Source organism: Sulfurimonas sp. (genome assembly GCF_018698455.1).
Classification (GTDB): Bacteria; Campylobacterota; Campylobacteria; order Campylobacterales; family Sulfurimonadaceae; genus Sulfurimonas.
Genome location: NZ_JABIOQ010000057.1, coordinates 1 through 45,560, shown reverse-complemented (window position 1 = coordinate 45,560; position 45,560 = coordinate 1). Strand labels below are relative to the sequence as shown.

The window sequence follows — 45,560 nt, the reverse complement described above, 5'->3', positions numbered from 1 at the left end:
TGACAATACTTTACTTGTTCAAGGTACTTATGACAACTCTGGTGGAAATACATTAGAAGTAACAATTGCCGGTAAAACATATTTTCCAACTGTAAATGGTACAACATGGGAAGTTACTCTTGATCCACTTACTGATGGAGATAATACACTAAGTGTAGTGCTGAGTGATACTGCCGGAAATACAGAGACTATTACAAAAAATATAACAATTGATACAAAAGCAGATACGGATGATGGTACAGGCTCTGGAAGTACCGTAGATGCAACAATTACTTTAAATAACATCAGTGACGACAACTACTTAAATGCAAATGAAGCAGGAAATATCTTAACTCTTAATGGTACATCAAATGTAATTGGAGCAGAAGTTCTCATAACACTTAATGACAACTCCTTTACAACTGCAACAGTTGCTGCAAATGGTACATATAATGTAAATGTCAGTACAACTCAAATTGCAGCATTTCCTGATGGAGAATATACCGTTACAGCTACTATTGTTACAGATACATCAGGTAACAGTGTTTCAGATACAAAAGTAGTGACACTAGATACTACACTTGATAGTGGTAGTGACTATACGGGTGCAAATATTACAATAGATGCTATTAGTGAGGATACAGGTAGTGATGACTTCATTACAGCAGATAGTACTCTTATAATCACAGGAACATTTAATTCAGAAGATGAAAATAGTCTTACTCTAAAACTAGATAGTACTGTTTATAATATAAGTTCAACGGAGCTTACTACTAGTGGAAATACTTGGAGTTTAAACCTTGAAAACATAACTCTTGAACAAGGTCAATACACAGTCACAGCAAGCATAAAAGATACTGCAGGAAACTATGAAGTAGCTACTCAAAATATTCAGATAGTAGATAGCACTGACTTAGGGGTAATTAACCTTAATGAGATTAGTGATAACTTCATTAACTTTGAAGAAGCAACAAGTAATCTCGAGATTACAGGAGTAAGTACAGAAATTGGAGAGATAGTAAGCTTCAAACTTAATGACTCACCTCTTGCAATAAACGGGACCCCTGTAACAGCAGTTGTTACCGCTAATGGAACATTTAGTATTAGCATTCCTGCAGATACTTTCGTCTCTTATACGGATGGTGTTTATAATCTCAAAGCAACAGTTACAGCAACCAATGGAACAATTTACTCTGATACTGAAAATGTAACCCTAGATAGATCAAATAGTAATGTAATAGATGAAGGAACGGGAACAGGAGACAATGGACATGATGCGACTATCACACTAAGTACAGTTGGCGATGGTTTTATAAATAGCGATGAAGCTACATCTGGACTTAGAGTAAGTGGAACAACAACTGCAGTTGAAGGAACGGTGATAAGCTTTGTTACATCTACTGGAGAAGTTATTACACAAAACTCTAATGGCAATGCCATTGTTGCAAAAGCAGATGGTACATATGATACATATATTATTATAAATACTCTTACGGATAACTCTTCACTTTCTATCACTGCTCAAGTTGTAGCGGACAAAGCTGGAAACCTTACAGACTCAAATACACAAACGACTACAGTCGATTTAAGTGTAGGAACACTTAACACTGATACACCAGCATCTCCCGTTCATGAGTCAGGTCTCTCAACTGGTACGGCTACATCATCATCAAGTGTAACAACTTCTGGTAATATTCTTACAAATGATTCAGATATAGGAAACTCTACTATAAGTTCATTTAGTGCTAATGGGCAAGAGGCGACAGTATTGAGTGAAAATAGTAATATATTAACACTTACTACTAGTAGTGGTACTCTTTTTATTGCAACAGCAGATACTGTTCATGACGGAGTAAATTATACAGCTGGAGATTATACTTATGTTCTCCAAAATGCATCAGATGCTTTATCTGATGATTTTGAATATACTCTTGAAGATACAGCAGGAAACAGCAATAGCTCTACTCTTAGTATTTCAATTACTGATGATGTAGTTATGGAAAATGGTGTTGTAGATAAATACCTCTCGTCTGACACATCTAACTATAGCACTAACCTCATCTTAACTCTTGATGTTTCAGGAAGTATGAACTGGGATGCAGAAGGTGATGCACCGGGAGATGGGCACTACAGTGGTTATTTCTGGAACAGGGAATGGATTAATGATTATGATCCTAGTACAAACCGTCTCGCTCTTGCAAAAGAAGCTCTCCAAAATCTTATTGACAAATATGCAGAAATTGGAGATGTAAATATTCAAGTTATTACTTTTTCAGGTACATCAACTGCATCAAATATGCTTAATGCTGCTGATGCAAAAGCATATATTCATTCTCTTACTGCAGATGGTGGGACTATGTATGACACAGCCATTGCCAAAGCAGAACAAAATCCACTCAATGCTTATCCTGATGCAAATACTACTCAGTACTACTTTATATCTGATGGTGTACCAAATAGTGGCGGAGGATTAACTTCAACAGAACAAATTGCTTGGAACAATTATGTCACAAACTCTCCGATAGATAAAACATATGCTATTGGTGTTGGGAATGATGTAAACCTAGGAGAACTTGAAAAGATCGGTAATGATAACGGCGAAACACTTATTATTAATTCTATTACAGATCTCAATAGTACTCTTATTAGCACAGTTAATACTACAATTATTACAGGGGAATTAACAAGTTTTGACCCAGATGGTGTAGCTATTAACTTAGGTGCAGACGGGGGACAGATTACTCAACTATCTCTTTATGATCAAGCAGGAAATATTACACAAATTGTTAACTATGATGTTAACAATCCATCACAATCAATTACAACTTCATTAGGTGGTACTCTCAAAGTAAACTTTGATGATGGCTCATACACTTATACTATAGACTACAAAGATAATGTTGCTGGTCTAGAAGAGCGAATAGATGTAAGTGCTACAGATGACGATGGGGTGAGTCAAACGAATTCCATCTATATTCACCTTCAAACTACCCAAGATGAAAATCTTGCTTATGATGCGAATGGTGTAGATGGAGGGGATGGTTTTGATACTCTTATCCTTAGTGGCTCACAGACCCTAGACTTTGATAGTATTTCAAATATTGGGAATATAGGGGCTATTGATATGGGTACGGGAGATAACACTATTAAAAACTTAGATGTCAATGATATTATTGGTATGACAGATACAGATAATGAACTCTTTATATATGGAGAGGCTCAAGACAACATAACACTAGATGCTGCCCTCTCGAAAGATAATACAACTATAATCGATGCGGATGGAAAAACTTTTGATGTTTATAGTGATGTAAACAACACTGTTACACTCAACATAGAACAAGAAATAGTAGTTTCATAACTACTATTTCTTATGCTCTTAAAAATATAGCTAAACTCAATCTGTCATGCACTTCAAGTTTCTCAAATATATGAGAAAGATGTGCCTTAACAGTCCTTTGTGTAATTCCTAAAGAAATTGCTATCTCTTTATTCGTTTTACCCTCTTGTATTTCTAATGCAACTTCTTTTTCTCTCATACTAAGACACTCTATACATTCAGGTTCTTTATTTTTACTTACTTGTGAACCGTGTACTATGAGAGAGCTCATTATTGTAGGCTGAAGCCATATTACATCATTTTTTATCGTCGAGATTGCTTGCGTTAAATGGACTAAAGACATATAAGTATTTCCATAACCTCTTGAACCTTGGTTTAATAAATTCATAGCCTCATGAAACTCAGGAAGTTCGCTTAAAACAAGTGTTTTGTATTTAGTAAATATTTTCTCTAAAGCGATGTTTTTGTCTTCAACAATAAGTACTTCATATTCCTCTATAAGTTCTGCTTCATCACAAAAAACAGTATATTCTTCTTCTAAGGGTTTAATATGTTCTAAAAAAGATTCATTATTGCTTATAATTGCTATCATCGTTCTCTCAATGCAGCTTGTTGAACTTTAAGTATTGGTTTAAGTAAAAAGTCTAAAACACTTTTTTTACCAGTAATAATATCTACACTTGCTATCATCCCAATGAGTAAATCATATTTTTCTCCACCAAATTCAAGATAACTTTTGTTAGTTTTAATCCTTACAAGGTAAAAGCTATTTCCATCATCATCCGTTATAGTGTCTGCACTAATATGAGTAACCTTCCCTTTTAATGCCCCATATATAGAAAAATCATAAGCAGTAAATTTTACCATCGCATTTTGCCCAGCAAATAGATATGCGATATCTGAGGGTTTGATTTTTGTTTCAACCAAAAGATTGTCATCAAGTGGAATAATTTCTACAATATCTTTACCTGGTTGAACAACCCCATTTACAGTATTTACAAGTAAACGCTGAACTATTCCTTTAACAGGAGAACGAACTGCTGTACGATCGACTCTATCTTCAAGTGCTTCAGAAGATTCCACAATACGACTCATTTCAGACTTTACATCATTTAACTCTTTTTTTGCATCACGAATATACTCTGTTTTTGCCTCTGCTATTTCCCTCTTTGCTTCTAAAATTTTAGAACTCAACTTGGTAAAAGTAAGCTCCACTGCATTTACTTTTCCCTTAAGACTTGAAGCCTGACGAGATAGTTGTAAAAATTCCACTTGAGACACTATCCCCTTTTTCACAAGAGGTCGAGTAATATTCACCTCTTGATTTATAAGGGTATACTCACTTTTTAGCTGTTCATACTCTAGTTTTGCTTCTTCTAGCTCTAGTTTTCGTTGGTTAACATGTTCTTGTAAAATACCTATTTTCTGTTCTAACTGCTTTTTATTTAATTCACAAAGCACTTCTTCTTGTTCTAAAAAAGGCATAAGTTCTTTATTTTTTATACCCTCTATGTTACATACTCCATCTTGAGATTCAACATCAAGACGCATATTTTTTGCTTGCAATTCAAGAAAACGTAAGTGTGTCTCTTCATATGAAGAAGAAAAAGATGTATCGTTTATTTTTAAGAGTATCTGATTCTTTTGGACTACCTCACCCTCTTCTACTAAAATCTCTGAGACGATACCACCTTCTAAATTTTGAATAAGCTGTACATGCTTAGATGGTATAACCTTTCCCTCTCCACGTGCCAATTCATCAACTTCAGCAAAGTATGCCCATAATATCAACCAAAAGATAGAAATAAATACTGCCCAAATTATCATCTTTGAAACAAAGGGAGTTTTTTGTAGAACAGCTTGAGAGAGTGAAGACATATACTCTAGATCTTCTTTTATATGTTGAGGACTATGCATTATTACCCCCTTGTAGTTTCTTTAAAATATCTTCTTTTTTTCCATCTAAAACTATACGGCCTTCATCCATAACAATTACTCTATCCACCAAAGATAACATTGATTGTTTATGAGTCATTAAGATAGTTGTTTTCCCCTCACTCGCTACTTTGAGTCTTTGTAGAAGAAGTACTTCAGATGAGTTATCCATAGAACTACTTGGCTCATCAAGGAGGATAATTGGAGCTTCACCAATAAATGCGCGTGCAATACTTACAGATTGTCTCTGCCCACCAGAGAGCCCACGACCTTGCTCTCCTATAGACATATCAAATCCCTTAGGGTGTTTGTTTATAAACTCACTCACTAAACCTATATGAGCTGCATTTACAAGTGCCTCGTTATCAGAATTTGCTTTTTTATATAAAATATTTGCTCTAAGTGTATCATTAAAGAGTACAGATTCTTGTGCTACATAGTTTATCTCTTTTCTTAATTTAGATGGATCTATTTGAGCAAGGTCTATATTATCAAATAAAACAGCCCCAGAAGTTGGCTCATAAAGTTTTAAAAGTATTTTTGCAAGTGTTGATTTTCCTGAACCTATTTTACCAATTATTGCTACTTTCTCACCCTCTTTTATAGAAAGGTTTATACCTTTTAATGCATTGTTTTCACCTTCTCCATAAGAGAAACAGACATCTTTAAATTCAATATTTCCACCTAATGTCTCACTATGAATAAATTCTTGAGATTCGGGTCTTTCTTCTTCTAGTTTCATAATCTCATCAAGTGCGATATATGCTGTTTTTGTATGTTCATAATTTGAGAGTAATGATGCAATCTGTCCCATTGGTTGAATAATACGAGAACTTAGAATCACGGATGCGATAAGCCCACCCATAGTCAGATTCATCTGCTCTATCATGTAAACACCAACTATAAGAATAACAACTGTATTTAGTTGCACCATAAATGCAGTGACACTTCCTATGGATGCAGAAAGGATTTTAGATGCAAAACCTTTTTGTGCTATGTCAGCATTTGATTCTTCCCACTTCCACTGGGCATGTCCACTAGCTCCTAAAACCTTTATAGTTTCTAAGTTAATAAGAGATTCAATTAAAACACCACTCTTATATGCACTTGCTTCATAAGTTGCTTCTATACTACGCTTTAAAGGTTTCTTGACAATCCATGAATAAAGAAGAATCAGGACTAAAACACTTAAGGGGACAAATACTAATGTTCCACCAATAGAGTATGTAACTGCAATAAAAAGAATCACAAAAGGAAGGTCAATAATAGATGCAAGAGTAGCGGATGTTAAAAAGTTACGAATTGTCTCAAATTCTTTGAGATTGTTTGCAAAGGATCCAACTGATTTTGGAGTTTGAATAAGTTTAAGATTCATAACCTTCTCAAATAAAAGAGAGGAGATAATAATATCACTCTTTTTTCCAGCCAGTTCTAAAAGTTGAGTACGTAAAAGTTTCAAGATAAGGTCTAAAATATATACAACTAAAATACCAATAGCTAAAACCCACATTGTCTCAATAGCAGAATTGGGAACAACTCTATCATAGACATTCATAGTAAAGAGTGGTGCAGCTAAAACAAAAAGGTTAATAATAAAAGATGCAATAATCACATCTCTATAGATTTTCTTAGATATTTTCAGCGAATCAAAAAACCAATGCTTTTTAGCGGTATTAACTCTCTTTCTTTGCTTCTGTTCAAACTTATGTAATTTTTTAATATAGTAACAAAAACCTATATATTCTTTTTTTAGCACCTCTAATGAGACAAGAATATCACCTTCATCCAGTTCATCTAAGATAATTTTTGCTTCGCCCTTTTCGTAATCAATCGCCTCTAAAACACAAGCACCTCTATTTTTTAGAACTAGAATAACTGGAAGAACTAGCTCACTTATGTCATCTAACTCTCTTTGTACTAACTTAGCACTAAATCCGGCTCGACTAGCTGCTCTAGTAAAAAGAGACTTAGATGTTTTTGCATCAAATAAAGAAGGAGAGCTTTCTCCCTCTTTAAGTGGAAGTCCTGCTATAAGTGTCGCAACACTTGTGGGACGATTTTCCAATTTACTAAGAAGAACAAGACACTCCAGCAATGGATCATTTTTTTTATTCTTTTTCATTTAGCTTATAGAGATCTTTTTTTACGAGTTTCATTTCTATACGTCTATTTTTAGCACGACCTGCTTGTGTCTTGTTTGATGCGATTGGCTTAAGTTCACCATCTCCAATTGCAACTATAAGTTCAAGTTTAACACCTTCTTGTATTAGCACTTGTTTTGCAGCATTAGCTCTTTTTTCAGAGAGTACTTGATTATAGGCATTACTTCCTTTACTATCAGTATGTCCTGAAATTTCTACGATATAGTCACCATCTTTTTTAATATCTTCAGCAATTTGATGAAGATAAGCGACACCTTCTTTTGAGAGTTCGTTTGAACGAAATTTAAAGGTTAATGAGTTCATAATAACAGGTTTAGAATCCTCTTTCATATATTCCACAACTTCCTCGACTGCTATTGTATCTGATGATACAGCAACAACTATCTCTTCAATCTCAGGGATAACTTGCTCAATCTTTAAAGGTTTAGGATTGCCCCTACAAACTTTAGATAGTTCTATGCTATTTTCATCTGCACCATATACATCTAAAACATTAGACTCAGAGAGAGTTATACTAAGATCTTTTGGAGTCTCTATATCTATGTGTTTAGATATATCAGTTTTGAGCGAAAATGTTAAAAGTCCCATAGCCTCTAAAACACGATAATGAGCAAATAAAACATCACTTTGTGCATTTGCCAGTTGTGTTTTTGCCTCATTATGCTCTAGTTCTCCATTTAGTAAATCTATAATACTTCTTCGGCCTAACTGATACTCCTCCGTGTAAGAATTAAGAGTCATCTTTGTATACTTAACATGTAAGCGGATACAACGAATCTGTCTATAAGTAATCTCTTTAGCATACCATGCTAGTTTCAATTTTTCTCTTACCGCACGTTGCTGTTCATTCAAAGATTCTTTCTGTACTGTAATGTACTCTAAATTTTGAAGTCTCGCTAACTCATCATTTCCACCTCGGTAGAGATTGTAAGAAATTTTTACAAGTCCCCGAGCACCGGTATTTGTCCCTTTATATCCTTGAACATTATTAGCCATATCAGCAGAAAGTTCTAAGTCAACAGTTGGATAAAAATTACTTTTATCTTTTGCTAAACGTGACTCTTGTACATTAATGTTTGAGCGCTCTAGTAATAGTGTAGGATTATACTTTTGTGCTAAACGCCATAACTCTTCATATGTACTTCCAGGAAGGGCCGGTGATTCAGGTGTTTCTAAAGAAGATGCCGTATATATTTTCCCATACACTCGCTCAAAGTTAATAATAGAGTCTTGATAATTATTTAACTGAGAGATATAGTTTGAATTTGATAGAGCTAATCGTCCTTCAGCTTGTTCAACATCACTTCTTAAACCACTACCAGCTTCTGTTCTTTCACGGATAATGGTGTAAATACGCTCATGTGCTTTAACATTTTCTTCGGCCAGGTCAAGTATAGATTTTTGTCGAAGCACTTCTATATAAACTTCACTCGATTTTAGGGCTAATGTATTAGCACTTTGAAGTACTTGGTATCTTGACGAAGTAATACGAGACTTTTTTTCTTTAATATCTTCATCAGTTGCAAAACCTTCAAATAGATTTTCTGTTGCCACGATACCAGCTGTCGTACGGACTAGGTTAGTGGCATCTTCGTTTAGTCCTCCACTATTTCCACTATAATCACGTTTATTATGTTCAAGGCCTATGTCAGCATTAAAATCTACATTAGGTTTCCATCCAGATTTTGCTTTATCAAGATCATAGTTAATAGCACGATAGTTACTAATCTCTTTTTGCATATTTGGATTTTTATCCAGAGTAACTTGAACCATTTCTTTCATACTTAATGCTATTAGAGAGAGAGGTAAGAAGAAAAGTATTCCTAGTTTATTCATTACTAATATTCCTTTATATTTTTCAATAATAAATTCTATTATCATTCACTTAAGTTGTATATGTATTGTACCATATATTATTAGTTTTTATTTAACTGCATAACCCTAATAAATCCATACCGAATTAGACAACAAGCTAAATTGCTCTGTAATTAGGCACTTTAAACGAAGAAGAGATACCTAAATTGTTTCACCCATTTAGTGCAACTTCTTCTATTACCACGGATGAATTATGTCACAAACAATCTTAAAATTTCAAATTGAGACAACTACTGAAAAACTAACACCAAGAACAAGTGTAGCAATATTTGGCGAATACCTAAAAGGTATGAACTTTGAAACACTTTGTAATAAAAACTTACCAATTTCAAACTAATCACCCATTCCGTACTACCAATCTTTATTGCAATTCTTTTTATATAACCTTCCTTTAGAAGTTCTTTCAAAAAATGCTTTATTATTACATTTTGGATATTTTTTATTACTTTTCCTATCTTTTATTCTCTTAATCCACTAAATCTTTTTAGTAAATATTCAAGTTCTACTCTTTTTTCAGCTTTTGCATCAACTTTATCTTCTAAAAAATCTACTACTTGTTTTTGTAATTTTAGTTTTTCAAGTTTATTTATATTAGTTATCCCGCCAGGATTTAATACATTAACTTCTAATATTTTATCGCCTATCATATCCAGACCGACAAAATATAAACCACTAGATACAAGTTTAGTACCTATTTTTTTACATACTTTCTTTTGACTTTCTATCATTATATATTTATGTACTGTTCCACCAGCTTGTATATTAGCTCGTATCTCTCCATCAGCAGGTTTACGGTTATATGCTCCAATGAATTTACCATTTAACATCAATACTCTAACATCACCGTTTTCTACTCCCTCAATATATTCTTGAAGAATTACATAATTATCCCCAGTTCATCAATATAAAAATCAAGTAAAGAATTGATATTCGAGCGGGCATTTTTTTCTAGAACTATAACTCCACGACCACCAGAACCATCCAATGGTTTAAGTATCATCTTGTCTTGTTCTGATTCTTCAATTGTTTTATTAACTGACCTTACGGACTTTTTGAAAAAAGAGAAAAATATAGTAAAACAAATAATGAGAAAACAAACAGACTACATAGAGCTTTATACGGATTATTTGATTAGTGGAAATGGTTATGCGACAGCGACTGGATTATCATCAATGCTAGATGGTGAAGTGAGTCATGATCAAATAACTCGTTTCTTGTCTAAAAATGAATTTAACTCTAAAGACCTATGGGCTCAAGTTAAAAGGACTGTACGAGAAGTAGAAAAAGATGATGCATGTTTGATTTTCGATGATACAGTTCAAGAGAAAAAATGGACGGATGAGAGTGATATTATGTGTTGGCACTTTGATCATACTGTTGGTAAATCTGTAAGAGGTATCAATATGTTGAATGCTTTATATTATAGTGGTGAAGCATCAATACCAGTAGCATTTGAGATAGTAGAAAAATCCATACAGTTTAGTGATATCAAAACACGACAAGTAAAAAGAAAATCCGATATCGCAAAAAATGAGTTGATGAGAGATATGATACAAACATCTATCAATAATCAACTAAAATTCAAATATATTCTCATGGATACATGGTTTGGAGCTAAAGAAAATTTTGAATTTATTACCAAGAAAAATAAAGAGTTTATAGCAGCTTTAAAAAGCAATCGACTATTCGCAACAAGTTTAGAGAATAAGCATGCAGGGAAATTCGTCAGAGTAGATGAACTAGAATTATCAGACGGGGTGCCCCTTGAGGGTATAAAGAGTCTATACGAGGCAATTTAAAGGGATATGACAAAGAAATTGTTATTGTCCGCCGAGTCTTTACAAACAAAGACGGCACCCCAAGAGTATTTCCTCGCTATTGCTCACGGCAAGTATAGGCATCTTGAATTTGGTATCTAGTGACATTAAACTTGATGGAAATGAAATTTCAACAATCTATGAAAAACGATGGAAAGTTGAAGAGTATCATAAGTCGCTCAAACATAATGTTGATTTGGCGAAGTCACCAACAAAGACAGTTAGAACACAGAGCAATCATATCTTTTTATCTGTTTTAGCATTTTTCAAACTCGAATGTTTGAAAATAAAAAACAAAATGAATCACTTTGCTCTCCGGGCTAAACTATTAGTTAAGGCTAATCAAATCGCTTATTTAGAATTACAGAAGCATAAGGTTTGTTGAAGGTGTGTAAGGTCAGTTATTATTTATAATAATATTTAAATAGAATTATACTATATTTTATTATGAATTAAGTTATATATTTAGAATACTATTCATTATGTGAAGTTATGCTATAATTTTCAATGGCAAAAAGAATATCAGAAAAATTAGAAAATATGAAAAAGGAGCTTTATTTAGAAGCTTCGGCTGAGTTGTTTGAAGAAGTTGGATATGAAAATACGACTGTATCGGACATAGCAGAATCATTGGATATTTCAGTGGGAACTTTTTATAAAACCTTTGAAACAAAAGCAAATTTATATTCTGAACATGTTTTACATCAATTGAGAAGTTTTGTTGAAAGACTAGAAGAGAGTTCAACCGATGACTCAATGTCGAACCTTAAGCTTTTTTTACATAATACTTACGAACCTTTCATCAAGAATAAAAATGGTGAGGAAGTTAATATTTCGCGAGAAAATGACCCGTTCTTTTTTCATAACCTTAATACAAACGATTCTCAGCCGCTGGATGGACTTTATAAGTATCTTGAGAAACAATTCAAAGAGATTATTAAAGATGATACTTTAGATTACTACCATATAGCTGTGTTGTTTAAGAAATTAGCAGATGCTTATACTGAGAGCTATATGATAAAAAAGTTTGATACAACTAATGCTATAGATGATACTGTAAGCCTTTTCTTTAATGGAATTACTAAGAGTTGATTTATAAAAGATTATGAAAATAAACCTAATGCAAATACTTCAATTGTATTATAGACTTTCTCAATATAGGAAAAAGGCAGTAAAATGGATTATCAATCAATATTAAATGAAATTATACAAGAAGTCACTCCATTTTTAAAAGATGGGAAAGTAGCAGACTATATACCAGCATTAGAAAATGTAGATCCTGAGCAATTTGCTATGAGCATTACAATGTTTGATGGAACTCAGTTTACTGTAGGACAAGCCGATACTTTATTCTCCATTCAGAGTATTTCAAAAGTTTTTACATTTACATTGGCACTGAAATTTTACCGTAGTAATTTGTATAAACGTATTGGGCATGAGCCATCAGGAAATCCTTTTAACTCTCTTGTCCAACTTGAGTATGAACATGGAAAGCCAAGGAACCCCTTTATTAATGCAGGTGCGATTAATGTTACTGATGCTCTTATTAATTATTATGGAGGTAGTGATATTGCTTACAAAGAAGTTTTAAATTTTATTCGTTCAATATCTAATAATGATTTAATTACTTGCAATGAAGTAGTCGCTACTTCAGAAATGGAGCATGGGTATAGAAATATGGCATTAGCAAACTTAATGAAAAGTTTTAATAATCTTGATAATGAAGTTAGTGATGTGGTTCAAATGTATTTTAAACATTGTTCTGTTGAAATGAGCACCAATATGCTCTCTCGTGCTATGCTCTATTTGGCAAATCATGGAACCGATCCTATTACTGACAAAATATATATTAGAGAATCTCAAGCTAAACGTATAAACGCGGTAATGTTAACATGTGGTCATTATGATGCTTCCGGTGATTTTGCTTATCATGTAGGTTTACCTGGAAAAAGTGGTGTTGGAGGTGGCATAGTAGCCGTTGTTCCGAAGTTGATGGGTATATCTGTCTGGGCTCCTGGTTTAAATGCCAATGGTAATTCATTAGTAGGAACCATGGCTCTTAAATTATTTACAAGTAAAACAGGACTGTCAATTTTTTGATTTTTCCATTATAGATGGGCTATATTTCATTGACAAAATTCTAAATATAAAAAGAACTCCAATAACACCAAGAAGTGATACTATCTTTTGAATATCAAATTTGTCGTTTACAATAAGCATAATGTCACGAATAAAAAAAACTATAGTGGAATCTATCATAAATCGTAATTTAATACGATTTTCATCACTAAATAAAAAACCTATGAGCATTCGTATCAATTCAAGGATAATAATAAATTCAAGCAAAACAACTGCAAGTTTAGAAAAACTATTAATAGCACTAAAATCTTTGACTAACAAGAGAAGGAACAGTGCAATAAAAAACTTAATATACACCGGTGATTTTTCTACTTTTTAGCCGTCGTATCTGATTTTGGAGTAACATTTTTTTCTATGTAATCCATAATTTTCCCGGCTATGTCTAGCTTTGTTGATTTTTCAATACCCTCTAAACCAGGGGATGAATTTACTTCCATAACAAGCGGTCCACGAGCGGACTCAATCATATCAACGCCACAAACTCCAAGGCCCATAGCTTTAGCGGCTGCAAGTGCCGTTGATTTCTCTTTACGAGTTAGTTTATGAGCCGTAGCACTTCCACCTTGATGAAGGTTTGATCTAAAATCACCTTCGGCACCTTGGTGTTTCATAGCACCTACAACTTCTCCACCGACGATTAATGCTCTAATATCAGCACCACCCGTTTCTTTAATAAACTCTTGCACGAGTAAGCTTACATCCATTCCATAAAATGCATCAAGAACCGACTTTGCCGCTTTTTCAGTATCTACCAAAACAACGCCTACTCCTTGAGTTCCTTCCAATATTTTCAAGATCAATGGTGTTCCACCACTCAAAGTGTCTTACCATCGCCGTACCGTAAAAAGTTCGGCTAGCGCCAATTCTAGGAATAATTGCATCCGGAACAGGTAACTGTTCCCCTAAATAGTTAATATGAAGTTCACCTTTCATTATTTCTATAGAACATTTTAAGTAATCAATTACTCTAACTTCCCAACCTTTAGCTACAGCCGCTTCGACTAATCTTTTTGTTGAATACAACTCTTTATTTCTTGGTAATATATATACGTTCATCCATTCTCCTTTTTTGTTATTTGCTAAATACTCTTGGGACACATCTACTAAAAACTTACCACTTAAAAAGTGTCTTCCTATTAGCATAGGATATTTCATATCTGCCCTATTTGTTAAAGATACAACAGTTTCATATCTTTTTCCAAAAAACTCTACACTCACTTTTATGGATGGCCTTTCTTGAAGTTCACCGTTTGAGCTTCTAACCTTTTTAACTTTGTACAAAGGCATACTTATTCTTTTGCCATGATAAGATGGATGAACTTCATCTAATAAGTGAAAGTGAACAAAACCATGCTTATCTATCTCTATATTATCGCAATGCAGAGCATTTGAATCCGCTCCAGTATCTACTTTTGCATCTATATCAAATAGCTCTAAGTCGAGAATAGATATAGTTTCTTTTTTCCCGATGATTTTTAGTGGAAAAATATTATTTATGAAATTAAGTTGTCCACTCGATAAAATCCATCCAATAATCTTTATGGATACTACAGCACTAAAGATAAGAGTTGATAGAGTTAAAAAGAAAGAGATTATAGGAATTTGGATAGTTTTATGCTTTTGACTTTTACATCAATTTAAGCAATTTTTGAGCCTAAATCTCGTCGGATTTATCTAGATTCCGACTGACTCCTAGATATAATTAAGCCTAATTAAATATTAGACAAGTACAATCAAAGGATGAAAGAAAAACTTAAACACTATGCAAAAGAGATTTCTTTGTTTATTCTTGTAATAACTATATTTGCAAATGTAATTAGTATTTATAAAAGTCAAAACTTAAATAATGATGTTCTCTCCTTGCAGATTATAAAACCTGTAAACAAACCTATATTAGTTCATGTCTGGGCTGTATGGTGTCCTATATGTAAAGCTGAGGCAGATAATATTCAAAGAGTATCTGAGTATTATGCAGTTATAACTATCGCTGTTAACTCAGGGGATGATACATCTATTGAAAAATATATGAAAGAAAATAATTTAGATTTTAAATTTATAAATGATATAAATGGAAAACTTGCACAAGAATTAAATGTTAATGCCTATCCTAGTACATTTATATACGACAAAGATAGAAATTTGGTTTTTAGTGAGGTTGGTTATACCAGTAGTATTGGATTGTTCTTACGAATGATTTGGAGTAGTTTCTAGAAATATAATATAAATATGAGAGAGAAAATACTCTCTCTCATAAAGAAGAAAAGTCTTAGTCTGTAATTTTTACAGCATAAGCCTTGTCTGAAAGTGGAACCCACGGACGTTTAATATGTTGTGGACGACGTAGTTTATCACTAGAGTTAAGAGGACGAGTTAATATATCTCTCCAACCTTGATAAATTTTAAAGTTATTTTCGTAGTTAACATAAATGTCACCAATTTTATCACCAGCTTCAGCAGCTGATAAAATAACTTTCTGGTGCCAACAATGCATACCAGAAATAGGATCAGGATGAGCTGCAGCAACAGCATTTTGCCACGAACCACTTAGTCCATCCCACCAAATATTACCAGAGTCTCTATTGTAGTCAGCAAATCTTTCAGTATGGAAAGGTTTAATACCCTCTACATACGTAAGTTTACCTTCTTTTCCATCCATCTGTAATTCAGCAGTTGGAACACCAAAGCTGTTAATACCACTAGTACCATTATAATTTTCAATCTTAATCTGTCCACCCTCTTTTCCTGCATTTTCAGGAGAGTGAGCCATAAATTTAGGATCATTCATATTTCTAGTAACAGGTTGAGAATCAATTTTTCCATCAGTAACACCATTAGGAATTGAAACTGAGTTTACAAGTTTCCAACGTCCACCGTGGTGAGAACAAGCAAGAGTTCCTGGAAGAACACCCTCAGTTGGAACAGCCATAGCTACGAAGTAACCAGAATCTAAACCTGTAATACTATCTGTAATATTTACACGAATTGCATCACCGCGCTTAAAGCCTTGCTTCTTAGCATCTGGAGTTGAAATCCAAATTGGATCGTGATTTTGTGAAATCTCCATAAGATGCTTAGAATTTGCAGAACGAGTATGAATATTGTATGGTAAACGAAAAACTGTATTAAGAGCATACGAGTTCTCTTCTTCCATATACATATGATTTACATGAGATACAATTTCTTTCATCTCTTTTTTCTCTTTATCATTTCTTGGATAGAAAGGGATAGAGTATTCTGGCCACTTCCAGTCGTCAGCTAACCAATCACAGAAGAAGTCGAGCTTTTTATCTAATGTCGCAAAACCTTCCATTTTAACACCATCGATTTCAATACCGATAGACTTTTCTTTCCCGTGGCTTTTAGCAGTCATTACACCAGTACGCTTGTCTGTATGAACATGTTTTTTATCATATTTATGACCATGAGAAATATAATTCTTTCCATCATCTTTGATTTCACGTTCTTGTGGAGAATAAATTTTATTCTCTTCTAACCATGCCCCGTGATCTCTCATATATTCATACACAGGATACTCTGCATCTTTATATCTATCATCCGTTGTAGCAAGTTCTTTAAGATTTGGTAAGTTGTCACCAAATGCAGCATCATACCACTCAGAAATAGTAACTGGTACACCAGGATTCTTTTTAGATTCCCACATAGACTTAATAGTTTTAGTTTTAGCAGCATCAAGGAATATTTCACCCTTAGGGTCAATATAGTTAACACACATGTCAAACCAGAACTCATTCTCTTCCCAAACTTCACCAAGACCAGCTTTAATGTGAGCTTCAAGTGTAGCACGGTTAGGGTTTTTAGGTTTCCATCCAGATTTTTCTAAAGCAACACGCATAACAGGTTGACGAAAAGATGTCCAACGTGCTGGCATTGTAGCTTCAGAATGCTGATCATGTCTTTCACCAGCTAAACCAACAGGAAGAACATAATCAACATACCAGTTAGTCTCACTCCATGTAGGAGAAAGATTAAATGTAAGTTCCATCTTAGATTCATCTTTAATCGTATCTATCCATCTGAAACCATCAGGATTAATCCAAACTGGGTTGTACATACGTGGAATCCAAACTGAAAGTTTTTTAGGCACATTAAGACCTTTTTTATTCCACTTACCTTGCCACTCTTCATCAGCTAAAAGGTGAGGAAGTAAGTATGACATTTCATATGTAGATAGAGGCCATTCTGGTGGCCATGAAAGTTCATTATATACGTCAATCTTAGGAACATCAGCTCCACGCTTACCTTGACCTACAGTTGAACTACCACCTTTACCAGCAACAGAAATAACATGCCAGTGGTGGAAGAATGTTCCACCTTCTGGTCCGATTGCACCACGCATACCTAATGCTAGAAAACCAGTACGACCACTAGTCCAGCCACCAAGATTACCGGCAGCAGAAGCACGCCAGAAGTATGATGAAATAGAAGTGTCAGCCCAAATGAACATGTCATAAAGCTCTTCTATTTTGTATGCTGGAACATGTGTTTCTTTAACAGCATATTCAAGTGTATATGGAGCATATAACTCTTTAAGCATAGCCATAAAATCTTCAAATGTATTGTTCTCTGGAACTTTAGAGATATAACCTTTTTCTACCATAAACTTAAGGTAGTCAGTGTTATCCATCATTACTTCCCAGTTGAACCACTTTTTAACAAAAGTTTTATTCACTTTATCTTCATTTAGCATACGCTGAACTAGATAAAGGTATAAAGTAGGTTCTGTACCTGGCCAACAAGCAATCCATAAGTCCGCCATACCAGCAGAGTTTGACATACGAGGATCCATAACTACTAGTTTAGCACCTTTAGCTCTTGCGTCAGCGATATGTCCCGCAGCTTGCTGGAAGTAGTGACCAGCATCAGCAGCATGAGAGGAGTTAAGAAAGATTAACTTCGCATTTGCCCAATCCGGTGAACTTCTATCATCATTTGCCCACTGAATAGTCGGAGTACGACCACCAGATGAACAGATATTTGTATGAGAGTTAAAACAATCTTGACCGATTGTTTGCCATACTTTACCTGTAAAACCATTCTCATTTGGGCGACCAACATGGAACATGCAAGACTTTTTAGATAACTCATCATCGCCTTTAATAGCATCATGCATTTTGTTACCAATAGTAGTCATTGCTTCGTCCCAAGTAGTACGAATCCACTTACCTTCACCACGAGCAGAACCCGGAGCACGTTTAAGTGGAAATGCTATACGATCTGGATCGTACATTTGACTTTGAGTAGCATAACCTTTTGCACAGTTTCTACCACGAGAACCTGCATGAAGTGGGTTACCCATGTACTTTTTAACTGTGAAAGTTTTCTTGTCAATCCAAGCTGTTAGACCACAAGACGCTTCACAGTTAGAACATGCTGTAGGAACGATAGTATAATCGTTAACTTCAATTCCATCAGGGTTAGATTCACTTCTAACACCTTTACGCTCAAGACCACCACGTTTCCAGTCGTTTCCATCTAATTCTTTAAAATCAGCCCATTCTTCCATTGGAGGATAAAATGATAATGAATCTGGAGTATCAGTAAACTTACTCTCCTCAATAGATTCAGCCATAGCATCAGCAGTAAATACGCCTTTTGCAATTGCAGCACCAGCAACACTAAATGCGGCACCTTTTAAAAATGTTCTTCTACTTTGTAAATACATTTATAGTTTCTCCCTAACTCATTGGTAATAATTGTGGAATGATTAGCCAAACGTGCTTTACGATTGCTAAACCAACTAGAGCTAAAATTGCTGCTAGTTTTAAAATTGACTCAGATTTGCTTGAACGACTTAATAGAATAAGAAGCATAGGTAAAATATATGTCATCCATTGTCCTAACCAGAACATAACAGTATATGGTCCATCACCTTTGATGTATTCCATTACGGCGGCAACTTCTTCTGCTTTCATTGGACCAAAGACATACTCTGACATATAAATAATGAATGCCATTAAAGCACTTAGTCCTAAAACAACACCTAGTGATTTTTTAGCTTCATAAGAAAGCTTATTTCCACCAAGTAATATCATAGTAGCTGAACCAGATAGTGTCGCTGCTAAAATCATTTGTGCTGACTCTGTTGGCATTTGCCATAGTTCACGTGCGGTACACTGAGCCATAAGAGCTGCAGTATAAAGAGTAACTGGAATAGCTAAGATAGCCGTCCATAAAAGAACTTTATCATATGTTTCATCATTCTTCTTCCAAGCTAGAAACACTAAAAGTGTTAAAAGACCTAAGAAAGCTGATGCCATAAAAGAACCAACTGTAATAGCTGATGTCCAATGCGGGTGAAAGAAAATATGCCACATTCTAAATGGTTGGTGCAAGTCCGCTAATGTAAACAATAAGAAAATATTGATAAATACAAATGCAGTAATAGCAATTGGTAATCTTAAATTACTTACTGAATTGGGATGTGTTCTCTGAAGCATGAAAAGCATAAAAATTACACCTGTACCAATACTTTTTGCCCACATATTAACTGTAACTAACCAAGGCCAAACGATACCTGGAATTGCTACATCTAAAGTTACTACAGCGTTTGTAGCTGCTAAAATCTCATGTGCTGCCATTAGTGGTGCCCTCCTACAGGAAGTGTCGTGATTTTACCAAATAGTGAATCACCATCAACTCTATGTGAAGCTAGAGGATTAAGACTAACATTTCCACCACCTACATAATAGTGATGAGGGTTAGTTCCCTTCTCTGGTTTACGAACTTGTACATTAGATTGATTAGACTGAATATACTTAGATATATTTGATTTTGCATCATCTAAGTCACCAAAAATATTTGCTTCAACTGGACATGCAACAACACAAGCTGGCATCATTGAAGATGCGATACGGTGTGCACAGTATGTACATTTATCAGCAGTTTGTGTTTGAGGATCTATATAAATAGCTCCATAAGGACAAGCCATAACACAACCAGCACAACCAATACAACGTTCTTTATCAATATTTACAATACCGTTATCAAGATAATGTAATGCAGATACTGGACAAATTCTCTCACAAGGAGCATTCTCGCAGTGATTACATCTTAGAGGTGTAAATGTTCTTTTAGTTTCTGGAAATGTACCAACATCCACATATTTAACACGGAGTCTCCATGTACTCAATGGAACTTCATTCTCCACTTTACATGCGATCTCACAACCTTTACAACCCATACATAGGTGTAAATCAACTAGGAAACCTAATTGCATATATTCTCCTTTTTGCCTTTTAAGGCTTTTTTATAAGATTCATTACTTTAACTAATTAATATCAAAAAGCACCTATATATTAAATGTAAGGCTTTTATACTATTACAATACTAGCTAAGTATTCTTAAATACATTATAAAAATCTTCTTTATTTATGGTTAATTATATATCACTGTGTAGTTTTAGAAAAGAGGACGTAAGAGTTATTTTAATCTAACTCTTACGGATTGTTCATGGGCTGTTAGACCCTCTGAATTTGCTATAAGTGCACACTCTTCACCAATCTCGTTAATTGCTTGTGAACTAAACGAAATTATAGAAGTTTTTTTCATAAAATTCTCAACTCCAAGTGGAGAATAAAATTTTGCTGTTCCACCTGTAGGCAGTGTATGGTTTGGTCCAGCAACATAATCACCTATTGCTTCTGGAGTGTTGTGCCCTAAAAAGATTGCACCAGCATGTTTAATAAAAGGTAGTAATTCAAAAGGTGACAAAGTAGCTACTTCTAGGTGTTCAGGAGCGATATCATTCATTAATTTTATCGCCTCTTCCATATCTTGTGTGACAATAATTGCACCGCGTTCTTCAATAGACTTTCTCGCTATCTCTTGACGAGGAAGTTTTACTAACCAATTTTCAAGTTCAATTTTAACAGCATCTGCTAATTTTTGAGAAGGAGTAATTAAAATCGAACTTGCCATTTCATCATGCTCTGCCTGAGATAATAAATCTATTGCTAAATGATTTGCATTTGCACTATCATCAGCTAAAATTCCTATCTCACTAGGGCCTGCTATCATATCAATATTTACATCACCAAAAACCATTTTTTTCGCTGTTGCAACAAAAATATTACCAGGTCCAGTGATTACATCAACCTTAGGAATAGTCTCTGTACCATATGCCATAGCGGCAATTGCACTCGCTCCACCTACTTTATAAACTTGATCAACACCACATAAATGACAAGCGGCGAGGAGAAGTTCATTTGGTTCATTATCTGGAGTTGGTGTACATATAACAATCTCTTGGACACCTGCAACTTGGGCAGGAATAACATTCATCAAAAGTGAAGATGGGTATGCTGCTTTTCCACCTGGGATATAGAGCCCTGCACTATCAACAGCTGTCACTTTTTGACCTAGAATAGTTCCGTTATCTTCTGTATCAAACCATGATTTTGGCTTTTGCTTTTCATGATATTTTTTAATTCTATCGTATGCTAGGTGTAGTGCAGACTTTAGTTTATCATCTATATTATTATATGCATGCTCCATTGACTCTGTAGATATTTTTAAATCTTCATCAGAAGTTGGTGTCCAGTTATCAAACTTTGCTATATGAGATTTTAAAGCACTGTTTTTATCTATTCTTATTTCATTAATCATGCCACCGACGATAGCACTAACATTTGCAATATCCATCGTTCCTCGACCTAATAATTCTTCAAAGTTTTCATTAAATTTTATATCTTTTGCATTTATAAACATCATTTTGTATTTACTCTCTTTTTTATTTTATCAAACTCTATTTTAACGATACCTAGTCCTTTTAAAAACATTGTTTTGTCAATAGCACCCATTAATGGTCTATACATTGCTTTTCCATCAGGCTTCAAAAACCATATCGCTGGTGTTCCTGGACTCCACAACTCTTTTGGTATAAAATCATTCTCATCACTATATGCGACAACAGAAATGAAATCTTTATTAAGTGACTCTATGACTACATTATCAGAAAATGTTGTTTTCTCCAAAATAACACAGTATTTACAAGTATGTCGAGAGGATACAAACATTATTGCTTTATTCTCTGCTTTTGCCTTTATGATTGCTGAGTCAAAGTCTTTTTCCCAGTTTATTGATCTATTGTCAACTTTTGGCACTTGATAAGACATAGTCTTAGTAGTAGATATAGGTCTTTCATTTATACTTTGTTGATTGATTTGATTTACATTTTTTTCTTTATTATTATTAGATATGCTTTCCAGTTGCTTTTTAATTTCATCTATTTCTAAAGTTACTTTTGCATTATACTTTTTATCTTTCTCTTCCTTTGAAATCATATCTTCAATATTATTTTTAATTTCCTGTTCGTTTATATTAAAACTCGCAATCATTTTACATCTAATTTGTCCATTATTCTCAAAAGTGTAAGTTTGTTTTTTATTTTCTAGTTTCAAAACACCCGTAGATAATGTTCTGACTATCTTTTTTGTTTTTTCATCAACTACTCCGTTACTGTCACTACTCGATAGTTTAAAGTCACTCATAACAAATGTACCTGCTTCTTCCATAGCTTCTTGCTTACAATACGATAATGCTTTTTTACATGCCTCAGGTACTGAATTCCCTATATATTCTCCAGTTGTAGTATATATTTTAGAGAATAAAGATGAAGAGAATAGCAAGATCAGCAATATAAAAATTTTAAACATATTTTTTCACCTTTTTTAATATTTCTTTTGAACACTCTTGTGCTGTTTTATGGGTCACATCCACAACAATATCAGCTAGTTTCTTATACTCAGGAAGTCTTTCATTGTAAAGCTTTTCTGCCATCTTCAAGTCAGCTAATAGTGGGCGTTTTTTCAGTTTTTTCTTCGCATTTGGATGTTCTTTTATACGTTTTATAATCTCTTTAAATGAGGAGTCAAGCAATACTACAGTACCTATCTTATTAATATTTTTCTGTTTATAGAATCCCCCACCAGTTGAAATCAATGTATTATCTACACTTTTTTCCAGCCAATGTGCAACATTCTTTTCTAAGTCTCTAAAATATGCTTCACCAATCTCATCAAAAATATTTTTTATTTTTTTATTTTCCATACTCTCAATCAAATCATCAGTATCAATAGCGATATAGCTAGAGTTTTTTACTACTTCTCTGGCTACACTTCCTTTACCAACACCCATAAAACCGATTAATACAATATTTGACATAAAATTATTTTACCTTAATACACGAATATAAAAATTATTATGACATTATATAGAAAAATAATAATTTTCAATTGAAGTACCATTAATTCAACCAAAATTTAACAACAAAGGGTATAATATCTTCTTTTAAAACAGACTATATAAATAGGTTAATAATGAAAAACAAAAAATTTATAACTTTCGGCTTTATTTCAATGGGGTTATCAATCAGTCTTCTTCTGAACTCAAGCCTTTTTGCACAAGCTACACAAGAGAACAATGAAACTTCAAGACTTCAATCTCTAGCAAAGTTTACAAAAGTAATCAGTATCGTAGAAAAATACAATGTTGATGATGTAAATATTGAAGAACTTATGGATAAAGCCCTTGATGGGATGATGAAAAATCTTGATGCACATTCTAACTACCTAACACAAAAAGACTATAAACGCCTCAAGGTACAAACTGCTGGTGAATTTGGTGGTCTAGGTATCACAGTAGGCATGAAAAATGGGGCGCTCACAGTCATCGCTCCAATTGATGGAACTCCTGCTGATAAAGCTGGTCTAAAGTCTGGAGATATTATCCTCAAAATAAATGAAATGTCAACCATTGGAATGACTATCGATGAAGCTGTTTCACTTATGAGAGGTAAAGTTGGTGCACCCATTAATGTAACAATTGTCAGAAAAGGTGAACTCAAACCTATTCTTGTCCATATAATTCGAGGTATTATCACAATAGAGTCTGTTCATTCAAGAACCATTTCTGATGATACTCTATATATTAGAGTGGCAAGTTTTGATCAGAAAGTCGCTACTGATGTAAAAAAAGAATTCCAAAAGAAGAAAAAGAGTACTAAGGGAATTATTTTAGATTTAAGAAATAATCCAGGTGGACTACTAGATCAAGCTGTTGCACTAGTTGACCTCTTTGTTAGCAGTGGAGATATAGTTTCTCAAAAAGGGCGTAATGCAAGTGATGACAAGGTCTACTCTGCTGGCTACACTAGTACAATGACTGATATCCCGCTAGTTGTATTAATTAATGGAGGAAGTGCTAGTGCTTCTGAAATTGTAAGTGGTGCACTTCAAGATCAAAAACGTGCTATTTTGGTCGGAGAAAATACTTTTGGGAAGGGAAGTGTACAAGTAGTACTTCCCATAACAGATGATGAAGCAATAAAACTTACAATAGCAAGATACTACCTTCCAAGTGGCCGAACTATCCAAGCTGTAGGAGTTAAACCTGATATTAAAGTGGCACCAGGAGAGGTCAAGACACTGAAAAATGAATTTGCCATAAAAGAAGCTGATCTAAAAAAACACCTTACTCAAGAGTTAGAAAAAGTTGATGGTAAAAAACAAAAGACAAAAGAAGATAAAGACACAAATAAAGATATAATTACACTAGAAATGTTGAACAAAGATATTCAACTAAAATCTGCTGTCGATATACTCAAAGCATTAATCATAACACAAGGAAAATAGGAAGCATGGAAAAAAGAGAATTACTTTATGAAGGAAAAGCAAAAAGACTTTTTCTCACAGATGATGAAAATCTTGTAATTTCAGAATTTAAAGATGATCTGACTGCATTTAATGGTGAAAAGAAATCAAGTGAAGCTGGGAAAGGTGCACTTAATAATAAAATTTCTACAGAACTTTTTAAACTTTTAGAAGCAAATGGCATCCAGACTCACTTTGTTGAAATGATTGATGACAACCATATGCTTCATACTAAAGTTGACGTTATTCTTATAGAAGTCATTGTTCGAAACATTGCAACTGGTTCTCTTTCACGTAACCTTGGTATAGAAGATGGAAAAGTTCTTCCTTTTACTCTTGTTGAATTTGATTATAAAGATGATGACTTAGGTGATCCAAAACTTAATGACCAACATGCACTTATACTAGGGCTAGTTGAGCATCAAGATGAACTTGATAAACTTCGTCGTATGGCTCGTCAAGTAAATGATATTCTAAAGCCATACTTTGCAGATAAAGGCCTTAACCTTGTGGACTTTAAACTCGAGTTTGGTAAAGATATAAATGGAAATATTATTTTAATAGATGAGATTTCACCTGACAACTGTCGCTTTTGGGACATTGAGTCTGGAGAAAAAATGGATAAAGATAGATTTAGACAGGGTCTTGGTGGATTAACAGTAGCTTACGAGCAAGTATTAAATAGAATATTAGGAAAATAAAAATGACAACAGCAATAGTAAATATATCTCTCAAAGCAGGTGTTTTAGACTCTCAAGGTAAAGCAGTGCATCATGCACTAGACTCTCTTCACTTTAAAGGTGTAGAAGATGTTCGTGTTGGAAAACAAATAATTTTAAAACTAGCAACTGATGACAAAACTACAGCTATGGCTGAAGTAGAAAAAATGTGTGAAGAAATTCTAGCGAACACTGTAATTGAAGACTACAAGATAGAGCTAATCTAATGAAAGTAACAATACTTCAATTTCCTGGTACAAACTGTGAATATGACACAGAGCATGCCTTTAAAGAATTAGGGGCAGATACTCAAATAGTTTGGCATAAGGCAGAAACTCTTCCAAGTGATACAGACTTACTTGTTGTTGCTGGAGGGTTCTCCTATGGAGACTATCTAAGAAGTGGGGCAATTGCTCGATTTAGTCCTGTTATGAAAGCAGTAACCGAGTATGCAAATGCTGGTGGAAAAGTTCTTGGTATCTGTAATGGTTTTCAAGTTCTTACAGAAGCAGGTCTTCTTCCAGGTGCTCTTAAACGCAACGATGGATTACATTTTATATCTAAGCATCACTCTTTAAAAGTAGAAAACAATGATAATATTTTTCTCAAAAAATTAAATAATGGGGATGTAGTAAATATTCCTATTGCCCACCATGATGGAAACTATTTTATTGATTCTGATGGTCTTAAAGAGCTTCATGATAATAATCAAGTTTTACTCACTTACTCTGATGAAAAAGGTAATATTCAAAACCCTAATGGAAGTGTTGATTCTATTGCTGGCATTTGTAATAAAGAAAAAAATGTTTTTGGGCTTATGCCACATCCTGAACGTGCGATGGAACTTATACTTGGCTCAGATCATGGGATAAAAATGCTTGAAGGCTTTTTAGAATCGTGCTAAAACTTCTTTTACTCACTTTTTTATTCTTCTCATCACTCTATGCAAATAAAGTTGTCTATCTTAGTTATGATGAAGTACCAAAAAGAGTAGTAAAAGGAGAAATTTTTCCAATCACTCTAAAATATCTTTCCACTGTAAAATCATATCAAGACATACTCTATACTTTCTCAAATCACGATGGTCTTGAGATATTAACACCAAGACCAGAGCATACACAAAGAGGAAAATATTTCTACGATACCTTTTATCTTTTAAGTACAAAAAACAAGGCCAAACTTCCTGATGTAAAAGCTATTTTAATCGCTTCACAGGAGTATCCTGCGACTAAAATTTATGGTGAAAATATCAATATCATAACACTCAATCCACAAGAAAACTTCTCTAACTTAATTGCAAATAGTTTTGAGATTATTGATTATAAGACAATAAGCTTTGACAACAAGAGCAATATAATAGTCTTTGTTGCCTCTGCCATAAACTGTGATATAAAAGAGATAAAGTTTAAGAATATATCTAGACAGGGTATTGAATCAATTATTGAATCTTATACAGAGTCAAGAGTAACTTACTTCCTAGTTATTGATAAAAAAATTAATAACTTTTCATTTTCTTACTTTAATCTCTTAAAAAATAATTTCTCCCTTGTTAGTATCCCAATAATAGTTGAAGATGACAGCGTAGCAACACAAAGTGATTTAAAACCGAGAGATCAATCTCATGAAAGAATTAAAATATGGATAGCTATAACAGTTACCGGTGTACTAACTATACTTATTTTACTAAGAAAGAAATACATCTATCTAGTTTTTATAATGATTCCCCTTGTGTATATACTTTTATTATTACTGCCGGAAAAGAAGATAGTTATCAAAGCCGGCACAAATATATACTTACTTCCAGTCAACAATAGCACTATTTTTGAGACAACAAGACATAAAAGAACCCTTTTAAAAGAAGGAAGCATAGATAAGTATGTAAAAGTAAAACTAAAAAATGAGAAAATAGGGTGGGTCAGAAATGAAGATATTATCACATATTAGCTGGTTCTTATCAACAACTATAATGTTCACAGCCATTGCATTATCAATACTATTATTTCCTTTTTTACCGCGTCCTTACCCTAGGAAGATTTCGACCTGGTTTATTAGACTCACAACTTTTTTCTCAACAGAGATAATTGGTCAAGAAGACCCAGAAGCTCAAATGTTTCTAATAAACCATCAAAGTGACCTTGATATTGGTGTTTTAGAAACAAGTACAAAAAAAGATTTAGCTTGGGTCGCAAAAAAAGCTTTATTCGATGTTCCTTTCTTGGGTCTAGCAATGAGTCTACCTGAAGATATAGAAATAGAACGAGAGAGTAAAACATCACTGATCAAACTCCTTCGTGCGACTAAAGATAGAATTGAGAAAAAACGAACTATTGCAATGTTTCCAGAAGGAACTCGCTCCAAGAATGGGAGGATGTTACATTTTAAATCAGGTGCTAAATTTGTTGCAGATAAGTATATCTTGAAAGTACAGCCTATCGTGCTAATTGATACACTTAGCTGTTATGATATTAAAAAGTTTTTATATGTACCAAAAACTATAAAGGTTATCTATATGGATTCTTTCATTGCAGATAAAAGTGATCCGGAATGGCTTAATAAGTTAAAAGATAAAATGCAAAAGGTATACGATGATGAGTTGGCAAACGATTTTAGCTATAGGTAGCGGTGGCTTTATTGGAGCAGTTTTAAGAGTATATATTAATGGATTAATTTCTCATCGTGTTTCACACATCTTGCCATTTGGTACCCTGGGAGTAAACCTAATTGGTAGTTTTATAATGGGAACTTTAATAGCATATTTTATGCATACAACAATTTTTTCAGTATATATGAAGTCATTTTTAACAACAGGATTACTAGGGGCACTTACAACGTACTCTACCTTTGCTATTGAGAGTTTTTTATTACTTCATGGTGGTAGTATTTTCTTAGCACTTGCTAACATATCACTCAATGCCTTTGGCAGTATTTTTATGGCAGGAAGTGGCTATTATCTTCTAAATACTTTTATTAAACATTAATTATCTCATCACAACACCACTCTGCCAAATCTATATCATGTGTAATTAAAAGCATCGCCATTGAATCTAAATTCTTTAGAAGCATTTTCATAACTTCTAATTGTGTTACATTATCAAGTGCTGATGTTGGTTCATCTAGGAGCAGAAGATCTGGTTTCATTAAAATAGCTCTTAGTATAGAAGCACGTTGGAGTTCTCCTCCTGATAATTCATGTGGAAGTTTTTCTAAAAGCTTACTATCTAAATTTATTACTTTGAGATAGTTTTGAATATCTTCAAGTGATGCTACATCTTTTATTTGATTCAAAAGTGAATAGCTTGGGTGAAAAGAGCTATATGGATCTTGAAAAACTTCAGAGATTCTACAAGTTTTTATTTCGCCACTTAGTGGCTTTAATTCTCCCAAAATCAAATCAAAAAGTGTACTTTTTCCAGCACCACTCTCCCCAACTATCCCTTTAATCTCACCTTTTTTTAAAGTGATTGAAAAATCCTTAAAGAGTAGTCTCTCTTTGGTGTATCCAAATGAAAGGTTTTTAACTTCTAAAAGGTTCTCCAATATTTATGCCTTTAAAGAGAGATATACTTTCGCTAATTCTTTATAAAGATTGTCAGGTTTAATATTACTATCATCTTCCCAGACTCTTTTCATAACAACATTATCTTCTTCGCCATTCCAAATTTTTATGTATGTACCATCTTTATATCCATGGTCTTGACGGAACTGGTTAAGTACATTTTTCCCAATATATAATTTATAAAGAGTATCTAAATTAAGTCCGCTCATGATCACTAAGTTAAAGAAATCTGCAATAAGTATTTCTAAATTTAGCTCTCCATCATTAATACTCAAGCGTATTATATTTTCAACTTGTTCTATTACATCTTCTTGTTTAGCAAAATTCTCTTTATTCGTATCTATAGCATCAAAGTTAAGATATTGTGCAATACTAATTCCCAAGTCTTCAACACCACCTCTTAAGTTTTTTGAATACTCTTCTATAGCCAAACTCATGATGAAATGCCAAACATCTACAACTTCTATCTGATGGTTATCCCAATCTGGTTCTTTATCTAGGCTCTTCCAATGCTTCCAAGAAAAACTATCAACCATTTCAGCACATTCCATATAAATGCAGCGTCTCCAATTTATAGTTTTTCCATTTTTAGTTATTCCATCTGTCCATTTATAACCATTAGTTGCTTCATTAAGTTGATTTTGTAATTGTAGCATTAGTAAAATTTTGTCCATATTCTCGCCTTTTATAATTCTATTTATAAAAATATATTTTGTTTATTTTATCTAATATGGTAATATTTCATACTTAAAAAGAGAGAGATATATGAAAAGACTTAATTGTAGAAAGTGTGAACACTATTATGTAACATGGGAGAAGACTAAACCTCATGGATGTAAAGCCTATGGGTTTAAATCATCCCAGATTCCATCTATGGTGGTATTTCAAAGTAGTGGAGTTGAATGCTCCATGTATGAGCAAAAGGCTAATCTCAAATAATTAACACTATAGATACTCTTCTAAATCAACAGCACTTTTTATCTCACGTTTACTAAGCATCATCTTTGCTGTATCATCTTCATTTAAAACTGTAAACATCTGATTTACACTTCTTATACCATAGTAGCTTTTCATAAAATCTAATAAGATTTCAAAATTATCACTATATACACTACTATTTTTATACTCTTTATACTCTTCCCAACTAATACCCATTAGTACTCCTTCTACTTTTAAGAGCATCCTCTAGTCTCTCTAATATTTCTGACATTTTAGCTGAAGATACAGCAAAATTCAAGCGCATAAAGCCACTTCCTTCTCGTGAAAAGCTCAAACCTGCATTCAGTCCTAGTCTTGCCTCTTCCACAAAAAAACGACGTAATTCCTTGTCACTAATCATCATTCCTCGACAGTTTAGCCATGCTAAATATGTCCCTTCAATGGGAGTTAATTCTATATATTCAGAGTATTTTTTACATAATAACCTAAGATCTGTATAGTTCTTATAAAGATGTACTTTTAGTTCTTTTATCCACTCTTTTCCGTTAGTATATGCACTCTCAAATGCGACATGAGATAAAACACTTCCCTCGGCGAAATGTATTCTGTCATATATAACCTGAAATCTTTCTCTTAACTCTTTATTTGGAATTGCGATTGTACTTATAGCAAATCCAGCCATGTTAAATGTTTTACCAACTCCAATAGCAGTCATAGTAATATTTCTAGCATCTTCGGATAAAGACGCAAATGGAATATGTTTATGTCCTTTATAGATTAAGTCACAATGAACTTCATCACTAAATACAACAATATTATTTTCTAAACATACTTTTAAAATCTCTTTAAGTTCTTCTCTTCTCCAAACGCGACCAACAGGGTTATGTGGGGAACATAGTAATAATAGCTTTGTCTCTTCATCTATTTGAGACTTCAATCCCTCTATATCAAAAGTGTACATACCATTTTTATCTACTTTCAATGGATTTTTTACTAGTCTTCTTTCAAGTCTTAACACACTCTTGAAAAAAGGAGGATAAACAGGAGTCTGTACTATTACACCCTCGCCTTTTTTGGTAAAAGCTTCAATAGCTGCAGACATAGACGCAACTACAGAATGAGAGTAAAATATGTCTTCTATTTCGAATAGCACACCATGCTCTTTCTTCATCCACTTAATTTGAGCTTTAATTGCAGATTTAGGAACTTCTTCATACCCGATTATAGGATGTTTAAGTCTATTTGATACTGCATTTAAAACAAATTCTGGTGTATCAATGTCCATATCTGCAACCCATACAGGTTCTACATCATCCGTTCCAAAGAGCTCTTTTCTTAAAGTATATTTCTCTGCATTTGTATCTTTTCTGCAACTACCGTGAGAGAAATCGTAACTTACTTTTTTTTCCAAACACTCAACTCCGATATAGTATGCTGATATTTTCTAGCTGTCTCTTTTATAACAAAATCTACATCTTCTTTATGCATAAGTGCAAACTTATCGCCCAATATGTTTTGTAAACTTTCTATTGTTCTCACATCTTTCCCATTTGTATCAGTAAATCCACCCAACCAAAATTCTTTTTTTGTAGAGCTTTCTTGCCATGTGTAAGGAGATGTAATGACTAAAATACCATCTGTATTTAAACGTTCATCTATTGTATCTAGGAATAATCTTGGATCATATAGTCTGTCTATTAAATTTGTTGCCATCACTAAATCATAACCTGTAAACTCTTGATTTAAGTTACATGCATCACCTTGCCAAAAGGAAACCTTCTCTGCAAGTATTTCATAACCTAGTTCATCTATGCTTACTTTTTTGCTAGTTACTAACTCACCCTCTTCTTTACTACTAAACGCAACATATCCATCTGACTTTAACTTTGCTCCAACTTGTACAAAACGTACAGAGAAATCTATACCCTCAACTTTATCAAATTCTCGAGCGAGTTCATAACTCGCTCGTCCTGTTGCACAACCTAAATCAAGAGCCTTGCCTTTATTTATCGCATATTTTGAAGATATTTTTGCTGTTTCTATTGAAAAATTTTCTACTCCAAAATGTGTATTCCCATATTGGAATTCACAATATTGTGAAACTAACTCATCACTTTCATAAATATCTGCCATTTCTTTATCCTTTTTATCTGTTATTACATATCTAAAACCTGCATTTTGAAAGAAGTGCTTTCTAAATGCGTAACGAGAATTTTTCGCTATCAAGTTACCACTACTTGCCCATGAAGAGCCAAGAACAAGTGCATGTTTATTATCAAAAGTTGGTACAGAGAAATCATCGTAAGCCTCATGCACTTCAAAACCTTTAAAACTAAAAATAGCTGTTCTACTCCATTGCCAAACATTTCCTACAACATCATAAATACCATTAAAACTAAATTTATTTACAGGTACTGAACTAGCATAATGAGCAAAGTCAACATTGGCATTTTCACTTTGAAACTCGGGGACATCTTTAAGTAAAGCATACTCATAGATAGCTCGATACTCACTTTCACTTGGAAGCTGGTAGGTAATTCCTTCTTTATCTGACTTGTAACGACAGAATGCCTCTGCTTCAAGAGCATTAACATCTACTGGCCAGTCATAAGGCATCTCTATTTCAGAGTTAAGTGTTCTATAACTATATACCCCATCTTTTAGTATCCAAAAATGAGGGTATTTTGCTTTTGTCTTTTCTAAAAACTCTAAGCCCTCTTCATCCCAGTACTCAAGATTGCTGTACCCACCATCATTAACAAATTTTAAAAATTCTCCATTACTAACTAAGTATTTTGATGCAGAAAAGGTGGGTAGACATTCTTCATAACTGCCATATTCATTATCCCAAGAGTACAAATTATGAGAATCATCTACTCCCAGTTGTATGTCAGAAGCCGCTATCTCAATCATAGAATTCTTTGGAGCCTTTCCACTTTCTTGATTAATTTGAAATTTTTCTGTTTCTTTTACTAATTCTAAAGGCATCTGTCTATGAAGCACTAAAGATGTCTCTATATGGATTCTTTCATGCTCTATACCCATAAGTACTATCCACATTGGAGAATCTTTTTGTATTGGAAGAGTTAAGGGAAGTTCAAATATAAGTTTACTCACTAATTCTTTTACTGATTGTCTATATTTTCTAAGCTCATCTAATTCAGGCCATTTATCTCTTACATGACCCATATTATCCCATGACATTTCATCAACACCTACAGCAAAAAGTGATTCAAAGTCAGGGTTGATTCTTTGAGTGATTATCTTCATATACATTAATTTATTTATAAAAAAAGTTGCAGTATGTCCAAAATAAAAAATCATTGGATGGCGTGTCAACTCAGACTTTTGATAAAAAACTTCATCATCTTTAAGTACCTCAAACACACTCTCAAAAAGAGAAAATGTAGAATCGAAATACTCTTTTATCTCATGGCGTTTACTCTCTACGCTTTCACCATTCAGTGTCACACTATACAAACTTTGTTTACTCAAGAAAATGACCTTTTATTTTTGTTATAATTATTATATGAAAATTAATCAAATAAGCATATTAAAGCAATTTACAAATATCACATACTCCTTTACATCTAAGAATGATGGGAATCTAGCATTCCATGTAAACGATGACATCGACTTAGTCAATAAAAATCATCAAGACTTAGCCAAAAAATTAAATTACGACAAAAATAAACTTGTACATATGAAACAGGTTCATTCAAATAAAATTCAAATCCTTACAGAACAAGATAATTACTTAAGCCCTCCAACTTGTGATGCACTTATAACAAATAAAATACATACTCCACTAATGGTGATGGTTGCAGATTGTGCTCCCATCTTATTTTATGATGATATAAAAAAGGTTATTGCAGTTGCACATGCAGGAAGATCTGGGGTATTTCAAAATATAGTGCAAACTACACTTTCCTCATTTATCAATGATTTTAATTCTTCCATAGATAATATTTATGTCGCTATTGGAGCGAATATTCATTCCTGTTGTTATGAAGTAGGCAGCGAAATATATGATGAGGCAATGTTACTTGGGCTAGGGTATGCTCTGCAGCCAAGAGACAATAAATATCTCTTAAATATCAATGCAATTTTAAAGAAACAACTTTTACTTGCTGGCATAGATGAAAAAAATATTGAAGAATCTAACGAGTGTACATTATGCAAGAAAGATAAATATTTTTCTTATCGACATAAAAAGGACAATGGCAGGTTTGCAGGGGTAATCTATCTAAATAATTAATGAATTAAATTTGATAATAGTATACTTCAAATGCCTTATCTAAATCTGAAAGTTTAATATTAAAGACTTCACGAATTTGAGACTGAGTATCACTCCAAAATGCCGTTAGAACAACACTTGCACCGGGTTCTTCATAAGGAGTAAAAAGTTCGCCTTCTAAAGATTCTATAACATCTAATACTATTATGTCGTCAGGACTACGAGACAGTTTATAGCCACCATTGGCACCACGTACACTTGTCACAAATCCAGACTTCCTAAGTGTAGCTAAAATCTGTTCTAAATATCCATGTGAAATTTGAGTGAGTGCGGATATTTCTCGTATCTGCATCAATTCATTATTTGTAGAATGCTCCAGAACATGCATTGCAGCAATAGCATATGTACCCTTTGTAGAGATACCTACCATTTATACTATGTATTTCATATATAGATAATATATTTCACAGCCAACACAGTACGATATTGTTACTTCCATAATAATACAGGCCAGTAATATAGCACTGAATATATATAACAACATATCTAAGCCTAGTATACTTGAGATAGAAATTATTACAAGAAAGAGAAATCCGAACAATGCTGCGAGTCTTTTAGCTCCAGAATCAACTAAATGCTCTTGTATATGCAAAATATTTTTTGTTTGAGTAGACAACATAATAAGTAAACTATATTTTTGTCCAATGAAGAGTCTCACCATAAAGTCAATAATTAAAAAGTATATGATAATATCGTACATTCTAAAAAGATACACTGTGAAAATCAATCCAAAATAAAATGAACTAATTCTAGTTATATTTCCATCTATGCTTATAAATGAAACGGGACAAGATCTATTTCTCATTAGATAACCTCTTATTATATTTGTGTAATAATATTAGATATTAAAAACAAAGTCAAGTAAACTTAGTTGTTTACTATGGTATTAAATAATTTTTTTGGCTAACTGTTCTGGTAAAAGGCCTAAAGACTCTTCTACAAGCTTAGTGTTTCCATGTGTAATAAATGCATCCTCATACTCAAAACTTGTTACCTTAACATTTAAAATACTATTCTTAGCTAGAAATTCTAATATTGCTGATCCTACACCACCCATTTTTGCACTATCAGAAAAAATATACCACTTCTTATGTTTTATTGCCATATTTAAGAGCATTTCTTCATGTAGAGGTTTAACAAAACGTAAGTCTAATATACTGACTTGTTTATCAATAAACTTAGAAGTTTCATAAGCACGACCGACACCATTCCCATAACCTATGAAAAGTATCTCTGAGTTATTCGAGAGAAGGAGTTGAGACTTTCCTAATTCAAATGTTCTAGATTCAGCTAAATCTGTTGGGATAAATGCACCTCTTGGATATCGTAGAGAGCAGGGGTGATTATACTCACTTGCAAATGCCATCGCTTGGTGAAAACTTTTCTCATCACGAGGTGCGAGAAGTGTCATGTTTGGTATTGCTCGTAAAAATGATATATCAAATGCACCTTGATGAGTTTCTCCATCTTCACCTACAATTCCAGCACGATCAAGTGCGAATACAACTGGTAAATCCATCAAACAAGTATCGTGTATTACTTGGTCAAATCCACGTTGTAAAAATGTAGAATAAATAGTACAAAAAGGCTTAAATCCTTCCTTTGCTAATGCGGACATTGATGTTACTGCATGTTGCTCAGCAATAGCTACATCCCAAAATCTAGTCGGATATTTTTCTAAAAGCTCAGCCAAGCCTGTTCCACCTGGCATAGCTGCAGTTGCTCCAACAATTTTATCATTTTTTGCAGCTAGGTCAAGTAAGATCTCTGTATATATTTGTGTTGCACTCTTGGCTCCACTCTTCTTAGACGAGTCTCCACTATCTAAATCAAAAGGACCTACACCATGCCACTTCTCTTCTTGTCCTTCAGCAATGTTGTAGCCCTTACCCTTAAGAGTTTGGGCATGAATAATAACAGGTTTTTTCATACTTCTTGCAGTATGCATAATATCAATCAGCTGACTAAGGTTATGCCCATCCACTGGACCGATATAATTTATTCCCATTTCTTCAAACATAAGTCCTGGAGTAATCAGCTTTAAAGATTCTTCCATTCTTTTAGCTATATAGTGTGCCCCTTCGCCAAAGTTATCCACAAAACTTTCTGTCGTTCTCTTAAAGGATTGGTAAAATGGGGAAGCCATTGCTGAACTCAATATACGGCTCAAAGCTCCTATGGGTTTAGCTATACTCATCTCATTATCATTAAGAATAATTATCATAGGATATTTTCTATCGCCGAGTTCATTTAGTGCCTCATAAACCATACCTGCAGTCATTGAACCATCTCCTATCATAACAACAGGGATACGCTCTTTCTCTTCACCTTTAAGGGCTATTGCTTTCGCAGCTCCTACACCCAATGATATAGAAGTAGAACTATGTCCCGCAACAAAATAATCATCATTACTCTCACTAGGTTTTGTATAACCGCACAAACCATTAAATTGGCGAAGAGTATCGAATTCCTTCCAGCGACCAGTTACTAGCTTGTGAGCATATGACTGGTGTGAAACATCAAATATAAATGGGTCTTTTTTAGAGTCAAAAACTTTATGCATTGCAACAATAAGTTCTGTTGCTCCTAATGTTGAACTAAGGTGTCCACCATTTTTACTAACAACTCTTAGTATCTCTTCTCTTATATCTGCACATACTATTTCTAGTTCTTTTATTGATTTATCTTTAATTTTCATATTTATTTACTCGCTTAATGCAGCTTTTTTCACTCTCTCAAATCTTTTAGATATCTGTGCATCTATATTTCCAGCATCGCTCATTACAATTACTCCACCTTCACTTACTGCACTATCAGATATTATATTTACATGCTCTAGTTTACCTATGTGTTCTGAAATTGTTCCATGGTTATTTGGATTAACTTTTATTGTAATATTAGATGCAGATTGAAGTTCTTTAATAAGTGTATTGGACAATTTTTTTGCAACCTCATTCGAGTTCTCAGAAAGTTCAACTTGAATCACTTCGGCTGAAATATCTAATGCTGCCGAAATTAACTCTGTCTTTATTCCCTCTAAAGCATTTTCAAATTCACTCGCATTTTCTTCTAACTTTCTTACTGATGAAGAGAACAGAGCAAGGGATTTACTTAATAAATCATCACCATCTTTAAGTGCCTTTGCTATACCCGCTTCAATACCCTCGGCAAATGCAAGCTCTTTCGCACTTTGTACTTCTGTCTTGTATTCTTCTTCTTTACTCTCAAGCTTCATTTGCAGTTTAATGAAATTAGATGACATTTCATCAGTTTTTTGCATAAGAGACTCTATTAGAGAGTCTTTGGAACTTATACTTAATGCACTAGAATCAACATCACAAGGCCTTGCTTTTGAATGATTTTCTTCAGTGGAAATCTTTTCTGGAGAAGATTCTTTAGTACTAATATTTCCCTTAGAATCTATAACTTTAAAGTTATATTTATCTATACGATGTTTTTCTCTATTGGTTCCAGATATTATTGATGCCATTACTCAATCATCTCATCAGTTGAACCCATCTGAATTGTACCAGACTCAGCAAGACCATTAACCACTTCAACAATTTTTCTTTGTGCAACTTCAACATCTTTCATTTTAACAGCCCCGAGGAATTGCATCTCTTCTTCAAAGGCAGCGCGAGCTCTCTCACTCATAGCTGAGAAGAATTTTTCTTTTAATTCCTCAGGAGAGGATTTAAGCGCTAGCATTAGATCATTTTTATCAAGAACTTTTAGTGTCTCAATAATTGCATTCTTATCAAGTGAAACAATATCTTCAAAAGTAAACATCATTTCTTTAATAAGACTTGCGAGATCTTCATCCACTTGTTCAATATTAGCTAAAGTTGCTTTAGAACTTTTTGCACCAAGTCTGTTAAATACATCAGCAACTGCACGAGGTCCACCAACTTCAACCTTGTATGTTGCTAAAGACTCGAGTTTAGATTCTAAAACTGCAGAAACTCTTTTAATCACAGATGGAGATATATCTCCTAGTCTTGCCATTCTCATTGCTACTTCGCTTCTTATGTCATCCGGGAAGTATTGAAGTGTTTCAGCAGCTTCTGTTGCATCCATATGGGCTAGTATAAGTGCAATAGTTTGGGGATGCTCATTTATAATAAAATCCGAAAGCTGCTGCGGTTTAATTTTAGATAGATATGCAAAATTTTGAGTTGTTTCCATATTTTTCGATAATTTATCAAGAATAAGTTTGGCTTCATCTGTACCAAGAGTCCTATACAGAAGCTCTCTTGCATATTCCAGACCACCAGAACTCATATACTTACCAGACTGAAATATTGCATGAAATTCTTCTAAAATTGCTACGACTGTCTCTCTATCGACAGTCTTATTAGTTGCTATAAATTTTGAAACTTCCGTTATTGACTCAATATTCATAGCTGAAAATATACTTGCAGTAAGGTCATCCCCTAGCTGTAACAGAAGTATAGCTATCTTTTCTCCCATTTCCATGTCATTTAGTGTTGATTGCTGTGCTGAACTTAATTCTGACATATTTTACCTTTTTTCCGCTCTAGCCATATTACTTCCTTCTTCTTCTTCTTCTAGAAGAGCTTCAAAAAGTGATGCAATTGCATCTGGACTATCTTCAACCAAATTTTTTACTTTTTCTAAAGTTATTTCATATGTCATTTCATCCTCATCTAAACCACTTCCTACACCAAGCTGATCTTCTACTTTCTTGCGCATCATTTGTGCTTTTTCAACAAGGTCTTCATCTTCATCATCTTCAATATTTAATAATGGAGTACTAATATCTTCATCTTCCTTAGATATTTCAAGCATTCTAGCTGCAAATGGAGAAATAACCTTTTTATAAAGGATTAATAGTAATAGTGAAACTGCTAAATACTTAAACAATCCGGAAAAAGGAGCAAGATATATTTGCGATATATTTACAATTCTACTAACACCATCAACTGTAACTTCATTTCTTGTTCTATCAAACTGTAAATTTTTAACACTTATTTCATCCCCTCTATCATCATTAATTCCAATAGAGCGACTTACAAGTGATACAAGTGCCTCAAGGTCACTATCACTAAGTGCTATATACTCTATCTCTTTAGTTACTGTTCCACTAGCATCTAATTTCACCTTATATTTTCCATCAACCACAACAGCTGCAGTAATTCTTTTGACTCGAGCGAACTGACTCTTTGTTGTACTTACTGTTTTACCTACTTCATAGTTTGTTGTTCCACTATTTTTTTGGTAAGTTTCTTTTGTTTGCTTACTTTTTAGTCCTTGTACTGGGCCTATGTTACTAACTGTTCCAGGAACACCACCAATTTGTTCAGGAGAACCACCGTCGCGTTTCTCCTCACTAACCTGCTCGCTTCTCACAACATTTTCAGGATCAAAAGTCTCTGATGTAGAGTTCATAATAGAAAAATCAAATTCAATTGTCACTTGAGCAACAACCTTATCTTTACCACCAACAAAGGGAGCGATAACACTCATTATCTTTCTTTGTTTCTTTTTTTCTTCTTTAACTTTAAACTTTTGTTGAACAACAGAAAGGTCTCCCATTTGTGACATTTCATCTTCATCGCCAAGAGTCTCTCCATCACTACTTATAAGCATAACATTGGATGAAGAAAGTTTTGGAACAGCAGCTGCAACTAAATTTTTTATTCCTCTAATCTGTTTAGAGTTTAAATTTCTACCTTCTATCATTTCAACCATTACAGAAGCTGTTGGAGCAACCTGCTTCGAAACAAACAAAGTATCTTTAGGAAGTGCTAGACTTACTGTTGCACTCTCTATAGGAGAGAGTGCATTAATTGTACGTGATAGCTCACCTTCTAAAGCACGTAAGTGTTTTATTTTCTGATCAAAACTCGTAGCACCAAACTCTTGTTTATCAAAAAGCTCAAATCCTACCCCATTCTCTTTTGGAATTCCAAGAGAGGCTATGTTTATTCTCTGTTTATAGACAACATTCTTCGGTACTCTTATAATATTATTAGCACCAATTTTATAGGGAACTGCATCCTTTTCGAGTTGTGCAACTACTTTTGCTGCATCAGATGAACTTAATTCATCAAAAAGTATTTCATAATTTTCTTTTTTATTTTGACTTGAAGTAAATACAACCAAAAATATCAAAAATGAGACAATACCAAAAATAGCCCCAGTAATAATAATCTTCTGTTGTTTTGTTAATTTTACATATAAAACAACAAGTTGTGAAAAAAGTGCTTTAAAATCCATTAATCTCTCATTTTAAAATTTATAATAATTCTGATGTTAGTTCAAAGAAGCGACTATTTTGTTCCGGAGTTCCAACTGTTACACGTATCGCGTTCATTCCATATCCACTTAAATCACGTATAATCATTCCACGTTTAAGTAAGTGATTTGCTAAATTTGTAGAGTTCTGTGTCTCATTTAAACATAATGTAACAAAGTTTGTATAACTCTCTATTATATCTATTTTTTTCTTTTTTGCATACTCTTCATAGCGTTTCATCTCATCAAAATTCAAAGAGATACAATTGTTTACAAATTCCTCATCTTCTAGTGCAATAGATGCCGCTTCAAGCGAGAGTGTCGTAATGTTAAAAGGTGGTCTTAGTTTATAAAGTTCTTTAATTATTTTAGAGTCTGCAATTCCATATCCAACTCTCATACCACCAAGTCCATAAGCCTTAGAAAATGTCCCTAAATAAATCACGTTATCATACTTTTTGATAAGTTCTTTTGGAGTAACACTTTTAGCTTTGTTCTTATAGATAGTATATTCCATATATGCACCATCAATAACTACTAAAGTATCTTTATTAATCTTTTGAATGAATGCCATCATTTCGTCTCTATCTATAGCATCGCCAGTTGGATTATTAGGAGTACATAAAAAGATAATATCTGGTTTTTCTGTTTTATAGAGCTCGTAAAATTCATTTAAATCATGTTTTTGCGAAGTTGTACGAATCACTACTGCCCCTATGTGTTTTGCATAAATTTCATACATGGCAAAAGTAACACTGTTCATAAGTATTTTTGAGTTTGCATTTGCTTTTGCATGCATTATAAATTCAATTACCTGATCACTACCACTTCCAATGATTATATTATTCTCCTCCACTTCAAAACGTGACTGTAATCCATTCTTTAGTTTTGTCATACTATCATCAGGGTAAAGTGCCATATTAGCGACTATTTTACTTACTGACTTTATCACTTTAGGAGAACATCCATAAGGGTTTTCGTTACTTGCTAGTTTTATTATATCTTTAGGATCAATCCCAAATTCTCTAACAACAAGTTCAATGGGCTTTCCAGCCTCATATGTTTTTATACTTTCTAATTTTTTATTAAATTTCATTGTTTCAGTCCTCGCCTTTTACATAACTACCAAGCCATCTGCATTTATCCATTATCTGAGTCCTCACCTTTTACATAACTACCAAGCCATGTAACTTCATTTGTGTGTGTTTTTAAAACTTTTTGAATTCTTGGCTCATCAATATGACCATAAAAATCTATATAGAACCAGTAACCAAATCCACCCTTGTCTTTTGATGGGCGAGATTCAATTTTGGATAAATTAATATTTTGTGTATCAAAGTCTTGTAGAAAATGCACAAGAGAACCAGCTTCTACTGCATCTTTCAACCTGACAAGTATCGATGTTTTATCTTCGCCACTTATAGCATTTTTAAAGTCACTTAGAATAATAAAACGAGTAGCACTTCCATGCTCGTCTTCGATGTTTTCAAACATAGTGGGCACACCATAAAGCTTGGCTGCTATATGAGAACATATTGCAGCTGCACTCTCATCTGCTTCGGCTAAGATTGCTGCTTTTGCAGTTGACTCTACTGGTATCTGCTCTATATTTACAAAACCATGCTCATTTAAAAACTCTCGACACTGACCAAAGCCTTTATCTTTAGAATATATTTTTGTTATATCCTCAAGTTTCCTTGCCTTTGTTGCAAATGACATGTGAATTGGCATATAAAGTTCTGCCACTATTTTTACAGAACTTTTAGAAAGTAAGTCTAGTGTCTCTCCAACGATTCCATCTCTTGAATTTTCAATAGGAACAACTCCAAACTTTGCACGAGAAGCTTCAAGTGTTTTAAATACAGAATGAATAGACCCAAGTGAAAAGTAGTCACTCATTGCACCAAAACGACTTTCAGCAGCTTGGTGTGTAAAGCTTCCTTCAGGGCCTAAGTAGGCTATACGTTCAGGAAGTTCAAGATTACGAGAAACGGCAAAAACCTCTAAAAAGATAGCTTCTATTGCACTTGCATTTAAAAGGCCTTGCTTTTCTTCACTTAACTTCGTAAGTCTTTCAACTATTGCTTTTTCACGCTCAGGTCTATAAATAGCACCACCTGTATCTTTTTTTATCTCACCAACTCTTTGGACAATATTCATACGCTTATTTAAAAGAGCTAACATCTCGCTATCAATACTATCTATCGCATCTCTACAATCTTCTAAAGTCTTCCAGTCATTACTACTTTTCATATCTTCTCCAATACTTCTTGCATATCTTGATATACAAAATCTGGTTTTAATCTCTCATCTAACAATGGGACTATTTCTTCTTTGGTTCTATACTTTCCACTTGTAACAAAAATAGTTTTCATTCCAAGCTCTTTTGCACCACCTAAATCACCTTTCACATCATCACTTATCATCACTATATCTTCATAAGAGGCATTTGAATCTTGTTTTTGTAACTTACTCAATGCTTCTTTATAAAATGCAACACTCGGTTTTCCTATAACACTATAAGGACTACTAGTTGAGAATTCAAGCATTTTTAAAATTGCCCCAACTCCAGGATAGCGTTTTGAGTTTTTTGCATATATGGAAGTCTCATGCATTCCTACTAATGAAGCACCATCTAGCAAAAAGTCGATCATTTGTGCATATTCATCAGCACAAAAATCCTCTTTTATTGCCACTAAAACTGTTTGGGGTTTTTCATAATTAAGTGTGTAACCCATAGACTTAAGAGTTTCCAAAAAAGCAGCTGCACCATAGGCTGCTACTGATTCTTGAGAAACTCTTAACTGGAGTAACATAAGTGGATCAAGATACTTTTCATAAGAAAAGTTAAGTCCTACAGAATTCAAATAAGTATGAAAATCTTTAGAAGATTGTTTTGTATTATTCGTGATAATCATATAAGGAATATTTTCTTTATTCAATTTTTCTATAAATGCTATACTTCCCTGAATAGGGAATTTATCTTCATCACTTATTAAGGTACCTTGAACATCTATAAAGTACAAATTAATCCTTTAAGAACTCTTGCTCTAACGCGATTAAGTCTTCAAAAGTTTCGCGTTTACGGATAAGTCGATCTTGGCCATTTTCTAAAGCCACTTCAGCACTTCTTCCACGGCTATTATAGTTACTTCCCATTCCAAATCCATATGCACCAGCACTATGTACAATTACTAAATCATTATGAGCTAATTCCGGTAAAGGATAGTCTTTTGCAAAAAAATCTCCACTTTCACACACTGGACCAACTATATCTACTGGACGTTCTTGAGATGTTGATTCTGAAATAGCTTCTATCTTATGGTAAGCATTATAAAGAGATGGACGAAGTAAGTCATTCATAGCACCATCAACAACTACAAACTTTTTAGCTCCATTTTGCTTCTCATAGAGTACTTTACTAACAAAGTAACCAGCGTTAGCAGTTAAAAAACGCCCCGGTTCACAAAGAATTGTTAGATCAAGTGCAGTTAATGTGCCTAAGATTGCTTGTGCATAGTCATAAGGCTTAATCGTAGTTTCATTATCATATTTGACTCCTATTCCTCCACCAATATCAAAGAATTTTAGCTCTATCTTTATATTTTGCAGTGAGCGAACTAAGTCAGCAACAATCTCTGCTGATTCACGGATTGGTCCCAGTTCTGTGAGTTGTGATCCAATGTGAAAGTGAATTCCTACCGGATCTAAAAATTCAGAATTATTTGCCATGATATACATACGTTTTGCTGTATTTAAATCTACGCCAAATTTATTATCATGAAGTCCAGTTGAAATGTATGGATGTGTCTTAGGGTCTATATTAGGATTTACACGTATGCTTATACGAGATTTTATTTTTAACTCTTTAGCTATCATTTCAACACGGCCAAGTTCAGCTTCACTCTCAACATTGATGTATAAAATGTCTTTTTCTATCGCTTCTCGAATCTCTTCATCGCGCTTACCAACACCTGAAAAAAGAATTTTGTACGCTGGTATTCCTGCAAGAAAAGCACGTCTAACTTCGCCAATAGACACACAGTCTGCACCACTTCCCATCCGAGCAAAGTGTTTTACAACACTTAGGTTAGAATTTGCTTTTACTGCATATGCAACAATAGACTTTCTCCCTTTAAATGCAGACTTAAGTTCTTCATACTGTGTTGTCATATAGTCAAAGTTATACACATAAAGTGGTGTTTGATATTTTTCTGTAAGTTTTTTAAAATCAATCATAAAGTTTCCGCACTCTTTTTTAAGTGATTTTACCTAAAGTGTGCTTATAAGGGAGTTAAGTAGCTACTCGGTATTTTCGCCACTGTCGAAAGGCTATAAGAAAGAGGATAAATACAGGGGCTATAACACCTATTTCACTCGGAATTGTCTTTGTATTTGTAAGTTCTATAAGCACAAAAAGTAGTCCCCATATAAGTAGTGTAGCTAAAATTGCTCCAAAACTAAAAAGAGATACATTTAAAAAACGGGCACTAATTGGAACAAAAAAGAAGATTATAACAATCAGGCAGGGCACAAAAAATGGATAGACAAAAATCTTATATAATGCCCCTTTTATACTACTAGTATTCATATTTTGTTCATTTAAAAGTATAATTGCATCTATTGCATTTTTGATCGTAAAGTTTACTTTCCCCTCGTACACTTGATCTAAAACCTTAGGTCTAAAACCTTTGAGAATCTTCAAATCCTCATCTTTTGTAACTTCAATTCCTAGAGATGTAAAACTCATATCATCTGGTTTTTTTATAATATCTGCATTTTTAATGTTCCAGTAGCCATCTCTATAAAATGCTACAGAAGCAAGAAGAACTTCTTTTAAAGAGTTATTTTGGATATTAAATACACGAATCCCTT

At 33.7% G+C, this 45,560-nt stretch carries 44 protein-coding genes and 2 pseudogenes; 15 read left to right on the top strand and 31 right to left on the bottom strand.

Annotated elements, in window-relative coordinates:
* On the top strand, nucleotides 1-3,340 hold a 3,340-nt coding region (locus HOG88_RS08360), incomplete at its 5' end, for an Ig-like domain-containing protein (RefSeq protein ID WP_295005113.1).
* 10 nt (nucleotides 3,341-3,350) lie between these two features.
* On the opposite strand, the gene HOG88_RS08355 is transcribed toward HOG88_RS08360, so the two are convergent.
* From HOG88_RS08355 to HOG88_RS08340, 4 genes are read right to left on the bottom strand one after another with little or no spacing between them, the layout of a single operon-like run.
* Nucleotides 3,351-3,911 (bottom strand): response regulator transcription factor, encoded by a 561-nt coding sequence (locus tag HOG88_RS08355; RefSeq protein ID WP_295005111.1) that lies wholly within the window; start codon nucleotides 3,909-3,911, stop codon nucleotides 3,351-3,353.
* On the bottom strand, nucleotides 3,908-5,236 hold the full coding sequence (locus HOG88_RS08350) for an HlyD family type I secretion periplasmic adaptor subunit (protein WP_295005109.1): 1,329 nt from the start codon (nucleotides 5,234-5,236) through the stop codon (nucleotides 3,908-3,910). Before HOG88_RS08350 ends, HOG88_RS08355 begins: the two co-directional genes overlap by 4 nt.
* Nucleotides 5,229-7,376, bottom strand: a complete 2,148-nt coding sequence (locus HOG88_RS08345) for a type I secretion system permease/ATPase (RefSeq protein ID WP_295005107.1) — start codon at nucleotides 7,374-7,376, stop codon at nucleotides 5,229-5,231. Before HOG88_RS08345 ends, HOG88_RS08350 begins: the two co-directional genes overlap by 8 nt.
* Nucleotides 7,363-9,252, bottom strand: a complete 1,890-nt coding sequence (locus HOG88_RS08340) for a TolC family outer membrane protein (protein WP_295005105.1) — start codon at nucleotides 9,250-9,252, stop codon at nucleotides 7,363-7,365. The genes HOG88_RS08345 and HOG88_RS08340 overlap by 14 nt, the downstream gene beginning before the upstream one ends.
* A gap of 232 nt (nucleotides 9,253-9,484) precedes the next feature.
* On the opposite strand from HOG88_RS08340, the gene HOG88_RS08335 reads away from it, so the two are divergent.
* Entirely contained in the window at nucleotides 9,485-9,628 is a 144-nt protein-coding gene (locus HOG88_RS08335) for a hypothetical protein (RefSeq protein WP_295005103.1), read from the top strand.
* Between the two features lie 121 nt (nucleotides 9,629-9,749).
* On the opposite strand, the gene HOG88_RS08330 is transcribed toward HOG88_RS08335, so the two are convergent.
* Together HOG88_RS08330 and HOG88_RS08325 are read right to left on the bottom strand one after the other, a co-directional pair.
* A complete protein-coding gene (locus HOG88_RS08330; RefSeq protein ID WP_295005118.1) occupies nucleotides 9,750-10,154 on the bottom strand; it encodes a hypothetical protein in 405 nt (134 codons plus the stop codon).
* Nucleotides 10,155-10,168: 14 nt separating this feature from the next.
* The gene (locus HOG88_RS08325) at nucleotides 10,169-10,315 is read right to left on the bottom strand and encodes a hypothetical protein (protein ID WP_367234902.1); all 147 of its coding nucleotides are present in this window, start codon (nucleotides 10,313-10,315) and stop codon (nucleotides 10,169-10,171) included.
* Between the two features lie 61 nt (nucleotides 10,316-10,376).
* Here HOG88_RS08325 and HOG88_RS08320 point away from each other — a divergent pair, with 61 nt between their 5' ends.
* From HOG88_RS08320 to HOG88_RS08305, 4 genes are all read left to right on the top strand, one after another.
* Nucleotides 10,377-11,090, top strand: coding sequence for a transposase (locus tag HOG88_RS08320; protein WP_295005101.1), 714 nt, complete (start codon nucleotides 10,377-10,379; stop codon nucleotides 11,088-11,090).
* Between the two features lie 79 nt (nucleotides 11,091-11,169).
* Nucleotides 11,170-11,493, top strand: a complete 324-nt coding sequence (locus HOG88_RS08315) for a hypothetical protein (protein WP_295005099.1) — start codon at nucleotides 11,170-11,172, stop codon at nucleotides 11,491-11,493.
* 122 nt (nucleotides 11,494-11,615) lie between these two features.
* A complete protein-coding gene (locus HOG88_RS08310; RefSeq protein WP_295005098.1) occupies nucleotides 11,616-12,200 on the top strand; it encodes a TetR/AcrR family transcriptional regulator in 585 nt (194 codons plus the stop codon).
* 84 nt (nucleotides 12,201-12,284) lie between these two features.
* Nucleotides 12,285-13,208, top strand: coding sequence for a glutaminase (locus HOG88_RS08305; RefSeq protein ID WP_295005097.1), 924 nt, complete (start codon nucleotides 12,285-12,287; stop codon nucleotides 13,206-13,208).
* Here the strand turns inward: HOG88_RS08305 and HOG88_RS08300 are convergent.
* From HOG88_RS08300 to HOG88_RS11930, 3 genes and pseudogenes are all read right to left on the bottom strand, one after another.
* Nucleotides 13,197-13,544 (bottom strand): phosphate-starvation-inducible PsiE family protein, encoded by a 348-nt coding sequence (locus HOG88_RS08300; protein ID WP_295005095.1) that lies wholly within the window; start codon nucleotides 13,542-13,544, stop codon nucleotides 13,197-13,199. The two genes, HOG88_RS08305 and HOG88_RS08300, sit on opposite strands and share 12 nt — an antisense overlap.
* An 11-nt stretch (nucleotides 13,545-13,555) precedes the next feature.
* Nucleotides 13,556-14,303, bottom strand: a pseudogene (locus tag HOG88_RS11935) (RimK family alpha-L-glutamate ligase).
* Between the two features lie 30 nt (nucleotides 14,304-14,333).
* A pseudogene (locus HOG88_RS11930) lies at nucleotides 14,334-14,717 on the bottom strand (ATP-dependent zinc protease); the annotation flags it as partial.
* Nucleotides 14,718-14,987: 270 nt separating this feature from the next.
* Here HOG88_RS11930 and HOG88_RS08285 point away from each other — a divergent pair.
* Nucleotides 14,988-15,458: a redoxin domain-containing protein gene (locus HOG88_RS08285; RefSeq protein ID WP_295005091.1), complete on the top strand. Its 471-nt coding sequence runs from the start codon at nucleotides 14,988-14,990 to the stop codon at nucleotides 15,456-15,458.
* A gap of 55 nt (nucleotides 15,459-15,513) precedes the next feature.
* Here HOG88_RS08285 and HOG88_RS08280 read toward each other — a convergent pair whose 3' ends face one another.
* The 6 genes from HOG88_RS08280 to HOG88_RS08255 form a co-directional block, all read right to left on the bottom strand.
* Complete coding sequence (locus tag HOG88_RS08280; RefSeq protein ID WP_295005089.1) at nucleotides 15,514-18,930, bottom strand: molybdopterin-dependent oxidoreductase; 3,417 nt, start codon at nucleotides 18,928-18,930, stop codon at nucleotides 15,514-15,516.
* A gap of 13 nt (nucleotides 18,931-18,943) precedes the next feature.
* The gene (nrfD, locus tag HOG88_RS08275) at nucleotides 18,944-19,846 is read right to left on the bottom strand and encodes an NrfD/PsrC family molybdoenzyme membrane anchor subunit (RefSeq protein WP_295005087.1); all 903 of its coding nucleotides are present in this window, start codon (nucleotides 19,844-19,846) and stop codon (nucleotides 18,944-18,946) included.
* The gene (locus HOG88_RS08270; RefSeq protein ID WP_295005085.1) at nucleotides 19,846-20,484 is read right to left on the bottom strand and encodes a 4Fe-4S dicluster domain-containing protein; all 639 of its coding nucleotides are present in this window, start codon (nucleotides 20,482-20,484) and stop codon (nucleotides 19,846-19,848) included. Before HOG88_RS08270 ends, nrfD begins: the two co-directional genes overlap by 1 nt.
* A 203-nt stretch (nucleotides 20,485-20,687) precedes the next feature.
* Nucleotides 20,688-21,977 carry a histidinol dehydrogenase gene (gene hisD / locus HOG88_RS08265; RefSeq protein ID WP_295005083.1) on the bottom strand — a complete coding sequence of 430 codons (1,290 nt, stop codon included), beginning with the start codon at nucleotides 21,975-21,977 and terminating at the stop codon, nucleotides 20,688-20,690.
* On the bottom strand, nucleotides 21,974-22,921 hold the full coding sequence (locus HOG88_RS08260; RefSeq protein ID WP_295005081.1) for a DUF255 domain-containing protein: 948 nt from the start codon (nucleotides 22,919-22,921) through the stop codon (nucleotides 21,974-21,976). The genes hisD and HOG88_RS08260 overlap by 4 nt, the downstream gene beginning before the upstream one ends.
* On the bottom strand, nucleotides 22,914-23,429 hold the full coding sequence (locus HOG88_RS08255) for a shikimate kinase (protein WP_295005079.1): 516 nt from the start codon (nucleotides 23,427-23,429) through the stop codon (nucleotides 22,914-22,916). Before HOG88_RS08255 ends, HOG88_RS08260 begins: the two co-directional genes overlap by 8 nt.
* Nucleotides 23,430-23,584: 155 nt before the next feature.
* Between HOG88_RS08255 and HOG88_RS08250 the strand changes: the two genes are divergently transcribed.
* From HOG88_RS08250 to crcB, 7 genes are read left to right on the top strand one after another with little or no spacing between them, the layout of a single operon-like run.
* The gene (locus HOG88_RS08250; RefSeq protein WP_295005077.1) at nucleotides 23,585-24,898 is read left to right on the top strand and encodes a S41 family peptidase; all 1,314 of its coding nucleotides are present in this window, start codon (nucleotides 23,585-23,587) and stop codon (nucleotides 24,896-24,898) included.
* Nucleotides 24,899-24,903: 5 nt separating this feature from the next.
* Nucleotides 24,904-25,617: a phosphoribosylaminoimidazolesuccinocarboxamide synthase gene (gene purC / locus HOG88_RS08245; RefSeq protein ID WP_295005075.1), complete on the top strand. Its 714-nt coding sequence runs from the start codon at nucleotides 24,904-24,906 to the stop codon at nucleotides 25,615-25,617.
* A 2-nt stretch (nucleotides 25,618-25,619) separates the two neighbouring features.
* The gene (gene purS, locus HOG88_RS08240) at nucleotides 25,620-25,862 is read left to right on the top strand and encodes a phosphoribosylformylglycinamidine synthase subunit PurS (RefSeq protein ID WP_295005073.1); all 243 of its coding nucleotides are present in this window, start codon (nucleotides 25,620-25,622) and stop codon (nucleotides 25,860-25,862) included.
* Nucleotides 25,862-26,539 (top strand): phosphoribosylformylglycinamidine synthase subunit PurQ, encoded by a 678-nt coding sequence (gene purQ / locus HOG88_RS08235; RefSeq protein ID WP_295005071.1) that lies wholly within the window; start codon nucleotides 25,862-25,864, stop codon nucleotides 26,537-26,539. The genes purS and purQ overlap by 1 nt, the downstream gene beginning before the upstream one ends.
* The gene (locus HOG88_RS08230) at nucleotides 26,533-27,579 is read left to right on the top strand and encodes a hypothetical protein (RefSeq protein WP_295005069.1); all 1,047 of its coding nucleotides are present in this window, start codon (nucleotides 26,533-26,535) and stop codon (nucleotides 27,577-27,579) included. The genes purQ and HOG88_RS08230 overlap by 7 nt, the downstream gene beginning before the upstream one ends.
* Nucleotides 27,557-28,255 (top strand): 1-acyl-sn-glycerol-3-phosphate acyltransferase, encoded by a 699-nt coding sequence (locus HOG88_RS08225; RefSeq protein ID WP_295005067.1) that lies wholly within the window; start codon nucleotides 27,557-27,559, stop codon nucleotides 28,253-28,255. Before HOG88_RS08230 ends, HOG88_RS08225 begins: the two co-directional genes overlap by 23 nt.
* On the top strand, nucleotides 28,224-28,613 hold the full coding sequence (gene crcB / locus HOG88_RS08220) for a fluoride efflux transporter CrcB (protein ID WP_295005065.1): 390 nt from the start codon (nucleotides 28,224-28,226) through the stop codon (nucleotides 28,611-28,613). The genes HOG88_RS08225 and crcB overlap by 32 nt, the downstream gene beginning before the upstream one ends.
* Here the strand turns inward: crcB and HOG88_RS08215 are convergent.
* The 5 genes from HOG88_RS08215 to ovoA all read right to left on the bottom strand — a co-directional run bounded on the left by HOG88_RS08215 (nucleotide 28,603) and on the right by ovoA (nucleotide 33,625).
* Nucleotides 28,603-29,172 carry an ATP-binding cassette domain-containing protein gene (locus HOG88_RS08215; RefSeq protein WP_295005063.1) on the bottom strand — a complete coding sequence of 190 codons (570 nt, stop codon included), beginning with the start codon at nucleotides 29,170-29,172 and terminating at the stop codon, nucleotides 28,603-28,605. The two genes, crcB and HOG88_RS08215, sit on opposite strands and share 11 nt — an antisense overlap.
* A 3-nt stretch (nucleotides 29,173-29,175) precedes the next feature.
* The gene (locus tag HOG88_RS08210) at nucleotides 29,176-29,865 is read right to left on the bottom strand and encodes a dUTP diphosphatase (RefSeq protein WP_295005061.1); all 690 of its coding nucleotides are present in this window, start codon (nucleotides 29,863-29,865) and stop codon (nucleotides 29,176-29,178) included.
* A 271-nt stretch (nucleotides 29,866-30,136) separates the two neighbouring features.
* Nucleotides 30,137-30,346, bottom strand: a complete 210-nt coding sequence (locus HOG88_RS08205) for a hypothetical protein (protein ID WP_295005059.1) — start codon at nucleotides 30,344-30,346, stop codon at nucleotides 30,137-30,139.
* Nucleotides 30,336-31,541 carry a PatB family C-S lyase gene (locus tag HOG88_RS08200; protein ID WP_295005057.1) on the bottom strand — a complete coding sequence of 402 codons (1,206 nt, stop codon included), beginning with the start codon at nucleotides 31,539-31,541 and terminating at the stop codon, nucleotides 30,336-30,338. Before HOG88_RS08200 ends, HOG88_RS08205 begins: the two co-directional genes overlap by 11 nt.
* Nucleotides 31,526-33,625, bottom strand: coding sequence for a 5-histidylcysteine sulfoxide synthase (ovoA, locus tag HOG88_RS08195; protein ID WP_295005055.1), 2,100 nt, complete (start codon nucleotides 33,623-33,625; stop codon nucleotides 31,526-31,528). The genes HOG88_RS08200 and ovoA overlap by 16 nt, the downstream gene beginning before the upstream one ends.
* 34 nt (nucleotides 33,626-33,659) lie before the next feature.
* On the opposite strand from ovoA, the gene pgeF reads away from it, so the two are divergent.
* Nucleotides 33,660-34,388, top strand: coding sequence for a peptidoglycan editing factor PgeF (gene pgeF / locus HOG88_RS08190; RefSeq protein WP_295005053.1), 729 nt, complete (start codon nucleotides 33,660-33,662; stop codon nucleotides 34,386-34,388).
* Between the two features lie 4 nt (nucleotides 34,389-34,392).
* On the opposite strand, the gene HOG88_RS08185 is transcribed toward pgeF, so the two are convergent.
* The 11 genes from HOG88_RS08185 to HOG88_RS08135 all read right to left on the bottom strand — a co-directional run.
* Nucleotides 34,393-34,797, bottom strand: coding sequence for an Rrf2 family transcriptional regulator (locus HOG88_RS08185; RefSeq protein WP_295005052.1), 405 nt, complete (start codon nucleotides 34,795-34,797; stop codon nucleotides 34,393-34,395).
* Entirely contained in the window at nucleotides 34,798-35,232 is a 435-nt protein-coding gene (locus HOG88_RS08180; RefSeq protein ID WP_295005051.1) for a DUF4395 domain-containing protein, read from the bottom strand.
* Nucleotides 35,233-35,313: 81 nt separating this feature from the next.
* Entirely contained in the window at nucleotides 35,314-37,125 is a 1,812-nt protein-coding gene (gene dxs / locus HOG88_RS08175) for a 1-deoxy-D-xylulose-5-phosphate synthase (RefSeq protein WP_295005049.1), read from the bottom strand.
* A 6-nt stretch (nucleotides 37,126-37,131) separates the two neighbouring features.
* Nucleotides 37,132-37,917, bottom strand: coding sequence for a flagellar assembly protein FliH (gene fliH / locus HOG88_RS08170; RefSeq protein WP_295005047.1), 786 nt, complete (start codon nucleotides 37,915-37,917; stop codon nucleotides 37,132-37,134).
* On the bottom strand, nucleotides 37,917-38,945 hold the full coding sequence (fliG, locus tag HOG88_RS08165) for a flagellar motor switch protein FliG (protein WP_295005045.1): 1,029 nt from the start codon (nucleotides 38,943-38,945) through the stop codon (nucleotides 37,917-37,919). The genes fliH and fliG overlap by 1 nt, the downstream gene beginning before the upstream one ends.
* Before the next feature lie 3 nt (nucleotides 38,946-38,948).
* Nucleotides 38,949-40,667, bottom strand: coding sequence for a flagellar basal-body MS-ring/collar protein FliF (fliF, locus tag HOG88_RS08160; protein ID WP_295005043.1), 1,719 nt, complete (start codon nucleotides 40,665-40,667; stop codon nucleotides 38,949-38,951).
* 19 nt (nucleotides 40,668-40,686) lie between these two features.
* A complete protein-coding gene (hisC, locus tag HOG88_RS08155) occupies nucleotides 40,687-41,781 on the bottom strand; it encodes a histidinol-phosphate transaminase (protein ID WP_295005041.1) in 1,095 nt (364 codons plus the stop codon).
* Between the two features lie 44 nt (nucleotides 41,782-41,825).
* On the bottom strand, nucleotides 41,826-42,938 hold the full coding sequence (pheA, locus tag HOG88_RS08150) for a prephenate dehydratase (protein WP_295005039.1): 1,113 nt from the start codon (nucleotides 42,936-42,938) through the stop codon (nucleotides 41,826-41,828).
* Nucleotides 42,935-43,711 carry an HAD-IIA family hydrolase gene (locus HOG88_RS08145; RefSeq protein ID WP_295005037.1) on the bottom strand — a complete coding sequence of 259 codons (777 nt, stop codon included), beginning with the start codon at nucleotides 43,709-43,711 and terminating at the stop codon, nucleotides 42,935-42,937. The genes pheA and HOG88_RS08145 overlap by 4 nt, the downstream gene beginning before the upstream one ends.
* Before the next feature lies 1 nt (nucleotide 43,712).
* Entirely contained in the window at nucleotides 43,713-44,924 is a 1,212-nt protein-coding gene (gene lysA / locus HOG88_RS08140; RefSeq protein ID WP_295005035.1) for a diaminopimelate decarboxylase, read from the bottom strand.
* A gap of 55 nt (nucleotides 44,925-44,979) precedes the next feature.
* The coding region (locus tag HOG88_RS08135) for an LptF/LptG family permease (protein ID WP_295005033.1) at nucleotides 44,980-45,560 on the bottom strand (581 nt) is incomplete at its 5' end.

Coding starts and splice junctions, on each gene's coding strand:
- HOG88_RS08355 (WP_295005111.1), bottom strand. CDS start 3,911: ATGATAGCAATTATAAGCAATAATGAATCTTTTTTAGAACATATTAAA.
- HOG88_RS08350 (WP_295005109.1), bottom strand. CDS start 5,236: ATGCATAGTCCTCAACATATAAAAGAAGATCTAGAGTATATGTCTTCA.
- HOG88_RS08345 (WP_295005107.1), bottom strand. CDS start 7,376: ATGAAAAAGAATAAAAAAAATGATCCATTGCTGGAGTGTCTTGTTCTT.
- HOG88_RS08340 (WP_295005105.1), bottom strand. CDS start 9,252: ATGAATAAACTAGGAATACTTTTCTTCTTACCTCTCTCTCTAATAGCA.
- HOG88_RS08335 (WP_295005103.1), top strand. CDS start 9,485: ATGTCACAAACAATCTTAAAATTTCAAATTGAGACAACTACTGAAAAA.
- HOG88_RS08320 (WP_295005101.1), top strand. CDS start 10,377: ATGAGAAAACAAACAGACTACATAGAGCTTTATACGGATTATTTGATT.
- HOG88_RS08310 (WP_295005098.1), top strand. CDS start 11,616: ATGGCAAAAAGAATATCAGAAAAATTAGAAAATATGAAAAAGGAGCTT.
- HOG88_RS08305 (WP_295005097.1), top strand. CDS start 12,285: ATGGATTATCAATCAATATTAAATGAAATTATACAAGAAGTCACTCCA.
- HOG88_RS08285 (WP_295005091.1), top strand. CDS start 14,988: ATGAAAGAAAAACTTAAACACTATGCAAAAGAGATTTCTTTGTTTATT.
- HOG88_RS08280 (WP_295005089.1), bottom strand. CDS start 18,930: ATGTATTTACAAAGTAGAAGAACATTTTTAAAAGGTGCCGCATTTAGT.
- nrfD (WP_295005087.1), bottom strand. CDS start 19,846: ATGGCAGCACATGAGATTTTAGCAGCTACAAACGCTGTAGTAACTTTA.
- HOG88_RS08270 (WP_295005085.1), bottom strand. CDS start 20,484: ATGCAATTAGGTTTCCTAGTTGATTTACACCTATGTATGGGTTGTAAA.
- hisD (WP_295005083.1), bottom strand. CDS start 21,977: ATGATGTTTATAAATGCAAAAGATATAAAATTTAATGAAAACTTTGAA.
- HOG88_RS08260 (WP_295005081.1), bottom strand. CDS start 22,921: ATGTTTAAAATTTTTATATTGCTGATCTTGCTATTCTCTTCATCTTTA.
- HOG88_RS08255 (WP_295005079.1), bottom strand. CDS start 23,429: ATGTCAAATATTGTATTAATCGGTTTTATGGGTGTTGGTAAAGGAAGT.
- HOG88_RS08250 (WP_295005077.1), top strand. CDS start 23,585: ATGAAAAACAAAAAATTTATAACTTTCGGCTTTATTTCAATGGGGTTA.
- purC (WP_295005075.1), top strand. CDS start 24,904: ATGGAAAAAAGAGAATTACTTTATGAAGGAAAAGCAAAAAGACTTTTT.
- purS (WP_295005073.1), top strand. CDS start 25,620: ATGACAACAGCAATAGTAAATATATCTCTCAAAGCAGGTGTTTTAGAC.
- purQ (WP_295005071.1), top strand. CDS start 25,862: ATGAAAGTAACAATACTTCAATTTCCTGGTACAAACTGTGAATATGAC.
- HOG88_RS08225 (WP_295005067.1), top strand. CDS start 27,557: ATGAAGATATTATCACATATTAGCTGGTTCTTATCAACAACTATAATG.
- crcB (WP_295005065.1), top strand. CDS start 28,224: ATGAGTTGGCAAACGATTTTAGCTATAGGTAGCGGTGGCTTTATTGGA.
- HOG88_RS08210 (WP_295005061.1), bottom strand. CDS start 29,865: ATGGACAAAATTTTACTAATGCTACAATTACAAAATCAACTTAATGAA.
- HOG88_RS08205 (WP_295005059.1), bottom strand. CDS start 30,346: ATGGGTATTAGTTGGGAAGAGTATAAAGAGTATAAAAATAGTAGTGTA.
- pgeF (WP_295005053.1), top strand. CDS start 33,660: ATGAAAATTAATCAAATAAGCATATTAAAGCAATTTACAAATATCACA.
- HOG88_RS08185 (WP_295005052.1), bottom strand. CDS start 34,797: ATGGTAGGTATCTCTACAAAGGGTACATATGCTATTGCTGCAATGCAT.
- HOG88_RS08180 (WP_295005051.1), bottom strand. CDS start 35,232: ATGAGAAATAGATCTTGTCCCGTTTCATTTATAAGCATAGATGGAAAT.
- dxs (WP_295005049.1), bottom strand. CDS start 37,125: ATGAAAATTAAAGATAAATCAATAAAAGAACTAGAAATAGTATGTGCA.
- fliH (WP_295005047.1), bottom strand. CDS start 37,917: ATGGCATCAATAATATCTGGAACCAATAGAGAAAAACATCGTATAGAT.
- fliG (WP_295005045.1), bottom strand. CDS start 38,945: ATGTCAGAATTAAGTTCAGCACAGCAATCAACACTAAATGACATGGAA.
- fliF (WP_295005043.1), bottom strand. CDS start 40,667: ATGGATTTTAAAGCACTTTTTTCACAACTTGTTGTTTTATATGTAAAA.
- hisC (WP_295005041.1), bottom strand. CDS start 41,781: ATGAAATTTAATAAAAAATTAGAAAGTATAAAAACATATGAGGCTGGA.
- pheA (WP_295005039.1), bottom strand. CDS start 42,938: ATGAAAAGTAGTAATGACTGGAAGACTTTAGAAGATTGTAGAGATGCG.
- lysA (WP_295005035.1), bottom strand. CDS start 44,924: ATGATTGATTTTAAAAAACTTACAGAAAAATATCAAACACCACTTTAT.